The 56,805-nt window shown below is 56.4% G+C and carries 56 protein-coding genes (2 of these 56 cut by a window edge); 35 read left to right on the forward strand and 21 right to left on the reverse strand.

Translation table 11 applies throughout. The annotated features are described in order from the left end of the window. The 11 genes from tar to SK58_RS11030 form a co-directional block, all read left to right on the forward strand. Positions 1–402 carry the end of a methyl-accepting chemotaxis protein II gene (gene tar / locus SK58_RS10980; RefSeq protein ID WP_032648771.1) on the forward strand. The gene continues 1,266 nt to the left of window position 1, outside the view, so only the last 402 of its 1,668 coding nucleotides appear in the window; its start codon lies off the left edge, out of view; it ends in the stop codon at positions 400–402. A 44-nt stretch (positions 403–446) separates the two neighbouring features. Further along, positions 447–2,048, forward strand: coding sequence for a methyl-accepting chemotaxis protein IV (gene tap / locus SK58_RS10985; protein ID WP_017693235.1), 1,602 nt, complete (start codon positions 447–449; stop codon positions 2,046–2,048). A 19-nt stretch (positions 2,049–2,067) separates the two neighbouring features. Beyond that, a complete protein-coding gene (cheR, locus tag SK58_RS10990; RefSeq protein ID WP_017384409.1) occupies positions 2,068–2,934 on the forward strand; it encodes a protein-glutamate O-methyltransferase CheR in 867 nt (288 codons plus the stop codon). After that, entirely contained in the window at positions 2,931–3,980 is a 1,050-nt protein-coding gene (locus SK58_RS10995; protein WP_014884341.1) for a protein-glutamate methylesterase/protein-glutamine glutaminase, read from the forward strand. The genes cheR and SK58_RS10995 overlap by 4 nt, the downstream gene beginning before the upstream one ends. Before the next feature lie 17 nt (positions 3,981–3,997). Beyond that, positions 3,998–4,387 (forward strand): chemotaxis response regulator CheY, encoded by a 390-nt coding sequence (gene cheY / locus SK58_RS11000; RefSeq protein ID WP_000763862.1) that lies wholly within the window; start codon positions 3,998–4,000, stop codon positions 4,385–4,387. Positions 4,388–4,397: 10 nt separating this feature from the next. Next, positions 4,398–5,042: a protein phosphatase CheZ gene (gene cheZ, locus SK58_RS11005; RefSeq protein ID WP_003859718.1), complete on the forward strand. Its 645-nt coding sequence runs from the start codon at positions 4,398–4,400 to the stop codon at positions 5,040–5,042. Between the two features lie 150 nt (positions 5,043–5,192). Next, positions 5,193–6,341, forward strand: a complete 1,149-nt coding sequence (gene flhB, locus SK58_RS11010) for a flagellar biosynthesis protein FlhB (protein WP_017693236.1) — start codon at positions 5,193–5,195, stop codon at positions 6,339–6,341. After that, positions 6,334–8,412, forward strand: a complete 2,079-nt coding sequence (gene flhA / locus SK58_RS11015) for a flagellar biosynthesis protein FlhA (RefSeq protein ID WP_003859723.1) — start codon at positions 6,334–6,336, stop codon at positions 8,410–8,412. The genes flhB and flhA overlap by 8 nt, the downstream gene beginning before the upstream one ends. Continuing rightward, a complete protein-coding gene (locus SK58_RS11020) occupies positions 8,412–8,804 on the forward strand; it encodes a flagellar protein FlhE (RefSeq protein WP_015570272.1) in 393 nt (130 codons plus the stop codon). Before flhA ends, SK58_RS11020 begins: the two co-directional genes overlap by 1 nt. Before the next feature lie 260 nt (positions 8,805–9,064). Beyond that, the gene (locus SK58_RS11025) at positions 9,065–10,648 is read left to right on the forward strand and encodes an MFS transporter (RefSeq protein ID WP_047740857.1); all 1,584 of its coding nucleotides are present in this window, start codon (positions 9,065–9,067) and stop codon (positions 10,646–10,648) included. A gap of 4 nt (positions 10,649–10,652) precedes the next feature. Further along, positions 10,653–11,792 (forward strand): beta-galactosidase BglB, encoded by a 1,140-nt coding sequence (locus SK58_RS11030; RefSeq protein WP_047747363.1) that lies wholly within the window; start codon positions 10,653–10,655, stop codon positions 11,790–11,792. Positions 11,793–11,826: 34 nt separating this feature from the next. Here SK58_RS11030 and argS read toward each other — a convergent pair whose 3' ends face one another. Then, positions 11,827–13,560, reverse strand: coding sequence for an arginine--tRNA ligase (gene argS, locus SK58_RS11035; protein ID WP_040117795.1), 1,734 nt, complete (start codon positions 13,558–13,560; stop codon positions 11,827–11,829). Between the two features lie 238 nt (positions 13,561–13,798). On the opposite strand from argS, the gene SK58_RS11040 reads away from it, so the two are divergent. Both SK58_RS11040 and cutC read left to right on the forward strand, forming a co-directional pair. After that, positions 13,799–14,359: a VOC family protein gene (locus tag SK58_RS11040; RefSeq protein WP_015570274.1), complete on the forward strand. Its 561-nt coding sequence runs from the start codon at positions 13,799–13,801 to the stop codon at positions 14,357–14,359. A gap of 78 nt (positions 14,360–14,437) precedes the next feature. After that, entirely contained in the window at positions 14,438–15,181 is a 744-nt protein-coding gene (gene cutC, locus SK58_RS11045; RefSeq protein WP_017384404.1) for a copper homeostasis protein CutC, read from the forward strand. A gap of 174 nt (positions 15,182–15,355) precedes the next feature. Here cutC and cmoB read toward each other — a convergent pair whose 3' ends face one another. Genes cmoB through SK58_RS11070 form a run of 5 tightly spaced genes read right to left on the reverse strand, consistent with a single transcriptional unit; the run spans position 15,356 to position 18,936 of the window. Next, positions 15,356–16,327 carry a tRNA 5-methoxyuridine(34)/uridine 5-oxyacetic acid(34) synthase CmoB gene (cmoB, locus tag SK58_RS11050; RefSeq protein ID WP_032648765.1) on the reverse strand — a complete coding sequence of 324 codons (972 nt, stop codon included), beginning with the start codon at positions 16,325–16,327 and terminating at the stop codon, positions 15,356–15,358. Continuing rightward, positions 16,324–17,067, reverse strand: a complete 744-nt coding sequence (gene cmoA, locus SK58_RS11055) for a carboxy-S-adenosyl-L-methionine synthase CmoA (protein WP_003859735.1) — start codon at positions 17,065–17,067, stop codon at positions 16,324–16,326. The genes cmoB and cmoA overlap by 4 nt, the downstream gene beginning before the upstream one ends. Positions 17,068–17,107: 40 nt before the next feature. Then, positions 17,108–17,503, reverse strand: coding sequence for an MAPEG family protein (locus tag SK58_RS11060; RefSeq protein WP_003859737.1), 396 nt, complete (start codon positions 17,501–17,503; stop codon positions 17,108–17,110). A gap of 51 nt (positions 17,504–17,554) precedes the next feature. Next, a complete protein-coding gene (locus tag SK58_RS11065) occupies positions 17,555–18,373 on the reverse strand; it encodes a DUF72 domain-containing protein (RefSeq protein ID WP_048219877.1) in 819 nt (272 codons plus the stop codon). Next, the gene (locus SK58_RS11070; RefSeq protein WP_015570278.1) at positions 18,370–18,936 is read right to left on the reverse strand and encodes a hydrolase; all 567 of its coding nucleotides are present in this window, start codon (positions 18,934–18,936) and stop codon (positions 18,370–18,372) included. The genes SK58_RS11065 and SK58_RS11070 overlap by 4 nt, the downstream gene beginning before the upstream one ends. A gap of 262 nt (positions 18,937–19,198) precedes the next feature. Here SK58_RS11070 and aspS point away from each other — a divergent pair, with 262 nt between their 5' ends. The 6 genes from aspS (at position 19,199) to ruvB (ending at position 24,454) form a co-directional block, all read left to right on the forward strand. After that, complete coding sequence (aspS, locus tag SK58_RS11075; protein WP_017384352.1) at positions 19,199–20,971, forward strand: aspartate--tRNA ligase; 1,773 nt, start codon at positions 19,199–19,201, stop codon at positions 20,969–20,971. A gap of 1 nt (position 20,972) precedes the next feature. After that, positions 20,973–21,416 (forward strand): dihydroneopterin triphosphate diphosphatase, encoded by a 444-nt coding sequence (gene nudB / locus SK58_RS11080; protein WP_003859745.1) that lies wholly within the window; start codon positions 20,973–20,975, stop codon positions 21,414–21,416. 27 nt (positions 21,417–21,443) lie between these two features. Then, on the forward strand, positions 21,444–22,184 hold the full coding sequence (locus tag SK58_RS11085) for a YebC/PmpR family DNA-binding transcriptional regulator (RefSeq protein ID WP_003859747.1): 741 nt from the start codon (positions 21,444–21,446) through the stop codon (positions 22,182–22,184). A gap of 34 nt (positions 22,185–22,218) precedes the next feature. Continuing rightward, on the forward strand, positions 22,219–22,740 hold the full coding sequence (ruvC, locus tag SK58_RS11090) for a crossover junction endodeoxyribonuclease RuvC (protein ID WP_003859749.1): 522 nt from the start codon (positions 22,219–22,221) through the stop codon (positions 22,738–22,740). 80 nt (positions 22,741–22,820) lie between these two features. Next, complete coding sequence (gene ruvA, locus SK58_RS11095; RefSeq protein WP_003859751.1) at positions 22,821–23,435, forward strand: Holliday junction branch migration protein RuvA; 615 nt, start codon at positions 22,821–22,823, stop codon at positions 23,433–23,435. 8 nt (positions 23,436–23,443) lie between these two features. Then, positions 23,444–24,454: a Holliday junction branch migration DNA helicase RuvB gene (gene ruvB / locus SK58_RS11100; protein ID WP_003859753.1), complete on the forward strand. Its 1,011-nt coding sequence runs from the start codon at positions 23,444–23,446 to the stop codon at positions 24,452–24,454. A 52-nt stretch (positions 24,455–24,506) separates the two neighbouring features. Here the strand turns inward: ruvB and znuB are convergent, their stop codons facing one another. Beyond that, entirely contained in the window at positions 24,507–25,292 is a 786-nt protein-coding gene (gene znuB, locus SK58_RS11105) for a zinc ABC transporter permease subunit ZnuB (RefSeq protein ID WP_015570280.1), read from the reverse strand. Then, positions 25,289–26,044 carry a zinc ABC transporter ATP-binding protein ZnuC gene (gene znuC / locus SK58_RS11110; protein WP_048219879.1) on the reverse strand — a complete coding sequence of 252 codons (756 nt, stop codon included), beginning with the start codon at positions 26,042–26,044 and terminating at the stop codon, positions 25,289–25,291. The genes znuB and znuC overlap by 4 nt, the downstream gene beginning before the upstream one ends. Positions 26,045–26,121: 77 nt before the next feature. On the opposite strand from znuC, the gene znuA reads away from it, so the two are divergent. The 3 genes from znuA to lpxM all read left to right on the forward strand — a co-directional run bounded on the left by znuA (position 26,122) and on the right by lpxM (position 29,490). Then, a complete protein-coding gene (gene znuA, locus SK58_RS11115; RefSeq protein WP_032103662.1) occupies positions 26,122–27,066 on the forward strand; it encodes a zinc ABC transporter substrate-binding protein ZnuA in 945 nt (314 codons plus the stop codon). Positions 27,067–27,081: 15 nt separating this feature from the next. Continuing rightward, complete coding sequence (gene mepM / locus SK58_RS11120; protein WP_003859762.1) at positions 27,082–28,401, forward strand: murein DD-endopeptidase MepM; 1,320 nt, start codon at positions 27,082–27,084, stop codon at positions 28,399–28,401. Positions 28,402–28,518: 117 nt separating this feature from the next. Beyond that, the gene (gene lpxM, locus SK58_RS11125; protein ID WP_015570283.1) at positions 28,519–29,490 is read left to right on the forward strand and encodes a lauroyl-Kdo(2)-lipid IV(A) myristoyltransferase; all 972 of its coding nucleotides are present in this window, start codon (positions 28,519–28,521) and stop codon (positions 29,488–29,490) included. Between the two features lie 43 nt (positions 29,491–29,533). Here lpxM and pyk read toward each other — a convergent pair whose 3' ends face one another. Continuing rightward, entirely contained in the window at positions 29,534–30,976 is a 1,443-nt protein-coding gene (gene pyk / locus SK58_RS11130) for a pyruvate kinase (RefSeq protein WP_048219880.1), read from the reverse strand. Between the two features lie 114 nt (positions 30,977–31,090). Next, complete coding sequence (locus SK58_RS11135) at positions 31,091–31,960, reverse strand: MurR/RpiR family transcriptional regulator (protein WP_003859769.1); 870 nt, start codon at positions 31,958–31,960, stop codon at positions 31,091–31,093. Between the two features lie 356 nt (positions 31,961–32,316). Here SK58_RS11135 and zwf point away from each other — a divergent pair, with 356 nt between their 5' ends. The 3 genes from zwf (at position 32,317) to kdgA (ending at position 36,518) form a co-directional block, all read left to right on the forward strand. Continuing rightward, complete coding sequence (zwf, locus tag SK58_RS11140; RefSeq protein ID WP_003859771.1) at positions 32,317–33,792, forward strand: glucose-6-phosphate dehydrogenase; 1,476 nt, start codon at positions 32,317–32,319, stop codon at positions 33,790–33,792. A gap of 233 nt (positions 33,793–34,025) precedes the next feature. Further along, complete coding sequence (gene edd / locus SK58_RS11145; protein WP_017384346.1) at positions 34,026–35,837, forward strand: phosphogluconate dehydratase; 1,812 nt, start codon at positions 34,026–34,028, stop codon at positions 35,835–35,837. 39 nt (positions 35,838–35,876) lie between these two features. Continuing rightward, the gene (gene kdgA / locus SK58_RS11150; protein ID WP_003859774.1) at positions 35,877–36,518 is read left to right on the forward strand and encodes a bifunctional 4-hydroxy-2-oxoglutarate aldolase/2-dehydro-3-deoxy-phosphogluconate aldolase; all 642 of its coding nucleotides are present in this window, start codon (positions 35,877–35,879) and stop codon (positions 36,516–36,518) included. A 74-nt stretch (positions 36,519–36,592) separates the two neighbouring features. On the opposite strand, the gene purT is transcribed toward kdgA, so the two are convergent. Then, positions 36,593–37,771 carry a formate-dependent phosphoribosylglycinamide formyltransferase gene (gene purT, locus SK58_RS11155; RefSeq protein ID WP_015570285.1) on the reverse strand — a complete coding sequence of 393 codons (1,179 nt, stop codon included), beginning with the start codon at positions 37,769–37,771 and terminating at the stop codon, positions 36,593–36,595. 171 nt (positions 37,772–37,942) lie between these two features. Here purT and SK58_RS11160 point away from each other — a divergent pair, with 171 nt between their 5' ends. Beyond that, positions 37,943–38,593, forward strand: a complete 651-nt coding sequence (locus SK58_RS11160; protein WP_015570286.1) for a tellurite resistance TerB family protein — start codon at positions 37,943–37,945, stop codon at positions 38,591–38,593. 75 nt (positions 38,594–38,668) lie between these two features. Beyond that, positions 38,669–40,744, forward strand: coding sequence for an oligopeptidase B (ptrB, locus tag SK58_RS11165; protein WP_017693247.1), 2,076 nt, complete (start codon positions 38,669–38,671; stop codon positions 40,742–40,744). Here ptrB and exoX read toward each other — a convergent pair. From exoX to SK58_RS11180, 3 genes are all read right to left on the reverse strand, one after another. Beyond that, a complete protein-coding gene (exoX, locus tag SK58_RS11170) occupies positions 40,726–41,388 on the reverse strand; it encodes an exodeoxyribonuclease X (protein WP_015570288.1) in 663 nt (220 codons plus the stop codon). The genes ptrB and exoX overlap by 19 nt on opposite strands. Before the next feature lie 24 nt (positions 41,389–41,412). After that, complete coding sequence (locus SK58_RS11175; protein WP_015570289.1) at positions 41,413–42,063, reverse strand: carbon-nitrogen hydrolase family protein; 651 nt, start codon at positions 42,061–42,063, stop codon at positions 41,413–41,415. 111 nt (positions 42,064–42,174) lie between these two features. After that, positions 42,175–42,405: a DNA polymerase III subunit theta gene (locus SK58_RS11180; protein ID WP_003859784.1), complete on the reverse strand. Its 231-nt coding sequence runs from the start codon at positions 42,403–42,405 to the stop codon at positions 42,175–42,177. A 137-nt stretch (positions 42,406–42,542) separates the two neighbouring features. Between SK58_RS11180 and yobA the strand changes: the two genes are divergently transcribed. The 3 genes from yobA to SK58_RS11195 are packed head-to-tail and all read left to right on the forward strand — an operon-like array spanning position 42,543 to position 44,140. Beyond that, positions 42,543–42,914, forward strand: coding sequence for a CopC domain-containing protein YobA (gene yobA, locus SK58_RS11185; RefSeq protein ID WP_017384342.1), 372 nt, complete (start codon positions 42,543–42,545; stop codon positions 42,912–42,914). A 1-nt stretch (position 42,915) separates the two neighbouring features. Further along, the gene (copD, locus tag SK58_RS11190; protein WP_017693249.1) at positions 42,916–43,785 is read left to right on the forward strand and encodes a copper homeostasis membrane protein CopD; all 870 of its coding nucleotides are present in this window, start codon (positions 42,916–42,918) and stop codon (positions 43,783–43,785) included. 16 nt (positions 43,786–43,801) lie between these two features. Then, positions 43,802–44,140 carry a YebY family protein gene (locus SK58_RS11195; protein WP_003859787.1) on the forward strand — a complete coding sequence of 113 codons (339 nt, stop codon included), beginning with the start codon at positions 43,802–43,804 and terminating at the stop codon, positions 44,138–44,140. A 126-nt stretch (positions 44,141–44,266) separates the two neighbouring features. On the opposite strand, the gene SK58_RS11200 is transcribed toward SK58_RS11195, so the two are convergent. Then, positions 44,267–44,464 (reverse strand): hypothetical protein, encoded by a 198-nt coding sequence (locus tag SK58_RS11200; RefSeq protein ID WP_017693250.1) that lies wholly within the window; start codon positions 44,462–44,464, stop codon positions 44,267–44,269. 45 nt (positions 44,465–44,509) lie between these two features. Then, positions 44,510–45,490, reverse strand: a complete 981-nt coding sequence (locus tag SK58_RS11205; RefSeq protein ID WP_039270562.1) for a VirK/YbjX family protein — start codon at positions 45,488–45,490, stop codon at positions 44,510–44,512. A 167-nt stretch (positions 45,491–45,657) separates the two neighbouring features. Between SK58_RS11205 and pphA the strand changes: the two genes are divergently transcribed. Continuing rightward, the gene (pphA, locus tag SK58_RS11210) at positions 45,658–46,302 is read left to right on the forward strand and encodes a protein-serine/threonine phosphatase (protein WP_017384338.1); all 645 of its coding nucleotides are present in this window, start codon (positions 45,658–45,660) and stop codon (positions 46,300–46,302) included. A 34-nt stretch (positions 46,303–46,336) separates the two neighbouring features. Here the strand turns inward: pphA and SK58_RS11215 are convergent, their stop codons facing one another. The 4 genes from SK58_RS11215 to yebS all read right to left on the reverse strand — a co-directional run bounded on the left by SK58_RS11215 (position 46,337) and on the right by yebS (position 52,088). After that, the gene (locus SK58_RS11215) at positions 46,337–46,576 is read right to left on the reverse strand and encodes a YebV family protein (protein ID WP_003859885.1); all 240 of its coding nucleotides are present in this window, start codon (positions 46,574–46,576) and stop codon (positions 46,337–46,339) included. Between the two features lie 106 nt (positions 46,577–46,682). Further along, the gene (gene rsmF / locus SK58_RS11220) at positions 46,683–48,146 is read right to left on the reverse strand and encodes a 16S rRNA (cytosine(1407)-C(5))-methyltransferase RsmF (RefSeq protein ID WP_048219883.1); all 1,464 of its coding nucleotides are present in this window, start codon (positions 48,144–48,146) and stop codon (positions 46,683–46,685) included. Positions 48,147–48,202: 56 nt separating this feature from the next. Further along, complete coding sequence (locus tag SK58_RS11225) at positions 48,203–50,836, reverse strand: PqiB family protein (RefSeq protein WP_048219886.1); 2,634 nt, start codon at positions 50,834–50,836, stop codon at positions 48,203–48,205. Continuing rightward, positions 50,805–52,088: a membrane integrity lipid transport subunit YebS gene (gene yebS / locus SK58_RS11230; RefSeq protein WP_020480541.1), complete on the reverse strand. Its 1,284-nt coding sequence runs from the start codon at positions 52,086–52,088 to the stop codon at positions 50,805–50,807. The genes SK58_RS11225 and yebS overlap by 32 nt, the downstream gene beginning before the upstream one ends. Positions 52,089–52,220: 132 nt before the next feature. Here yebS and SK58_RS11235 point away from each other — a divergent pair, with 132 nt between their 5' ends. The 4 genes from SK58_RS11235 to htpX all read left to right on the forward strand — a co-directional run bounded on the left by SK58_RS11235 (position 52,221) and on the right by htpX (position 56,644). Further along, on the forward strand, positions 52,221–52,718 hold the full coding sequence (locus SK58_RS11235) for a GAF domain-containing protein (protein WP_006811006.1): 498 nt from the start codon (positions 52,221–52,223) through the stop codon (positions 52,716–52,718). A 96-nt stretch (positions 52,719–52,814) separates the two neighbouring features. Beyond that, entirely contained in the window at positions 52,815–53,501 is a 687-nt protein-coding gene (proQ, locus tag SK58_RS11240) for an RNA chaperone ProQ (RefSeq protein WP_003859895.1), read from the forward strand. A 19-nt stretch (positions 53,502–53,520) separates the two neighbouring features. After that, a complete protein-coding gene (prc, locus tag SK58_RS11245; protein ID WP_015570296.1) occupies positions 53,521–55,569 on the forward strand; it encodes a carboxy terminal-processing peptidase in 2,049 nt (682 codons plus the stop codon). A 193-nt stretch (positions 55,570–55,762) separates the two neighbouring features. Continuing rightward, the gene (htpX, locus tag SK58_RS11250) at positions 55,763–56,644 is read left to right on the forward strand and encodes a protease HtpX (RefSeq protein WP_045335108.1); all 882 of its coding nucleotides are present in this window, start codon (positions 55,763–55,765) and stop codon (positions 56,642–56,644) included. Positions 56,645–56,695: 51 nt separating this feature from the next. On the opposite strand, the gene SK58_RS11255 is transcribed toward htpX, so the two are convergent. After that, positions 56,696–56,805 carry the final stretch of an MFS transporter gene (locus SK58_RS11255; protein ID WP_032648592.1) on the reverse strand. 1,264 nt of this gene lie beyond the right edge of the window, so 110 of the gene's 1,374 nt are visible here — the last part of the coding sequence; its start codon lies off the right edge, out of view — the gene reads right to left on this strand; the stop codon is at positions 56,696–56,698.

The raw sequence follows: 56,805 nt of genomic DNA on the forward strand, positions 1-56,805 counted from the left end.
GTTTCACGCGTGGATACCGGCTCGGTGCTGGTGGAAAGTGCGGGTGAAACCATGAATGACATCGTGAATGCCGTGACGCGCGTGACGGACATCATGGGTGAAATCGCCTCTGCATCGGATGAGCAGAGTCGTGGTATTGACCAGGTCGCCCTGGCGGTATCGGAAATGGATCGTGTGACGCAGCAAAACGCCGCCCTGGTGCAGGAGTCCGCTGCCGCGGCCGCTGCGCTGGAGGACCAGGCGAGCCGCCTGAAAATGGCCGTCTCGGCGTTCCGTCTTACTTCAAAAACGACAAATACGGTCAGCTCGCGGTCGGCGTACAGCGAAGCAACCCCGGCACCCGTGACAACACGTACGCGCGCAGCGGTGACCGGACAAGATGAAAACTGGGAAACATTTTGACTGACAATTAAACCGCGGCTGCTTGCCGCTTGATGGGAGCGTGGATGTTAAATCGTATTCGTATCTCGACCACACTGTTTTTGATTCTGATCCTGTGTGGGGTTTTGCAGGTTGGCAGTAACGGGTTGTCTTTCTGGGCGTTTCGCGATGGCTATCAGAATTTGCAGGAAGTTGAGACGAGTAATCAGCAGCGCTCCGCACTGGCACAAACGCGTGCCGTGCTGTTGCAGGCAAGCACGGCGCTGAACAAAGCAGGGACGTTAACCGCGCTGAGCTATCCGCCGGAGGATATTAAGGCGCTGATGGTCGTGGCCCGCAGCAGCCTGAAGCAGGCCGACGCGCAGTTTAAGGCCTTTACGGCGCAGGAGGCGGTCAGTGAGAAAGAGAAAGCGCTGAAAGTCGCCATGAAAAAGACCTTTGATGTGTGGTACGGCGATCTCGACCATCAGGCGACGTGGCTGGAGAACAACCAGCTTTCTGACTTCCTGACCGCGCCGGTGCAGGCGTCTCAGGCGGCGTTCGACGGCAGCTTTAACGCCTGGCAGCAGGATATTAACCAGTTTGTGGCGCGTGCCGGTGCGGACAGCCGTACCAGCTACCGCATGTCAGGGGCGATTTTCCTGACCATGGTGATCCTGGCCGCCCTGCTGACCGGCGGCTCGCTGTGGTGGTCGCGCAAAATGATCGTCCAGCCGCTGGCCATCGTCAGCAGCCACTTCGACAGTATGGCGAAGGGCGATCTGGCGCGTCCGGTGGCCGTGTATGGCAGGAATGAAATATCAGCGATTTTCGCCAGCCTGAAGGCGATGCAGGGGTCGCTGCGGGAAACGGTAAGCAACGTTCGCCAGGGCAGTTACGCCATGCATACCGGGATCTCCGAGATTGCGGCAGGCAATAACGATCTCTCATCCCGCACCGAACAGCAGGCGGCATCGCTGGCGCAGACGGCGGCCAGCATGGAGCAACTGACCGCGACGGTAAGCCAGAACGCCGATAACGCGCGTCAGGCGTCCGACTTGTCAAAACAGGCGGCGATGACGGCGAAACGTGGGGGCGATCAGGCCTCTCACGTCGCCAGCACGATGCAGGAGATTGCCGCCAGCTCGCAGAAAATTGGCGACATTATCAGCGTCATCGACGGTATCGCGTTCCAGACCAATATTCTGGCGCTGAACGCGGCCGTTGAAGCGGCGCGTGCCGGGGAGCAGGGGCGCGGGTTCGCGGTGGTTGCCGGTGAAGTCCGAAACCTCGCCAGCCGCAGCGCCAATGCGGCGAAAGAGATCAAAGGGCTGATAGAAGAGTCGGTCTCCCGCGTTCAGCAGGGCTCCGCGCTGGTGGATACCGCCGCGCAGACCATGCACGAGATTGTCACCTCCGTGACGCGGGTTAACGACATTATGGGCGAGATTGCCTCGGCGTCTGATGAACAACGCCGTGGTATTGAGCAGGTGGCGCAGGCCGTTACACAGATGGATCAGGTTACGCAGCAGAACGCCTCACTGGTGGAAGAGGCGGCGGCGGCTACCGATCAGCTGGCAAACCAGGCGGATCACCTTACCGGGTTGGTCGCCGTATTTAATGTGAAAGAGCACGTTGAAGCAGTAACAGAAGTCGGACGGTCACAGGCCGTGCCCGTTGTATCCTGAATGTGATTAAGAAGGCGCTATGACATCACCCATGCCCTCAGGGCAAACGTCATTATTGTTGCAGATGACACAGCGCCTCGCGCTGTCCGACGCGCATTTTCGTCGGATATGTCAGTTAATCTACCAGCGTGCGGGGATCGTGCTTGCGGACCATAAGCGAGACATGGTCTACAACCGGCTGGTGCGGCGCTTGCGTACGCTGGGGCTGGATGATTTTGGCCGCTATCTGAGCATGCTCGAAGCGAACCAGAACAGCGCCGAATGGCAGGCATTTATCAACTCATTAACCACCAACCTGACCGCGTTTTTCCGCGAGGCGCATCACTTCCCGGTGCTGGCGGAACACGCCCGTCGCCGTAGCGGAGAGTATCGCGTCTGGAGCGCGGCGGCCTCTACCGGGGAAGAACCGTACTCGCTGGCCATCACCCTGGCGGACACCCTGGGCATGGCGCCGGGCCGCTGGAAAGTGTACGCCAGCGACATCGATACCGAAGTGCTGGAAAAAGCCCGTAACGGCGTTTATCGCCAGGATGAGCTTAAAACGCTGTCTCCTCAGCAGCTACAGCGTTACTTCATGCGCGGTACCGGCCCGCATGAAGGACTGGTGCGCGTACGCCAGGAGCTGGCGAACTGCGTGGAATTTGCTCCCGTTAATTTACTGGATAAGCAGTACAACGTGCCGGGGCCATTCGACGCCATTTTTTGCCGTAACGTGATGATCTATTTTGATAAAACGACGCAACAGGACATCCTGCGTCGCTTTGTTCCGTTGCTCAAGCCTGACGGTTTACTGTTTGCCGGGCACTCGGAAAACTTCAGCAACCTCGTGCGTGAGTTTAGCCTGCGTGGGCAAACGGTATATGCGCTGAGTAAGGAAAAAGCATGAGTAAAATCAGGGTATTGTCTGTCGATGATTCAGCGCTAATGCGTCAGATCATGACCGAAATCATCAATAGCCACAGCGATATGGAGATGGTGGCGACAGCGCCCGATCCGCTGGTCGCGCGGGATTTAATCAAAAAATATAACCCCGACGTGCTGACGCTGGATGTTGAAATGCCGCGCATGGATGGCATCGATTTCCTGGAAAAATTAATGCGCCTGCGCCCGATGCCGGTGGTGATGGTGTCATCTCTGACCGGTAAAGGTTCAGAAATCACCCTGCGCGCGCTGGAGCTGGGGGCGGTGGATTTTGTCACCAAGCCGCAGCTCGGCATTCGCGAGGGGATGCTGGCGTACAGCGAGATGATCGCCGAGAAAATCCGTACCGCGTCGCGCGCAAAACTCGCGGCCCACAAGCCGATGGCAGCTCCGGCAACCCTGAAGGCAGGGCCGTTACTCAGCTCGGAAAAGTTGCTGGTCATTGGGGCGTCAACCGGAGGAACAGAGGCAATTCGCCATGTACTCCAGCCATTGCCGCTCTCAAGCCCGGGTATTCTGATCACGCAACATATGCCGCCAGGGTTTACCCGTTCGTTCGCGGAGCGCCTGAATAAGCTGTGCCAGATCAGCGTGAAAGAGGCGGAAGACGGCGAGCGCGTGCTGCCGGGTCACGCCTATATCGCCCCGGGTGACAAGCACATGGAGCTGGCGCGCAGCGGGGCGAACTATCAAATCAAAATTCATGACGGGCCGCCGGTTAACCGGCACCGTCCGTCGGTGGATGTGCTGTTTCATTCGGTGGCGAAACATGCGGGGCGCAACGCCGTTGGGGTGATCCTGACGGGAATGGGCAACGACGGCGCCGCCGGAATGCTTGCGATGCACCAGGCTGGCGCCTGGACGATTGCGCAGAATGAAGCAAGTTGTGTGGTGTTCGGCATGCCGCGCGAGGCCATCAATATGGGTGGCGTAAGCGAAGTGGTCGATCTTAGCCAGGTAAGCCAGCAGATGCTGGCGAAAATCAGTGCCGGACAGGCAATACGTATTTGACTCAGGAGTATTATTTTATGGCGGATAAAGAGCTTAAGTTTTTGGTTGTGGATGACTTTTCCACCATGCGTCGCATTGTGCGCAACCTGCTGAAAGAGCTGGGCTTCAACAATGTTGAAGAAGCAGAAGACGGGGTGGATGCGCTGAACAAACTCCAGGCTGGCGGGTTTGGTTTTGTGATTTCCGACTGGAACATGCCGAACATGGACGGTCTCGAACTGCTGAAAACCATCCGCGCGGATGCGGGCATGGCCTCTTTGCCGGTGCTGATGGTGACCGCAGAAGCGAAGAAAGAGAACATTATTGCCGCTGCACAGGCGGGCGCAAGCGGCTACGTGGTGAAGCCATTCACCGCGGCGACTCTGGAAGAGAAGCTCGGGAAGATCTTCGAGAAACTCGGCATGTGAGGTGATGGATATGTTGCAACCTGCTATGAAACCCGTTGAAGAACATTCGCCGAGCGACATTATTGCCCGCATTGGTAGCCTGACCCGCATGCTGCGCGACAGCCTGCGTGAGCTGGGGCTGGACCAGGCTATCGCCGAAGCGGCGGAAGCCATCCCTGACGCGCGCGACCGTCTGGACTACGTCGTACAGATGACCGCGCAGGCGGCCGAGCGTGCGCTGAACAGCGTTGAAGCCTCGCAGCCGCACCAGGATGCGATGGAGAAGGGGGCGAAAGCGCTGAGCAAACGCTGGGATGAGTGGTTTGAGAACCCTATTGAGCTGGCGGATGCCCGCGAACTGGTAACGGATACCCGTCAGTACCTGGGTGACGTGCCGGGCCACACCAGCTTCACCAATGCCCAGCTGCTGGACATCATGATGGCACAGGATTTCCAGGACCTCACCGGCCAGGTGATCAAGCGCATGATGGATGTGATTCAGGAGATTGAACGTCAGCTGCTGATGGTACTGCTGGAGAACATACCGGAACCGGCTGCCCGTCCGAAACGCGAGAACGAAAGCCTGCTCAATGGTCCACAGCTTGACACCAGCAAAGCGGGCGTGGTGGCAAGCCAGGATCAGGTGGACGATCTGCTGGACAGTCTTGGTTTCTGATTGCCCGTTTTGCCTCAGGTCGTTAACGCGGCCTGAGGCAGCTCAGAATAAAAACAGCGAAAAGAGCCCGAATAAACGGGCTTTTCCCGCCATTGGATTTTCTCTGCGCTGGCATGATACCCGTGAATTAATGGGCTGCGAGCAGGCACAGTGGCAGAAGAGAACGACGACAAAACAGAAGCCCCCACACCCCACCGACTTGAAAAAGCCCGTGAGGATGGGCAGATCCCCCGATCCCGAGAGCTGACATCCCTGCTGATCCTGGTGGTGGGCGTCTGCATAATCTGGTGGGGCGGGGAGATGCTCGCCCGCAGACTGGCGGGAATGCTTTCTGCTGGCTTACGTTTTGATCACAGCATGGTCAATGACCCCAATCTGATCCTCATTCAGATCATCAACCTTGTGAAAAGCGCGATGCTCGCCTTGCTGCCGCTGATCGCGGGCGTGGTCATCGTGGCCCTGGTTTCGCCGGTCATGCTCGGTGGCCTGGTGTTCAGCGGAAAATCGCTGCAACCGAAATTCTCTAAGCTCAATCCGTTCCCCGGCATTGCGAAAATGTTTTCCGCGCAAACCGGGGCTGAGCTTCTTAAAGCGATCCTGAAATCGCTTCTTATGGGCAGTACCGCCGGGTTTTTTCTGTGGCACCACTGGCCGGAGATGATGCGCCTCATCAGCGAGTCCCCGATGACGGCGATGAAGAATGCCCTGAACCTGGTCGGGTTATGCTCGCTGCTGGTGGTACTCAGCATTATTCCGATGGTGGCGTTCGACGTTATCTTCCAGATCTATTCCCATATCAAAAAGCTGCGAATGTCGCGTCAGGACATCCGCGATGAATATAAACAGATGGAAGGCGACCCGCACGTTAAGGGCCGTATCCGCCAGATGCAGCGCGCCGCCGCGCGTCGGCGCATGATGGAAGATGTGCCGAAAGCCGACGTCATCGTCACCAACCCGACTCACTATTCCGTGGCGCTTCAGTACGACGAAAACAAAATGAGCGCGCCGAAAGTGGTGGCGAAAGGGGCCGGGCTGATTGCGCTGCGCATTCGTGAAATCGCCACGGAAAACCGTGTGCCGATCCTGGAAGCACCGCCGCTGGCTCGCGCGCTGTATCGCCACGCGGAAATTGGACAACAAATCCCGGGCCAGCTCTACGCCGCTGTCGCAGAGGTGCTGGCCTGGGTGTGGCAACTGAAACGCTGGCGTTTAGCGGGCGGTCAACGACCTGTAAAACCTGAGAACCTGCCGGTGCCTGAAGCACTGGATTTTTTGAACGAGAAGGACACTGATGGCTAATCTGGTGGCAATGTTGCGCCTGCCCGGCAACCTGAAATCGACGCAATGGCAGATCCTTGCCGGACCGATTCTGATCCTGCTAATTCTGTCGATGATGGTGCTGCCGTTACCGGCATTTATCCTCGACCTGCTTTTCACCTTCAACATTGCGTTGTCCATCATGGTGTTGCTGGTGGCGATGTTCACCCAGCGCACGCTGGAGTTCGCCGCGTTTCCAACGATCCTGCTGTTCACCACGCTGCTGCGCCTGGCGCTGAACGTTGCCTCCACGCGTATCATCCTGATGGAAGGGCACACCGGCGCGGCGGCGGCGGGCAAGGTGGTCGAAGCCTTCGGTCACTTCCTGGTGGGCGGCAACTTCGCCATCGGTATCGTGGTGTTCGTCATTCTGGTGATTATCAACTTCATGGTTATCACTAAAGGGGCGGGGCGTATCGCTGAAGTGGGCGCGCGCTTCGTGCTCGACGGGATGCCGGGCAAGCAGATGGCCATCGACGCGGACCTGAATGCCGGGCTGATCGCGGAAGATGAAGCGAAAAAACGCCGTGCCGAAGTGACCCAGGAGGCAGATTTCTACGGCTCCATGGACGGTGCGAGTAAGTTTGTGCGCGGTGACGCCATCGCGGGCATTCTGATCATGGTGATTAACGTCGTCGGCGGCCTGCTCGTCGGCGTGCTGCAACACGGCATGGACATGGGCCACGCGGCGGAAAGCTATACGCTGCTGACCATTGGTGACGGTCTGGTGGCGCAGATCCCGGCGCTGGTGATCTCCACCGCGGCGGGCGTGATTGTGACTCGCGTCAGTACCGATCAGGACGTGGGCGAGCAGATGGTGGGGCAGCTCTTCAGCAACCCGCGCGTTATGCTGCTCTCCGCGGCGGTGCTGGGCCTGCTCGGTATGGTGCCAGGCATGCCAAACCTGGTATTCCTGCTGTTCACCGCTGCGCTGCTGGGGCTTGCCTGGTGGATGCGTGGCCGTGAAACGCAGCCTAAGGCAGAGCCAGCGCCAGTCAAAATGCCTGAGAACACCCAGGCGGTGGAAGCCACCTGGAACGACGTACAGCTCGAAGATTCGCTGGGGATGGAAGTGGGGTACCGCCTGATCCCGATGGTGGATTTCCAGCAGGATGGTGAGCTGCTTGGCCGTATCCGCAGCATTCGTAAAAAATTCGCCCAGGATATGGGCTTCCTGCCGCCGGTGGTCCACATCCGGGACAATATGGATCTCCCGCCCGCGCGCTACCGCATCCTGATGAAAGGGGTGGAAATCGGCAGCGGTGATGCGTACCCCGGCCGCTGGCTGGCGATTAACCCGGGCACCGCCGCAGGCACGCTGCCGGGTGAGCAGACGACCGACCCGGCCTTTGGTCTGGCGGCAATCTGGATTGAGAGCGCCCTGAAAGAGCAGGCGCAGATTCAGGGTTACACGGTCGTTGAGGCCAGTACCGTGGTGGCGACGCACCTCAACCACCTGATTGGCCAGTTCTCTGCGGAACTGTTTGGTCGTCAGGAGGCGCAGCAGTTGCTCGACCGCGTAACGCAGGAGATGCCGAAGCTGACCGAAGATTTGGTGCCGGGCGTGCTGACCTTAACCACCCTGCATAAAGTGCTGCAAAATCTGCTCGACGAGAAGGTGCCCATTCGCGATATGCGTACCATCCTTGAAACGCTGGCCGAACATGCGCCGCTGCAAAGCGATCCGCACGAATTGACGGCGGTGGTGCGCGTGGCGCTCGGACGCGCCATTACCCAGCAATGGTTCCCGGGAACCGGCGAAGTGCAGGTTATTGGCCTGGATACGCCGCTGGAACGTCTGCTGCTTCAGGCGTTGCAGGGCGGTGGCGGGCTGGAGCCGGGTCTGGCGGACAGATTACTGGCGCAAACCCAGGAGGCGCTGGCGCGTCAGGAGATGCTGGGCGCGCCGCCGGTGCTGCTGGTGAATCACGCGCTGCGCCCGCTGCTGTCGCGCTTCCTGCGCCGGAGCCTGAACCAGCTGGTAGTGCTGTCGAATATGGAGCTGTCCGATAACCGCAATATTCGCATGACGGCGACCATAGGAGGGAAATAATGCGTAAGTGGCTGTGGATCTTACTTTTCCCGCTGGCGGCGCAGGCCGCAGGCGAGGGGGCATGGCAGGCCAGCAGTATCGGCTTGACGCTCAACCATCGGGGTGAGTCGATCTCCTCCCGTCCGCTGTCCGCCTCTGAGCCCGTGTCCGGGCAGATGACGCTGGTGGCCTGGAATTACACCCTGACGGGACCCACACCGGCCGGGTTGCAGGTGCGGCTGTGCTCGCTGACCCGCTGCGCGGAAATCGAGGGTCAACGTGGCACTACCCAGGCCTTCAACGGGGTGTCTGCTCAGGAGCCTTTACGCTTTATCTGGGAAGTGCCAGGCGGTGGACGTCTCATCCCGGCGCTGAAGGTTCAGCGCAACGAGGTGCTCGTCAACTACCGCTAACTGCCCGCCTTTTCGCCAGTCTCCAGGCATTTCTGAAGGCTGGCTCGCAAAAATGACCTTCCCTTTTGATACAAAAGAAACGCTGTTTTATAAATCAGTGACACGCGTATTGACACTCTTTGCGTTTTTGCCATTCACCACTTTGTGATGGCAGAAACAGAAAGGTATCAACAGGTCGATACTTTTACTGTAGCCGTGTAAAAACTCCCGGACGAGGTTGCTTACAGGGAGTCTCCCAAAACTGATTAGGGTTGACGGCAATGAAAACACGTAAAATTGGACTCGCAAATTATTTTGCTTACGGGTCAGGGGACTTCCTCGGGGCGGGGACTACCGCCCTGACGGCCGCCTGGCTTTTGTATTTTTATACCACCTTCTGTGGACTCACACCGATTGAAGCAACCTTTATCTTCGCTGCCGCAAGGGTGCTGGATGCGGTTGTCAGCCCGTTAATGGGCTTTTTGACCGATAACTTTGGCACCACCTGGCTGGGCAAGCGTTTTGGCCGTCGTAAGTTCTTCATCCTGCTCGGTATTCCCTGCGTTTTCAGCTACTCGCTGATGTGGGTAGGGGACATGAGTTTCTGGTACTACCTGCTGACCTATCTGATCTTTGATATCGTCTACACCATGATCCTGGTGCCATACGAAACGCTGGTGCCGGAGATGACGGACGATTTCAAACAGAAAACCAAATTCTCCGGGGCGCGTATCTCAATGGCGCAGATGTCCGCCATTCTGGCCTCCTTCCTGCCGGGGATCCTGCTCACGCATTTCGGCAAAGACAACGCGATCTCCTTCTTCTATGCAAGCCTGGTCTTCTCCGTACTCTGCGCGCTGATGCTTACTTTCGTCTGGTTCTTCACCTGGGAGCGTCCGCGGGAAGAGTGGTCTGAAGCGGCCCTGCGTGCTGAAGAAGAGAAGAAAAAGCTGACCCTGGGCCAGAGCCTGAACCGTCTTTTTGTCGAATTAAGTTCGACGCTGCGCATCAAGATTTTCCGCCAGCATCTGGGAATGTACCTTGGCGGCTACATCGCCCAGGACGTCTTTAATGCGGTGTTCACTTATTACGTGGTATTTGTGCTGATGCAGGAGGCGTCAATGGCGTCCAACCTGCTGGGCACGATGGCCATTTTCCAGTTCCTCGCCGTGATCGGCATGATCCCGCTGTGCATTCGCTTCGGACCTGCGCCGTCTTACCGCATGGTGGTCGTGCTGTTTGGTCTGGCTTCGCTCTCTTACGCGGTGCTTTATTACGCGGGCCTGAGCGACGTTTACGCTCTGCTGCTGCTGATCTCTGCGGTTGCCGGTCTTGGCCGCGGGGGTATCAACTACGTACCGTGGAATACCTACACCTACATTGCTGACGTGGACGAAGTGATCACCGGTCAGCGTCGCGAAGGGATCTTCGCGGGCATCATGACGCTGACCCGTAAAGCGTCTCAGGCCGGTGCGGTGATGCTGGTGGGGATCGTGATGCAGATGTCGGGCTTTGTCAGCGGGCAAAAAGTGCAGCCTGCGGAAGTGAGCCACACCATTCTGATGATCCTGAGCGTTGGCACTATTCTGGTGCTGTTCTGCGGCTTCCTTGTCTCCCTGCGCTTCAAACTCAATTTGCAGACCCACAGCACCCTGCGTGAAGAGACCACGAAAATGCGCGAGTCCGGCCATGCGATGCCAGAGGCGGTGACCCCGCAGGCCCGCGCTACCGTGGAGATGCTGGCCGGTATGCCGTATGAATCCCTGTGGGGCAACAACAACATCGGTTATCTGAATCGCAATAAGCCGGCGGCCCCTTCGCTGAAGGATCGTGCGGTACTGAATTCGACATACAACAGAGGTTAAGATGATGAAAGTTTGGCCTGTCAAACATAGCCCGTTACTGCGTCAGCCTGAGCGCTTTATCGCCAGGGATGAGCTGAAATCGCTGATTCAAAAGGTGACGCATAACCTGGTCAGTATCCACGACAAAACGGGTGAGTTTTTGCTGCGGCTGGACGACGGGCGCGTGATCGACACCAAAGGCTGGGCCGGATGGGAATGGACCCACGGCGTCGGTTTATACGGTATCTGGCAGTATTACTGCCAGACCGGTGACGAAGGCATGCGCGAGATTATCGACAGCTGGTTTGCTGACCGTTTCGCTGAAGGCGCAACCACCAAAAACGTGAATACCATGTCGCCGTTCCTGACGCTGGCGTATCGCTACGAAGAGACCAAAAACCCTGCCTGGCTGCCGTGGCTGGAAAGCTGGGCGGAATGGGCGATGAATGAGATGCCGCGCACCGAACATGGCGGCATGCAGCACATCACCCTGGCGGAAGAGAACCATCAGCAGATGTGGGATGACACGCTGATGATGACGGTGCTGCCGCTGGCGAAAATCGGCAAGCTGCTGAACAAGCCGGAGTACGTCGAGGAGGCGAACTATCAGTTTCTGCTCCACGTACAGAATCTGATGGATCGGGAGACCGGGCTGTGGTTCCACGGCTGGAATTACGACGGCAATCACAACTTTGCCCGGGCCCGCTGGGCGCGCGGCAACAGCTGGCTGACCATCGTGATCCCGGATTTCCTCGAGCTGGTGGATCTGCCGGAAAACAACGCCGTTCGTCGCTATCTGGTGCAGGTACTGAACGCGCAGATCGCCGCACTGGCAAAATGTCAGGACGAGAGTGGATTGTGGCATACGCTGCTGGACGATCCTGATTCTTATCTGGAGGCGTCGGCCACGGCAGGGTTTGCCTACGGCATTCTGAAAGCCGTGCGCAAGCGTTATGTCGGCGCAGAGTACGCAGAGGTGGCGGAGAAAGCGATTCGCGGTATCGTGCAAAACATCTCGCCGGAAGGGGAGCTGCTGCAAACGTCCTTCGGGACGGGGATGGGCAGCGATCTGGCGTTTTACCGCCAGATACCGCTGACCTCGATGCCGTATGGACAGGCAATGGCGATTCTGTGTCTGACGGAATATTTGCGGAAATATTTCTGATAATAAAAAACCCGGCGCTCGCCGGGTTTCTTTTTTACATACGTTCTACGGTTTCGATACCCAGGGTATCCAGACCGAGCTTCAGTGTCTTCGCCGTCAGCTGCGCCAGCTTCAGGCGGCTGTGACGCACCGCTTCGCTCTCAGCAGAGAGGATAGGGCAGTGTTCGTAGAAGCCAGAGAACAGACCGGCCAGATCGTACAGGTATGCACACATAACGTGCGGCGTACCGTCACGCGCGACCACGGAGAGCGTCTCTTCGAACTGAAGCAGGCGGGCAGCCAGCTGTGCTTCACGGTCTTCGGTAAGGGTCACCGTGGCATTCGCCAGCACGCTTTCGTCGATATTGGCTTTACGGAAGACGGAGAGTACGCGGGTATAAGCGTACTGCATGTATGGCGCCGTGTTGCCTTCAAACGCCAGCATATTGTCCCAGTCGAAGATATAGTCGGTGGTACGGTTCTTGGAGAGATCCGCGTATTTCACCGCGCCGATCCCAACCGCGTTAGCCAGTTTCTCCAGCTCGTCAGCAGGCATATCCGGGTTCTTCTCGGCCACCAGGCGACGCGCGCGTTCCAGCGCTTCATCCAGCAGATCGGAAAGCTTCACGGTGCCGCCCGCACGGGTTTTGAACGGCTTACCGTCTTTACCCAGCATCATGCCGAACATGTGATGTTCCAGCGGCACGGAATCCGGCACATAACCCGCTTTACGCACGATAGTCCACGCCTGCATCAGGTGCTGGTGCTGACGGGAGTCGATGTAATACAGCACGCGGTCCGCATGCAGGGTTTCGTAACGGTATTTCGCACAGGCGATGTCGGTGGTGGTGTAGAGATAGCCGCCATCCTTTTTCTGGACGATCACACCCATCGGTTCGCCTTCCTTGTTTTTATACTCATCAAGGAACACCACCGTTGCGCCTTCGCTTTCCACCGCCAGATTTTTAGCTTTCAGGTCCGCCACAATGCCTGGCAGCATCGGGTTATACAGGCTTTCACCCATCACGTCGTCACGGGTCAGGGTCACGTTCAGACGGTTATAGGTGAGCTGATTCTGGGACATGGTAATGTCCACCAGCTTGCGCCACATCTCGAGGAAGTACGGGTCGCCGCCTTGAAGTTTCACCACGTAGCTGCGCGCGCGCTCGGCGAAGGCTTCATCTTCGTCATAGTGCTTTTTGGCTTCACGGTAGAAACCTTCCAGGTCTGCCAGCGCCATTTCGCCTGCGTTTTCCTGCTGCTGCTTTTCCAGATACGCGATCAGCATGCCGAACTGCGTGCCCCAGTCGCCTACGTGGTTAGCGCGGATCACCTTGTGACCAAGGAACTCCAGGGTACGCACCGCCGCGTCACCGATGATGGTGGAGCGCAGGTGACCGACGTGCATCTCTTTCGCCACGTTTGGCGCGGAGTAGTCAACCACCACGGTCTGCGCATCTGGCTGAGCCACGCCCAGGCGGTCAGACTTCAGCGCCGCGTCAACGTGGCTTGCGAGGAATGCAGGCTCAAGGAAAATGTTGATAAAGCCTGGACCGGCGATTTCGGTTTTGCTGGCGATGCCGGTGAGATCCAGATGCGTCAGTACCTGCTCAGCGAGCTGTCGCGGCGGCATGCCCAGTTTTTTAGCCACTGCCATCACGCCATTAGCCTGATAGTCGCCAAACTGTACTTTCGCTGACTGACGAACCTGTGGTTCGCAATCCGCAGGCGCACCTGCGGCAATCAGTGCCTGACTGACTTTTTCTGAGAGAAGAGCCTGAATATTCACCTGGATACCTTACGTTTTTGATGCGGGTAAAAAACACCCACGCCAGTTTAAGAATTTAGGGCGGGAGTATACTGCAAATGCCTGCGGGCGTCAGCCCTGCGGGGGGCGAAGATCGCTCAGAATCCAGGCGAAGACGGTATGCATAATCATGCAGTCGAAAAAACCGTGATTCTGCGGTTGGTCGACAGAGGGCAACAGAGTAAATTAGCGGCTTTGCGACACGAAACGAGACTGACCTATGGCGAACTGGCACACCATTGACGAACTGCATGATATTTCCGCAGATTTACCGCGCTTCACCCAGGCGTTCACAGAACTTGCCACCCGTCTCGGGCTGGATATCGCGCCGCTTGAGGCCGATCACATCTCTTTGCGCTGCCACCAGAATGCCACCGCCGAACGCTGGCGGCGTGGCTTTGAGCAGTGCGGAGAACTGCTGTCGGAGAATATCATTAACGGTCGCCCGATCTGCCTGTTCAAACTTCACGCGCCGGTAACGGTGGCGCACTGGCAATTCACCGTTGTGGAACTGCCCTGGCCAGGAGAGAAGCGTTATCCGCACGAAGGCTGGGAGCATATCGAAATTGTTCTGCCTGGGGAGCCCGAGACGCTGAACGCCCGTGCGCTGGCGCTGCTTTCCGACGAGGGGTTAAGCCAGCCGGGTATTTTCGTCAAAACCAGCTCGCCAAAAGGGGAGCGCGAACGCTTACCGAACCCTACGCTTGCCGTAACGGACGGCAACGTGACGGTGAAATTCCATCCCTGGACTATCGAGCAGATCGTCGCCAGCGAAGCGTAAGCATTGTGAGCGTCGATCCAGACACCAATCGGGCAACGTGCCACGATGGTACGTTGAGTGAAATTTAAGGAGGATGACATGGCGCTGCTGGAAATTTGTTGTTACAGCGTGGAGTGTGCCGTCACTGCGCAACGGCAGGGGGCCGATCGCATCGAGCTTTGCGCGGCACCGAAAGAAGGAGGATTAACCCCGTCCTTTGGCGTGCTGAAATCAGCCCGTCAGGCCATCACTATTCCGGTGCACCCGATTATTCGCCCGCGCGGCGGTGATTTTTGTTATACGGCGGGTGAGTTCAGTGCCATGCTTGAGGATATCGCCCTCGTCCGTGATTCCGGTTTTCCGGGGCTGGTGATCGGTGTGCTGGACGTAGACGGAAACATCGATCTTCCGCGTATGCGTCAGGTCATGCGCGCCGCCCGGGGGATGGCGGTCACTTTTCATCGTGCGTTCGATATGTGTCAGGATCCGATACAAGCCTTTGATACGCTGGCAGAACTGGGCGTGGCGCGCGTTCTGACGTCGGGCCAGCAGTCCTCGGCTGAAAAAGGACTGAAATTAATTACGGAACTAAAAGCACATTCCGGTGTTCCAATAATCATGGCGGGCGCAGGAGTACGCGCCAGCAATCTGGAACTGTTTTTAAACGCAGGGGTGGAAGAGCTGCACAGCTCGGCGGGTAAATGGATACCTTCACCCATGCGTTATCGCAATACAGGGTTGTCAATGTCGACGGATGCTGAAGCGGATGAGTACTCGCGCTACGGTGTGGATGGAGAGTCGGTTGCGGTAATGAAATCGTTGATTGAACGTCATCACGTGTAGCAACGTACCGATTTTTACCGCGCATCATGTCGCCCAATATGATGCTTGCTTGTACCAGGCCCCTGCAAATTACACAGGGGCCTTTTTTTCTTTTTTGCCCGGTGGCGCTGCGCTTACCGGGCCTACGAAATCACGCGTAGGCCGGGTAAGGCGCAGCCGCCACCCGGCTAAAGGCTACGGCTTGGTCGCAATCAATACCGCACGCATCGGGGCCGGATAGCCTTCGACGGTTTTACTGTGATCGTCCGGGTCGAGGAATTGCTCCAGCGATTCGGTGATCATCCAGTCGGTGCGGCGCTGTTCCTCAACCGACGTCACGCACACATCGGCGATGCGTACATCGACAAACCCACATTTCTCCAGCCAGTTCTTCAGCGCCAGCGCGGAAGGGATGAAGTAAACGTTGCGCATCTGCGCATAGCGATCGCCCGGCACCAGAACGGCATGTTCATCGCCTTCGATGACCAGCGTTTCCAGCACCAGTTCGCCGCCGCTGACCAGCTGATCTTTCAACTGCCAGAGATGCTCCAGCGGGGAACGACGGTGGTACAGCACGCCCATCGAGAAAACGGTATCAAACGCTTTCAGGGCAGGGAGTTGCTCGATACCCAGCGGCAGCAGGTGCGCACGCTGGTCGTTACCCAGCAGCTTACGCACCGCTTCAAACTGGCACAGGAACAGCTGCATCGGATCGATACCGACGGCCAGATGCGCGCCTGCGCCGATCATGCGCCACATGTGATAGCCGCTACCGCAGCCCACGTCCAGAATGGTGCGCCCGGTCAGGTCGGATAAATGCGGCAGAACGCGATCCCACTTCCAGTCAGAGCGCCACTCGGTGTTGATATTTACACCGTACAGCGAGAACGGCCCTTTGCGCCACGGCATCAGGTTACGCATCAGCGTTTCGATGCGGTTGATCTGCCCGGCCGGGAGCGGCTCTTCGCTCTCCGCCGTCACGCTGTGCAGTAAATCCAGACGATGAGGCGTCAGTTCAGGCAGAAACTCCACGGCGTTGGACCACTGCTTCAACAGACCATGCTGCTGATCGCGCTGCCAGGTGGCAATTTGCGCAGGCAGGGTTTCCAGCCAGTGGGAAAGGTGGTTTTTGGCAATCAGCTGATAGAAATTACCGAACTCGATCATGCTGCGTCTCCGGCTTTAAGCGCCACCAGAGAACCAAAGTTAAAGCACTGGAACCACAGTTCGCTGTGTTCAAATCCGGCTTTGCGCAGGCGCGCTTTATGGGTTTCTACGGAATCCGTCAGCATGACGTTTTCAAGCATGCTGCGCTTCTGGCTGATCTCCAGCTCGCTGTAGCCATTTGCACGCTTGAAATCATGGTGCATGTTGAACAGCAGTTCGCCCACGCTGGCGTCTTCAAAGCTGAATTTCTCAGACAACACCAGCGCGCCGCCCGGGTTCAGGCCCTGATAAATTTTATCCAGCAACCGCTGACGATCGTCCGGTACCAGGAACTGAAGGGTAAAGTTCAGTACCACCATCGAGGCGTTCTGGATGTCGATATCGCGGATATCGCCTTCTACCACCTCCACAGGCGTAGGGGCTTTATACGCATCAATGTGGCGACGGCAGCGTTCAACCATAGCCGGTGAGTTATCGACAGCCACAATCTTGCAGCCTTCGTGATGAACGTTACGACGAATGGACAGCGTTGCCGCTCCCAGCGAACAGCCCAGGTCATAGACCTGCGTGCCGGGTTGAACAAAACGCTCCGCCAGCATGCCGATCATGGAGATAATATTGGAATAACCGGGAACAGAGCGCTGGATCATATCCGGGAAGACTTCGGCTACCCGTTCATCAAAGGTCCAGTCGCCCAGGCTGGCGATAGGCGCGGAAAAAAGCGTGTCGCGATCTGACATAACGTAAAAATCCGGGAAAAATAAAGGGGCATATTGTGCGCTAATGGAAGGAGAAAACCAACTCCCACGGCATATACCAAAGGTTAGCCAGCACCATCAGCAAAAGCGAGCACCAGGTCGCGCTCATGCCGGAACGACGCCAGCGGATCAGGCGGTGGTGAAAACCATAATAATGCATCAAACGCCCTGCTATCAGCAGTAGCCCACAGACGTGCACCATCCAGGTTTCTGCGCCATCCATCTCCATTAACAGCAGCAAAATTAACGCGACGGGAATGTACTCGACCGCGTTGCCGTGAATGCGGATTGCGCTTTGTAGCTCAGAAAATCCCCCGTCACCGTACGAGACGCGGTACTGCATTCTCAGGCGCACAACATCAAATGAAAACTTAATCAGCAGTAATGCACCTAACACCGCATACAGCGCGCTGACCATACTAACTCCCTGTTTTTGGCAGATGGCACGTCTCTATGATAGGGGGTGATTTCAGAAAAGAGAAGATTGTTGTGGGATGGACGGCGCGGGGCCAACCGACGGAACTGCCTGCTGCAAGGCCTGCCAGAGAGCATCGACCAGTTCAGGCGCCTGTGCGATATCCGGCGTATGTAAAAAAAGGTACGGCGTGGTGGTGTGCTCCCATTTCGCCAGCGTTTGCAGCCAGACGGCGAACATCTCCTCATTTTGCTGCATGTTATCGCTGCCGATAAACCGGACCATCGGGTTCTGTGCCGTTACGATCGCGTGGACGGACACTTTAGGTTTTTTGCGCTGGGCATCAACAACGGCTTCGCTGTGCGGGATTGCGCTATGTACGGGGCGGCTGTCGAGGATCACGCGGTTGACCGATCGTTCATGCAGGCCGCGATTGAGCGCTTTCTCCGCGTCGCCCTTGGCAAAGAATTCCGGATGCCTTACTTCTACGCCGTAGGTGAAGCCATGCGGCAGGGCGTCGAGAAACTGCCAGAGGGCAGGCAGGTCGCGCGGGCTAAACGTGGCGGGAAGCTGGAGCCAGTACTGGCCAATACGGTTGGCCAGAGGCGACATCCGGGTGAAAAACTCGTGGGTTAAATCATCGCAGTTGCGCAGCGCGGCGTTGTGGGAGATGGTCGCCGGGAATTTAAAGCAAAAGCGGAAGTCGTCGCTGGTTTGCTCGCGCCAGCGTTCGACGATCTCCGCGCGGGGCAGAGCGTACAGCGTGGTATTGCCCTCCACGCAGTTAAAGTGTCGGGCATACTCTTCAAGGCTGGTAATACCCAGGCGCACCCATTTCGGGTGCGACCACTGGGGCAGGCCCACGTACATCATAGCGCGCTGAGGATCTCATCCGTGCTGCGCACGCGACCGATACGCGGGAAGATATGGGTCATGCTGCCCTGGTGCTGATCCGCAGAGGCTGCGCTGCACGCATCTTCCGCGATCACCAGGTTAAAGCCCAGCTCCCAGGCGTTACGGGCGGTGGATTCCACACCGATGTTGGTGGAGATCCCGCACAGAATAATCGTGTCGATCCCGCGACGGCGCAGCTGGAGCTCCAGGTCGGTGCCGTAGAATGCGCCCCACTGGCGTTTGGTGACTTCTATATCGCTGTCGCGTTTACCGAGCGAGACAGGATATGTCCACCAGTTGTCCGGCAGCGCCTGCGCCGGGGCCTTGGCATCAACCGGCTGCTTTAACGCTTCGGCGAAATCAGCGGACCAGCCGACGCGCACCATAACAACAGGCGAGCCGCTGGCGCGGCATTTTTCTGCCAGGCGCGCAGCGCGGCTGACCACATCGTCAGCGGTGTGCGGACCACCGGCAAAAGGCAGAATGCCTTCCTGTAAATCAATGACCACAAGGGCGGTTTTGGTGGCATCAAGTGTAAACATCGTCACTCCCGTCAAATGATTGCTTTTCTACACCTTACGACGTGATGGCCTGTTATCGGTCGGATAATTTTGTTAATTTTTGTGAGAATAGGCAATAAGAGTTCAGCAAACGCGCGTCAGGCCGTGCTTCGCTCTTATCGTGCGGCAGAATTTCCAGTATAATAGCCGCCTTTTTTCATCCAGTTGTGACATACAGAAAGCTGCGACATCGTAGCCTGCGAGACAGGCGACAATCAGCCTGCGGCTAATTAAGGGATATCTCATGCGTACAGAATATTGCGGGCAGCTGCGTCAGTCCCACGTCGGGCAGCAGGTCACCCTGTGTGGTTGGGTCAATCGTCGTCGCGATCTTGGTAGCCTTATCTTTATTGATATGCGTGACCGCGAAGGTATCGTTCAGGTGTTCTTCGATCCGGATCGCGCTGATGCGTTGAAGCTGGCTTCTGAGCTGCGCAATGAGTTCTGCATTCAGGTGACGGGCACCGTGCGTGCGCGTGACGAGAAAAACGTCAACGCCGACATGGCGACCGGCGCTATCGAAGTGCTGGCGTCCGATCTGACGATCATCAACCGCGCGGAAGCGTTGCCGCTGGACTCCAACCACGTCAACACCGAAGAAGCGCGTCTGAAATACCGCTACCTGGATCTGCGTCGTCCGGAAATGGCTCAGCGCCTGAAAACCCGTGCGAAAATCACCAGCCTGGTGCGCCGTTTTATGGATGACCACGGTTTCCTTGATATCGAAACCCCGATGCTGACCAAAGCCACGCCGGAAGGCGCGCGCGACTACCTGGTGCCATCCCGCGTCCATAAAGGCAAATTCTACGCGCTGCCGCAGTCACCACAGCTTTTCAAACAGCTGCTGATGATGTCCGGCTTCGATCGCTACTATCAGATCGTGAAATGCTTCCGCGACGAAGACCTGCGCGCTGACCGTCAGCCAGAATTTACCCAGATCGATGTGGAAACCTCCTTCATGACCGCTGAGCAGGTGCGTGAGGTGATGGAAGCCCTGGTGCGTAGCCTGTGGAACGACGTGAAAGGCGTTGAGCTGGGCGATTTCCCTGTCATGACCTTCGCGGAAGCCGAGCGTCGCTACGGTTCCGACAAACCAGACCTGCGTAACCCGATGGAGCTGGTGGACGTGGCAGACCTGGTGAAAGCCGTTGAGTTCGCGGTCTTTGCTGGCCCGGCTAACGATCCGAAAGGCCGCGTGGCTGCCCTGCGCGTTCCGGGCGGTGCTGCCCTTAGCCGTAAGCAGATTGACGACTACGGCAACTTCATCAAGATCTACGGCGCGAAAGGTCTGGCCTATATTAAAGTGACCGAGCGTGCAAAAGGTCTGGAAGGCATCACCAGCCCGGTGGCGAAATTCCTGAATGCGGACATCGTGGAAGCGATCCTTGAGCGCACCGGCGCGCAGGACGGCGACATGATCTTCTTCGGCGCAGACAACAAGAAAGTGGTTGCGGATGCGATGGGCGCGCTGCGTCTGAAGCTTGGCAAAGACCTGAACCTGACCGACGAAAGCAAATGGGCGCCGCTGTGGGTAATCGACTTCCCGATGTTTGAAGACGACGGTGAAGGCGGCCTGACCGCGATGCACCACCCGTTCACCTCGCCAAAAGAGATGACGGCGGCAGAGCTGAAAGCGGCGCCGGAAGACGCGGTGGCAAACGCCTACGATATGGTCATCAACGGCTACGAAGTGGGCGGCGGTTCCGTGCGTATTCACAGCGGTGAAATGCAGCAGACCGTGTTCGGCATTCTGGGCATTAACGAGCAGGAGCAGCGCGAGAAGTTTGGCTTCCTGCTGGACGCCCTGAAGTACGGTACCCCTCCGCACGCGGGTCTGGCCTTCGGTCTTGACCGTCTGACCATGCTGCTGACCGGCACCGACAACATCCGTGATGTGATCGCCTTCCCGAAAACCACCGCAGCGGCGTGTCTGATGACTGAAGCGCCAAGCTTTGCCAACCCGGCCGCGCTGGCTGAGCTGGGCATTGAGGTGGTGAAGAAGGAAGAGAAAAACTGATATGGCATATAAGCGTCCCGTTTCGGTTCTGGTGGTCATTTATGCAGAAGACACGAAGCGGGTGCTGATGTTGCAGCGGCGCGACGATCCGGATTTCTGGCAGTCGGTTACCGGCAGCCTGGAAGAGGGAGAGACCGCGCCGCAGGCCGCCGCGCGTGAAGTAAAGGAAGAGGTCGCCATTGACGTTGCTTACGAGCAACTGACCCTGAAGGACTGTCAGCGCACGGTGGAGTTTGAAATTTTTAGCCATTTACGTCATCGCTATGCACCGGGCATTGAGCGCAATACGGAATCGTGGTTCTGCCTTGCGCTTCCCCATGAGCGGGAGATCGTGTTCACGGAACACCTGACCTACCGCTGGGTGGATGCGGCGGATGCCGCCGCACTGACCAAGTCGTGGAGCAACCGGCAGGCGATTGAAGAATTTGTAATTAACGCTGCCTGAGAAGGCGCGATTTTTGGAGAACTTTTTATGGCAGGTCATAGTAAGTGGGCCAACACCAAACACCGCAAAGCGGCACAGGATGCCAAACGCGGTAAAATATTTACCAAAATCATTCGTGAGCTGGTGACAGCGGCGCGTCTGGGCGGCGGCGATCCGGCCTCTAACCCACGTCTGCGCGCAGCGGTGGATAAAGCCCTGTCCAACAACATGACGCGTGACACCCTGAACCGTGCCATCGCACGTGGCGTGGGCGGTGATGAAGACGCGAACATGGAAACCATCATTTATGAAGGTTACGGTCCTGGCGGTACGGCGGTGATGGTTGAGTGTCTGTCCGACAACCGTAATCGTACCGTTGCGGAAGTGCGTCACGCGTTCACCAAAACCGGCGGCAACCTGGGCACTGACGGTTCTGTAGCGTACCTGTTCAGCAAAAAAGGCGTCATCTCCTTCGAGAAAGGCGACGAAGATGCGATCATGGAAGCGGCGCTGGAAGCCGGTGCGGAAGACGTGGTGACCTATGACGACGGTGCTATTGATGTTTACACCGCATGGGAAGAGATGGGTGCCGTGCGCGATGCGCTGGAAGCGGCTGGCCTGAAGGCGGATAACGCTGAAGTCTCCATGATCCCGTCTACCAAAGCGGACATGGATGCGGAAACCGCACCGAAACTGCTGCGTCTGATCGACATGCTCGAAGACTGCGACGACGTGCAGGAAGTGTATCACAACGGTGAAATCTCTGATGAGGTTGCAGCGACTCTCTGATGAGAGCCTGTAAACCGTTTACGGGAGACGCGTGATGTCGATTATTCTCGGGATTGACCCCGGCTCACGCGTCACCGGCTATGGCGTTATCCGTCAGGTGGGACGCCAGCTAACCTACCTCGGCAGCGGCTGTATTCGCACCAAAGTGGACGATCTGCCGTCGCGCCTGAAGCTCATCTATGCGGGCGTGTCGGAGATCATCACCCAGTTCCAGCCGGACTATTTCGCCATCGAGCAGGTCTTTATGGCGAAAAACGCTGACTCGGCGTTAAAGCTCGGTCAGGCGCGCGGCGTGGCGATTGTTGCCGCCGTGAACCAGGATCTGCCGGTGTTTGAGTACGCGGCCCGTCAGGTTAAGCAGACGGTGGTGGGCATTGGTAGCGCGGAGAAAAGCCAGGTGCAGCACATGGTGCGTACCCTGCTGAAGCTCCCTGCGAACCCGCAGGCCGACGCCGCGGATGCGCTGGCCATTGCGATTACCCACTGTCACGTCAGCCAGAATGCGATGCAAATGAGCGAGTCGCGGCTCAATCTGGCGCGAGGCAGGTTACGATAATGACAAATCAGGCTGGATGTTTATCCAGCCTTTTTTTATTATGTCGGCAGTTAATTTCTTCCAGAACGCAGGAGCGTCACGTGATAGGCAGACTCAGAGGCATCATCATTGAAAAACAACCCCCGTTAGTACTGCTGGAAGTGGGTGGCGTGGGCTATGAAGTCCATATGCCAATGACCTGCTTCTATGAGCTGCCGGAGGCGGGCAAAGAGGCGGTTGTCTTTACCCAGTTTGTGGTGCGTGAAGACGCTCAGCTGCTGTACGGCTTCAATAACAAACAGGAACGCACCCTGTTCCGCGAATTGATTAAAACCAACGGCGTCGGGCCGAAGCTGGCCCTGGCGATTCTGTCCGGTATGTCAGCGCCACAGTTTGTGAACGCCGTTGAGCGTGAAGATCCGGCTGCGTTAATTAAACTTCCTGGCATCGGGAAGAAAACCGCCGAGCGCCTGATTGTCGAGATGAAGGACCGCTTCAAAGGTCTGCATGGCGATCTGTTCACGCCGGCAGCCGATCTGGTGCTGACTTCCCCGGGCGCGCCTGCATCTGATGATGATGCCGAGCAGGAAGCGGTTGCCGCGCTGGTGGCGCTGGGCTATAAACCTCAGGAGGCCAGCCGGATGGTGAGCAAAATTGCTAAACCGGATGCCAGCAGTGAAACTCTGATTCGTGAAGCGCTGCGCGCTGCATTGTGAGGTAAAGGATGATTGAAGCAGACCGCCTGGTATCGGCAGGCACCATTCAGCCAGATGACGTGGTGGATCGCGCGATCCGTCCCAAACTGCTGGATGAGTACATCGGCCAGCCGCAGGTTCGTTCTCAGATGGAGATTTTCATCCAGGCGGCAAAGCTGCGCGGCGATGCGCTCGATCACCTGCTGATTTTTGGTCCGCCGGGGTTAGGTAAAACCACCCTGGCGAATATCGTCGCCAATGAAATGGGCGTTAACCTGCGTACCACCTCCGGCCCTGTACTGGAGAAAGCAGGGGACCTGGCGGCGATGCTGACCAACCTCGAACCGCATGACGTGCTGTTTATCGATGAGATCCACCGTCTTTCACCGGTGGTGGAGGAAGTGCTCTATCCGGCAATGGAGGATTACCAGCTGGATATCATGATCGGTGAAGGTCCGGCCGCGCGCTCGATCAAAATCGATCTGCCACCGTTTACCCTGATTGGCGCCACGACCCGCGCCGGCTCGCTGACCTCTCCACTACGCGACCGTTTTGGTATCGTGCAGCGTCTGGAGTTTTATCAGGTGCCCGACCTTCAGCATATTGTAGGGCGCAGCGCGCGCTACATGGGGCTGGATATGAGCGAAGAGGGGGCGTTTGAAGTGGCGAAGCGCTCCCGCGGTACGCCGCGTATCGCCAACCGCCTGCTGCGCCGGGTGCGTGACTTTGCCGAGGTGAAGCACGACGGCACCATATCGGCCGAGATCGCCGCCCAGGCGCTGGATATGCTGAATGTCGATGCCGAAGGCTTTGACTATATGGACCGTAAGCTGCTGCTGGCGGTGCTGGATAAGTTCTTTGGCGGGCCGGTAGGGCTGGATAACCTGGCGGCGGCAATTGGCGAAGAGCGTGAGACTATCGAGGACGTGCTGGAGCCGTATCTGATCCAGCAGGGCTTCTTGCAGCGTACCCCGCGTGGTCGTATGGCAACGGTGCGGGCGTGGAATCATTTCGGCATTACGCCGCCCGCGATGCCGTAAGCAGCGATAAATTGTAGCCCCGGTAAGCGAAGCGCCACCGGGGACATGCTGACTACTGCGCGGTCTTTTTCATCATACTGAAAATAAACAACACCGCCGCGCACAGTACCACCGACGGCCCCGCTGGCGTGTCATAAAACGCCGAGAAGGTTAACCCGCCCGTCACCGCAATCATTCCGATAATCACCGCGATACCGGCCATTTGCTCCGGCGTTCGCGCAAAACGGCGCGCAGTGGCGGCAGGAATTATCAGCAGCGACGTGATGATCAGCGCGCCAACAAATTTCATCGCCACGCCGATGGTTAACGCCGTCACCAGCATCAACAGCAGCTTCACGCGCTGAAGCTTCACGCCATCAACAAAGGCCAGATCCGGACTGACGGTCATAGCCAGTAAATTCCGCCACTGCCACAGCAGGATCCCGAGCACCACTGCCACGCCAATGGCAATAGAAATCAGATCTTCGGGCGTGACGGCCAGCAGATCGCCAAACAGGTAGGCCATCAGGTCCACGCGGATGTTTGACATCAGGCTCACCACCACCAGGCCCAGCGACAGGGCGCTGTGCGCCATAATGCCGAGCAGGGTATCAATTGCCAGATGAGGACGTTTTTCCAGCCAGACCAGACCGGCAGCCAGCAGCAGCGTGACGACAATCACCGCATAAAACGGGTTCACGTCCAGTAACAAACCAAACGCCACACCCAGCAATGAAGCATGGGCCAGCGTATCGCCGAAATAGGACATTCTGCGCCAGACGACAAACGAGCCGAGTGGACCCGCGGCGCAGGCAAGCATAATCCCGGCCAGCCAGCCGGGCAGTAACAGTTCAATCATGAGTGTCCATTTCCCCGACGCAGGACGATTCGTCCCTGTAAATCATGGCGGTGATTGTGATTATGACGATAGATGCCCAGCTGCTCGGCGCCACGATGGCCAAACATAGAGATAAATTCCGGATGCATTGACACCACTTCCGGCGTGCCGGAACAACAAATGTGATGGTTCAGGCACAGCACTTCGTCGGTTTTGGCCATCACCAGATGCAGATCATGGGACACCATCAGCACCGCGCAGTTTAGCTCCCGACGGAGCTGGTCAATCAGATCGTACAGCGCAACCTGACCGTTGACGTCAACACCCTGCGTCGGCTCGTCCAGGACCAGCAGCTGAGGGCTGCTGAGCAGGGCGCGGGCAAGAAATACGCGCTGGGTTTCACCGCCCGACAGCTTTTGCAAGGGCGCCTCAACAAGATGTCCCGCCTGAACGCGTTTCAGCGCCGGGAGGATATCCGCTTTACGCGTACCGGGACGGAGGCGCAGGAAGCGGCTCACCGTCAGGGGCAGGGTGGCATCGAGGTGTAATTTTTGCGGCACATAGCCGATACGCAACTTGTCTTGGCGGACGATAACACCTGCATCAGGGGCTACCAGGCCTAATACGACGCGTACCAGCGTCGACTTGCCTGCACCGTTAGGGCCGAGCAGCGTGAGTATTTTGCCGGGCTTCAGATTCAGCGACACCTCAGAAAGGACGCGGCGCTGGCCGAATGAGACCGAAACATTTTCAAGAGAAACTAAAGTCGTCATGTCAATTTAAGCTTGCAGAAGTCATCGAATGTTATAATATCACATTCCACGCATTCATTACGATGATTAGTCGCATTATGTTACAGAAAAATACGCTTCTTTTCGCAGCTTTATCCGCTGCTCTTTGGGGTACAACAGCACAAGATGTTAACGCCGCCGTTGTCGCTTCGCTTAAACCGCTTGGATTTATCGCCTCTGCCATCGCGGATGGGGTCACTGAGACCCAGGTTCTGCTGCCTGATGGTGCTTCCGAGCATGATTATTCCCTGCGTCCATCTGATGTAAAACGCTTACAGAACGCGGACTTAGTCGTCTGGATTGGTCCTGAGATGGAAGCGTTCATGCAGAAGTCAGCCAGTCAGCTTCCCGCTGAGAAACAGGTGACGATTGCCGGGCTGTCCGGCGTGAAACCGTTACTCATGAAAGGAGCTGAGGACGAGGGTGACGAACACGACCACGACCATGCTCACGGTGAAAAAGGTGACGACCATCACCATCACGGCGAATACAACATGCATCTCTGGCTCTCCCCAGAGATAGCGCGGCTTACAGCGGTTGCAATCCACGACAAATTAGTGGAACTTATGCCGCAAAGTCGAATCAAACTCGACGCCAACCTGAAGGATTTTGAGGCTCAATTAGCCGCAACCGACAAACAGGTGGGTAACGAGCTCGCACCGCTTAAAGGAAAAGGGTACTTCGTTTTTCATGATGCCTACGGGTATTACGAGAAACATTACGGTCTGACCCCGCTGGGGCATTTTACCGTCAACCCTGAAATTCAGCCTGGTGCGCAGCGTTTACATGAAATCAGAACACAGTTGGTTGAGCAAAAAGCGACATGCGTTTTTGCTGAGCCACAGTTCAGGCCAGCGGTCGTAGAAGCCGTGGCCAGGGGAACATCCGTGCGCATGGGAACCCTTGACCCGCTAGGTACGAACATCCAGTTGAGCAAAGCGAGCTATTCGCAGTTCCTCAGCCAACTGGCGAATCAGTATGCGAGCTGCCTGAAAGGAGATTAATGAGGAAGTGAATACGTGCAACAGATAGCCCGCTCTGTCGCCCTGGCATTTAACAATCTGCCTCGACCCCACCGCGTTATGCTGGGGTCGCTTACAGTTCTCACATTAGCGGTCGCCGTCTGGCGGCCCTATGTTTACCACCCGAGTTCCGCCCCAATCATTAAAACCATCGAACTGGAGAAGAGCGAGATCCGCTCTCTGCTGCCTGAGGCCAGCGAGCCTATCGATCAGGCCGCTCAGGAAGATGAAGCGATTCCCCAGGATGAGCTGGATGACAAGATCCAGAATGAAGCCGGCATTCATGAATATGTTGTTTCTACTGGCGATACGCTGAGCAGCGTCCTGAACCAGTACGGTATCGACATGGGCAACATCAGCCAGCTCGCCGCATCCGATAAAGAGCTGCGTAACCTGAAAATTGGTCAGCAGCTTTCCTGGACCCTAACGCCCGACGGCGATCTGCAACGTCTGACCTGGGAGATGTCCCGTCGCGAAACCCGCACCTACGATCGCACTGCAAACGGTTTCAAAATGACCAGCGAATTGCAGCAGGGCGACTGGGTTAACAGCGTCATGAAAGGAACCGTCGGCGGCAGCTTTGTTTCCAGCGCACGCGATGCTGGCCTGACCAGCGCTGAAATCAGCTCGGTGATCAAAGCCATGCAGTGGCAGATGGATTTCCGCAAACTGAAAAAAGGCGATCAGTTCTCTGTCCTGATGTCCCGCGAAATGCTGGATGGTAAGCGCGAGCAGAGCCAGCTGGTGGGCGTTCGTCTGCGTTCAGACGGCAAAGACTACTACGCTATTCGCGCGGAAGACGGTAAGTTCTATGACCGCAGCGGTACGGGTCTGGCAAAAGGCTTCCTGCGTTTCCCAACGGCGAAACAGTTCCGCGTCTCCTCCAACTTCAACCCGCGTCGTCTGAACCCGGTAACTGGCCGCGTAGCGCCGCACCGTGGCGTTGACTTCGCCATGCCGCAGGGCACGCCAGTGCTGGCGGTAGGGGATGGTGAAGTAGTCATGGCGAAACGCAGCGGTGCTGCTGGCTACTACGTTGCTATTCGTCACGGTCGTACGTACACCACCCGCTACATGCACCTGCGTAAACTGCTGGTCAAACCGGGCCAGAAAGTGAAACGTGGCGATCGCATCGCGTTGTCCGGTAACACCGGCCGGTCGACGGGGCCGCACCTGCACTACGAAGTGTGGATCAACCAGCAGGCAGTTAACCCGCTGACGGCAAAACTGCCGCGCACCGAAGGGCTGACCGGCAAAGATCGCAAAGATTACCTGGCGCAGGTGAAAGAGGTGATGCCGCAGCTGCGCTTCGACTAAGCTCTCCTGATTTAAAAAGCCGGCGTCAGTATGCGCCGGCTTTTTCTTTTGTGCGCGGGCGGCAGCCTCGCTACACTATCCGAATATATTTTTGCGTCACCAGACCCTGGAACCCGCATGGAAACCAAAAAAAACAATATTGAGTACATTCCCGAGTTTGAAAAATCTTTTCGCCACCCGCGTAACTGGGGCGCCTGGCTTGGCGTATACGCGTTTGCTGGCATGGCGTTGCTACCTGCTTCCCTCCGCGATCCGGTGCTCGGCAAAGTGGGGCGCCTGGCAGGGCGCTTAGGTAAAAGCGCACGCCGCCGCGCGCAAATAAATCTGTTGTACTGTTTTCCGGATAAAAGCGACGCCGAACGCGAAGCAATCATTGATGACATGTATACCACCGCGCCACAGGCCATGGCGATGATGGCGGAACTGGCGCTGAAAGGGCCGGAGAAGATCGTCGAACGCGTTGACTGGAAAGGGCTGGAGATCATCGACGAGATGCGTCGCAATGATGAAAAGGTGATTTTCCTGGTGCCGCACGGCTGGGGGGTAGACATTCCGGCGATGTTAATGGCGTCGCAGGGCCAGAAAATGGCGGCGATGTTCCATAATCAGGGAAACAAAATCTACGACTTCGTCTGGAATACCGTGCGCCGTCGCTTTGGCGGGCGTTTGCACGCCCGAAACGATGGCATTAAGCCTTTCATTCAGTCGGTACGTCAGGGTTACTGGGGCTACTATCTGCCCGATCAGGACCACGGCCCGGAACACAGCGAGTTTGTCGATTTCTTCGCAACCTATAAAGCCACACTACCCGCGATTGGTCGCCTGATGAAAGTCTGCCGCGCCCGCGTGATCCCACTGTTCCCGGTTTATGACGGTAAAACGCATCGCCTGAGCATTGAGGTACGTCCGCCGATGGACGATCTGCTGACCGCAGACGATCACACCATCGCACGTCGCATGAATGAAGAGGTGGAGGTGCTGGTGGGGCCGCATAAGGAGCAATATACGTGGATCCTGAAGCTGCTCAAAACGCGTAAACCTGGCGAAACAGAGCCGTACAAGCGTAAAGAGCTTTTCCCGAAGAAATAGGAAACCTTCACCCCTCTCCCCTTAGGGGAGAGGGGAGCGGAGCTTACTCTACGGTCAGTACGCGGGTGGTATTGGTTGAGCCGATGGTGCTCATCACGTCACCCTGCGTCACGATAACGATATCACCGGATACCAGATAACCTTTGTCGCGCAGCAGGTTCACGGCATCGTGCGCGGCGGCCACGCCGTCGTTGGTGCTGTCGAAGTATACTGGCGTCACGCCGCGATAAAGCGCCGTCAGGTTCAGCGTACGCTCGTGACGGGACATGGCGAAGATCGGCAGACCGGAGCTGATACGGGACGTCATTAGCGCGGTACGGCCAGATTCGGTCATGGTGATGATCGCCGTGACCCCTTTCAGGTGGTTGGCTGCGTACATCGCGGACATCGCAATCGCTTCTTCCACATTGTCGAACTGGATATCCAGGCGGTGCTTGGAGACGTTAATGCTTGGGATCTTCTCCGCACCCAGGCAGACGCGCGCCATGGCGGCCACGGTTTCCGCCGGATACTGGCCCGCTGCGGTTTCTGCTGACAGCATCACCGCGTCAGTACCATCCAGCACGGCGTTCGCCACGTCCATGACTTCCGCACGGGTCGGCATTGGATTGGTGATCATGGATTCCATCATCTGGGTGGCGGTGATCACCGCGCGGTTCAGCTGACGCGCGCGACGGATCAGCGCTTTCTGGATACCGACCAGTTCAGGGTCGCCAATTTCCACGCCCAGGTCACCACGGGCAACCATCACCACGTCAGAGGCCAGGATCACGTCGTCCATCGCGTCCTGATCGCAGACCGCTTCAGCGCGTTCCACTTTCGCAACGATTTTCGCATCGCAGCCTGCATCGCGCGCCAGGCGGCGAGCATAGTTCAGATCTTCGCCGCAGCGCGGGAAGGAGACGGCCAGATAATCCACGCCGATCTGTGCTGCGGTCACGATATCCGCTTTGTCTTTATCGGTCAGCGCTTCGGCAGACAGGCCACCGCCGAGTTTGTTGATGCCTTTGTTGTTGGAGAGCGGGCCGCCGACGGTCACTTCGGTGAATACCTTCATACCATGAACTTCCAGCACTTTCAGCTGTACGCGTCCGTCGTCCAGCAGCAGGATGTCGCCAGGCACAACGTCAGCAGGCAGACCTTTGTAGTCGATACCCACTTTTTCCTTATCGCCTTCGCCTTTGCTCAGGTTGGCATCCAGCAGGAATTTATCGCCGATGTTGAGGAAGACTTTGCCTTCTTTAAAGGTCGATACGCGGATTTTTGGACCTTGCAGGTCACCGAGGATAGCAACATGGCGGCCCAGTTTAGCTGCGATTTCACGCACTTTGTCGGCACGTAATTTATGGTCTTCTGGCGTACCGTGAGAGAAGTTCATGCGCACCACGTTGGCACCCGCGGCGATAATCTTTTCGAGGTTATTATCGCGGTCGGTGGCCGGGCCTAAGGTGGTGACGATCTTGGTTCTGCGAAGCCTTCTGGACATGTAATACTCCGTTGACTGAAACAACTTTGGTGTTGCGTGAACATAGAATCGGCCTTCATCTATCGCAAGGCAGTAGCGAGGGGACCGAATGCCGTAAATCGTACATCGTAGTTATTAGGGAACATCGCTCTTTATAAGCAATTCTTTATCAAAACGCGATTCTTTCAGGGCTTCCTTGACCCGCTTCAAGTTATCCCGGAATTTTGCGCCCCGGCGTAAGGTAAAACCGGTCGCCAGCACGTCGATGACCGTCAACTGCGCCAGGCGGGAGACCATCGGCATGTACATGTCGGTGTCCTCCGGTACGTCCAGGGTAATGGCGAGCGTCGCTTCCCGGGCCAGCGGCGTACCTGCCGTCGTCAGGGCGATGACCATCGCATCGTTGTCACGCGCGAGCTGCGCCAGCTCCACCTGGCTCTTGGTGCGGCCCGTATGGGAGATGAGTACCACGACATCATCTTCACTACAATTCATACAGCTCATGCGTTGCAGCACAATGTCATCGGAGTAAATCACCGGCACGTTAAAGCGAAAGAACTTATTCATGGCGTCATGCGCCACGGCGGCGGACGAGCCAAGGCCAAAGAAGGCAATCCGTTTGGCCTGCGTGAGAAGATCGACCGCGCGATTCACTGAACTCATGTCCAGAGACTGGCGAACGTGGTCGAGCGTGGCCATAGCCGATTCAAATATTTTTGCGGTGTAAGCATCAACGCTGTCGTCTTCATCTACATTGCGATTAACATACGGGGTGCCGTTTGCCAGACTTTGGGCCAGATGCAGTTTAAAATCAGGAAAGCCGCGCGTGTCCAGACTACGACAGAATCGATTGACCGTCGGTTCGCTGACGCCCGATTCCTGTGCCAGAGCGGCGATGCTTGAATGAATCGCCTGAGCGGGCGCGGCGAGAATAACTTCAGCCACTTTGCGCTCGGATTTGCTAAGGTGTTCCAGTTGAAACTGGATTTTTTCCAGCATGTTCATTGTTAACAAGACGCTCATGAGGGCATAAACGATTTCATAAAGAGATGAAATCTTGATTCGATTTAGCCGATATTACCCCCGGGACTCCCGAAAGGGTAATCGTCGACAAGAAATGTTGTTGTTTTTTTTCATTACTTGATCGACGTCGGGTTTTGCTCTGACCCTGTTGCGCAAAGAATCGACGTTTGTTGCGTCATCAGACGGGCGTAATGGCCCGGGCGACGAAAAATCACCGTATCGCACGCGACGTTAAGCGCTAATGGTTTCAGGAAACGCGTAAAAGCAGTACAGTGCATTGTAATAAAATTACAACGATACCTGGCAGAGTACCAGGCGATCTAACTGAGGAGAATGACATGGCGGTAACGCAAACAGCCCAGGCATGTGACCTGGTCATTTTCGGCGCGAAAGGCGATCTTGCACGCCGAAAATTGCTGCCTTCCCTGTATCAGCTCGAAAAAGCGGGCCAGATCCATCCCGACACCCGAATCCTTGGGGTAGGGCGCGCAGACTGGGATAAGGAGGCTTATACCAAAGTCGTGCGCGAGGCGCTCGAAACGTTCATGAAAGAGAAAATCGATGAAAGCCTTTGGGATAAGCTGAGCGGGCGTCTCGATTTCTGCAACCTGGACGTCAACGATGTAGGCGCCTTTACCCGTCTGGGGGAAATGCTTGACCAGGAAAATCGTGTCACTATTAACTATTTCGCGATGCCGCCAAGCACCTTCGGCGCCATCTGCAAAGGTCTGGGCGAGGCGAAGCTGAACGCCAAACCGGCGCGCGTGGTGATGGAGAAACCGCTGGGTACGTCGCTGGCGACCTCGCGTGAAATCAACGACCAGGTGGGCGAGTTCTTTGAGGAGTGTCAGGTTTACCGTATTGACCACTATCTGGGCAAAGAGACGGTACTGAACCTGCTGGCGCTGCGTTTTGCCAACTCCCTGTTCGTGAACAACTGGGACAACCGCACTATCGACCACGTGGAAATTACCGTGGCGGAAGAGGTGGGCATCGAAGGCCGTTGGGGCTACTTCGACCAGGCCGGCCAGATGCGTGACATGATCCAGAACCACCTGCTGCAAATTCTGTGCATGATTGCCATGTCTCCACCGTCAGATCTGACGGCCGACAGCATTCGTGACGCCAAAGTGAAAGTGCTGAAATCACTGCGCCGTATTGACCGCTCCAACGTGCGTGAGAAAACCGTGCGCGGCCAGTACACCGCAGGTTTTGCCCAGGGGAAAAAAGTTCCTGGCTATCTGGAAGAAGAGGGCGCGAACAAGTCCAGCAACACCGAGACGTTTGTGGCGATCCGTGTGGATATCGACGACTGGCGCTGGGCCGGTGTGCCGTTCTACCTGCGTACCGGTAAACGTCTGCCAGCAAAATGCTCCGAAGTGGTGGTCTACTTCAAAAATCCGGAACTGAACCTGTTCAAAGAATCCTGGCAGGAACTGCCGCAGAACAAACTGACCATCCGTCTGCAACCGGACGAGGGCGTGGATATTCAGATCCTGAACAAAGTGCCGGGTCTTGATCACAAACACAACCTGCAAACTACCAAGCTGGACCTGAGCTACTCTGAAACCTTCAACCAGACGCATCTCGCCGATGCTTACGAGCGTCTGCTGCTGGAAACCATGCGTGGTATCCAGGCGCTGTTCGTCCGCCGCGATGAAGTGGAAGAGGCGTGGAAGTGGGTCGACTCCATCACTGAAGCGTGGGCAGCCGATCAGGACGCGCCAAAACCGTATCAGGCGGGAACCTGGGGACCTGTCGCCTCCGTTGCGATGATCACCCGTGATGGCCGCTCCTGGAACGAGTTTGAATAACCACCTTCTCTAGCCCAAAGGTGTTATTTTACCGGTAACATGATCTAACACAGCAAGTGGCATAATTTTTATCTTTTAAGCTCCGCGTGGATTCACCCGCGGAGCTTTTTTTATTACACTCCCTTCAGACATTTTGCCCCTGTGCTCCGGATATCAGGCGTTTCAGCGTTGTTAACAACCGTCAGAAACTGTGTAAACTCCCGAGCCTGGACAGATAAATTAGAGGAGCTTTTATGAATCCGACATTGTTACGCGTAACACAACGTATCGTTGAACGCTCGAAAGAGACCCGTGCTGCCTACCTTGCCCGCATCGAACAGGCGAAGAGTGAAACTGTCCATCGCTCTCAGCTGGCCTGCGGGAATCTGGCCCACGGCTTTGCGGCCTGCCAGCCTGGTGATAAAGACGCGCTGAAAAGCATGTTGCGTAACAATATCGCCATCATTACCTCCTATAACGACATGCTTTCAGCCCACCAGCCGTATGAGGCCTACCCGGCTATCATCCGCAATGCGCTGCACAGCGTGAACGCGGTGGGCCAGGTTGCAGGCGGCGTGCCGGCCATGTGTGATGGCGTAACCCAGGGCCAGGACGGTATGGAGCTGTCCTTGCTGAGCCGCGAAGTGATCGCCATGTCGGCGGCAGTGGGCCTCTCTCACAACATGTTTGATGGCGCGCTCTATCTGGGCGTGTGCGACAAAATCGTCCCGGGGCTGGTGATGGCCGCGCTGTCGTTTGGCCATCTGCCAGCGATTTTTGTGCCGTCAGGCCCGATGGCTAGCGGTCTGCCAAACAAGGAAAAAGTCCGTATCCGCCAGCTGTATGCCGAAGGAAAAGCGGACCGTCAGGCACTGCTGGAAGCGGAAGCCGCGTCCTATCATGCGCCGGGCACCTGTACGTTCTACGGTACGGCCAACACCAACCAGATGGTGGTGGAGTTTATGGGTATGCAGCTGCCGGGCTCGTCGTTCATCCAGCCGGATGCGCCACTGCGTAAAGCGCTGACCGAAGCCGCAGCCCGTCAGGTGACGCGCCTGACCGGTAACGGCAACGAGTGGATGCCAATGGGCAAAATGGTGGATGAAAAAGTCATCGTAAACGGGATTGTCGCCCTGCTGGCGACCGGCGGTTCAACCAACCATACCATGCACCTTGTCGCGATGGCGCGCGCGGCGGGCATTCTGATCAACTGGGATGACTTCTCCGATATCTCCTCCGTGGTACCGCTGATGGCCCGTCTGTACCCGAACGGTCCGGCGGACATCAACCACTTCCAGGCCGCGGGCGGCGTGCCGGTGCTGATGCGCGAGCTGCTTAAAGGCGGCCTGCTGCATGAGGATGTCAACACGGTGGCGGGCTTTGGCCTGCATCGCTATACCCTTGAACCCTGGCTGAACAACGGTGAGCTGGACTGGCGCGAAGGGGCGAGCGACTCGCTCGATCCTCAGGTTATCGCAACCTTCGAACAGCCGTTCTCTCCTCACGGCGGCACCAAAGTGCTGAGCGGTAACCTTGGACGTGCCGTGATGAAAACCTCTGCCGTGCCGGAAGAGAATCAGGTTATTGAAGCCCCGGCGGTGGTGTTTGAAAGCCAGCACGACGTTTTACCTGCCTTTGACGCGGGTCTGCTTGATAAAGACTGTGTGGTCGTGGTGCGTCATCAGGGACCAAAAGCGAACGGGATGCCAGAATTACATAAACTTATGCCGCCGCTTGGTGTATTATTGGACCGCCGTTTCAAAATCGCACTGGTAACCGATGGACGCCTTTCAGGGGCATCCGGTAAAGTGCCTTCAGCGATTCATGTCACCCCGGAAGCCTACGACGGCGGCCTGCTGGCGAAAGTGCGTGATGGTGACATGATCCGCGTTAACGGTCAGACAGGCGAGTTAACCCTGCTGGTGGATGAAGCAGAGCTGGCGGCGCGTCAGCCACATATTCCTGACCTGAGCGCGTCACGCGTGGGTACCGGACGCGAAATGTTTGGTGCGTTGCGTGAGAAACTCTCCGGTGCGGAGCAGGGCGCAACCTGTATTACGTTTTAAGACGACTTGATTTTAACGATCTGGCGAGAGAAAACTCTGATGAAAAACTGGAAAACAAGTGCAGAAGCAATCCTGACCACTGGCCCTGTCGTGCCGGTTATTGTGGTAAACAAACTGGAGCACGCTGTCCCAATGGCGAAGGCACTGGTTGCGGGTGGCGTTCGCGTTCTGGAAGTGACCCTGCGTACCGCCTGTGCGATGGATGCGATCCGTGCTATCGCCAAAGAAGTGCCGGAAGCGATCATTGGTGCCGGTACGGTTCTGAATGCGCAGCAGCTGGCGGAAGTGACCGAAGCGGGCGCACAGTTTGCCATCAGCCCGGGGCTGACTGAGCCCCTGCTGAAAGCCGCAACCGAAGGTTCTATTCCGCTGATCCCGGGTATCAGCACCGTTTCTGAACTGATGCTGGGCATGGACTACGGCCTGAAAGAGTTCAAATTCTTCCCGGCTGAAGCGAACGGCGGCACCAAAGCGTTGCAGGCCATTGCGGGCCCATTCTCCCAGGTGCGTTTCTGCCCAACGGGCGGCATCTCTCCGGCCAACTACCGTGACTATCTGGCGCTGAAAAGCGTGCTGTGCATCGGCGGCTCCTGGCTGGTTCCGGCGGATGCGCTGGAAGCAGGCGACTGGGATCGCATCACTAAACTGGCTCGCGAAGCGGTAGAAGGCGCGAAACAGTAAGTTTGTTTGCCGGGTGGCGGCTGCGCCTAACCCGGCCAGCCAGACAGTTAAAACGGGCCTTTCGGCCCGTTTTTTTATCCTGCTACGCTGACGTTCGCAGCCGCTCTTTTTGCTCTCGCGACGGCTTCGTCCACATTTTCCCCGGTCGCTAATGCCACGCCCAGACGACGGCTTCCGTCGATCTCTGGTTTGCCGAACAGCCGGACCTGCAAGCCTGCGCCAACCGCACCTTCGACGTTATCAAAGGTGACATTCTGGCTGGTCAGCTGCGGCAGGATCACCGCCGAGGCTGCCGGGCCGTACTGACGGATGCCGCCAACCGGCAGGCCGAGGAAAGCGCGTACATGCAGCGCGAACTCGGAGAGATCCTGTGAAATCAGCGTAACCATCCCGGTATCGTGCGGACGAGGGGAGACTTCGCTGAAGATCACCTCGTCGCCGCAAACAAACAACTCCACGCCGAACAGGCCGTAGCCGCCCAGCGCCAGCACCGTCTTGCGGGCGATCTCCTGTGCGCGTGCCAGCGCCAGCGCGCTCATCTGCTGCGGCTGCCAGGATTCGCGATAATCGCCGTCTTCCTGCCGATGACCAATCGGGTCGCAGAAATAAACGCCATCCACGGCGCTGACGGTGAGCAGGGTAATTTCAAAATCAAACTTCACCACGCCTTCCACGATGACGCGCCCGGCCCCGGCACGGCCGCCCTGCTGGGCATAGTCCCAGGCGTTGTCCAGCGTGCTGCTGTCGCGGATAAAGCTCTGCCCTTTGCCGGAGGAGCTCATTACCGGCTTAATGATGCACGGGTAGCCAATCTCCTCTACGGCCTGGAGAAACGCAGCTTTATCCCCGGCAAAACGGTAGCTGGAGGTCGGGAGCTGTAATTCTTCTGCCGCCAGGCGACGAATGCCTTCCCGGTTCATGGTCAGTTTTGCCGCAGTGGCGCAGGGCACCACGCGCTGGCCTTCCTGTTCAAGGGCAATCAACATCTCAGTGGCAATGGCCTCAATTTCAGGTACCACGAAATCCGGTTTTTCGTCGGCAATTAACCCCCGCAGCGCATTACCGTCAAGCATATCGATGACGTGCGAGCGATGCGCGACGTGCATGGCGGGCGCATTCGCGTAACGGTCCACCGCAATCACTTCCACACCTAAACGCTGGCATTCAATGGCCACTTCTTTACCCAGTTCACCCGATCCCAACAGCATGACGCGCGTCGCGGCGGGACGCAGCGCGGTTCCTAAACGAGTCATAAAAATCCCCCTGAAAAAGATGCGGGCAGTATAAACGAAAACGTTTGCGTCTGTCTTGTATGGGGATAACCGGACAGCAGGGAAATTTGCGCTTCTTTAGTACTGACAGACATTTCCTGACACCCGCTCGCTTAGGCTGTGAAGGTTACGCACTGTTACGTGAGGAAAAATATGTCAGGCTGGATGAATCAACTGCAATCCCTGTTGGGACAAAAAGGCTCGTCGTCCGGCGAGCAGGGTCTGAGCAAGCTGCTGGTGCCGGGTGCGCTCGGCGGGCTGGCCGGTTTGCTGGTTGCCAATAAATCATCGCGGAAACTGCTTACCAAATACGGTACCGGCGCGCTGCTGGCGGGCGGAGGGGCTATTGCAGGCTCCGTCTTATGGAACAAATACAAAGACAAGGTGCGCAGCGCGCATCAGGATGAACCGCAGTACGGGAAGCAGGTATCGCCGTTAGATTTACGCACCGAGCGGTTGATCCTCGCCCTGGTCTTTGCGGCCAAGAGCGACGGGCATATTGATGCCAGTGAACGTGCCGCAATTGAACAGCAGATGCGGGAAGCGGGCGTTGAGGAACAGGGCAGGGCGCTGGTGGCGCAGGCCATCGAACAGCCGCTTGATCCGCAGCGTCTGGCGCAAAGCGTGAAAAACGAAGAAGAGGCGCTGGAACTCTATTTTCTGAGCTGTGCCGCCATCGATATCGATCACTTTATGGAGCGCAGCTACCTGAACGCCCTGGGCGATGCGCTGAAGATCCCACAGGACGTTCGTGAGGGAATTGAGCAGGATATTCAGCAGCAGAAGCAGACCCTCGTGGGCTAGAAGGTCATGTTTCGCTTGCATCATACGTGTGTTTTGCCAACCTTATAGGATGTAAAACGAAAAAGTAAGAATGCCATGCCTCCAAAAGCCCGACGTACTCCTTATGCGATCACCACGCATGGCGATACGCGTATCGATAACTACTACTGGCTGCGGGACGATTCTCGTTCCCGGCCAGAGGTGCTGGACTATCTGCACGAGGAAAACGACTATGGCCGCCAGGTCATGGCCAGCCAGCAGGCGCTTCAGGATCAACTTCTGAAGGAAATGGTGCAGCGTATCCCCCAGCGTGATGTCTCTGCCCCGTGGTGCAAAAACGGTTATCGCTATCGCCATATTTATGAGCCGGGAAACGAATATCCCATCTACCAGCGCCAGTCTGTGCTGAGCGCCGAGTGGGATGAATGGGAGATCCTGCTGGATGCCAACAAACGTGCTGCCCACAGTGAGTTTTATACGCTGGGCGGCATGTCCATTTCCCCCGATAACGCCATTATGGCGCTGGCTGAGGATTACCTCTCCCGCCGCCAGTACGGTTTGCGTTTCCGCAATCTTGAAACGGGAAACTGGTATCCCGAAATGCTGGATAATGTCTCCCCCGATTTCGTCTGGGGTAACGATTCAGAAACGGTCTACTACGTTAAAAAGCATGTCTCAACGCTGCTGCCTTATCAGGTCTGGCGTCATACGGTGGGGACCGATTCCGCCGACGATGAACTGGTGTATGAGGAAAAAGACGAGACGTTCTATGTCAGCCTGCACAAAACGTCGTCTCGCCACTACGTGATCATTTTCCTCTCCAGCGCCACCACCTCAGAAGTGCTGCTGCTGGATGCAGAGCTGCCGGATGCGCAGCCTCTGTGCTTCCTGCCGCGCCGTAAAGATCATGAGTACAGCCTGGATCACTTCCAGCACAGCTTTTACCTGCGTTCGAACCGCGAGGGCAAAAACTTTGGCCTTTATAAAACCAAAGTGCGCGATGAACGCAAATGGGAAGTGTTAATTCCCGCGCGCGATCAGGTGATGCTGGAGGGGTTCACCCTGTTTACCGACTGGCTGGTGGTGGAAGAGCGTCAGCGCGGACTGACCAGTATCCGCCAAATCAACCGCAAAACCCGCGAAGTGGTGGGCATTGCGTTCGATGACCCGGCTTACGTAACGTGGATCGGCTTTAACCCGGAACCGGAATCGTCCCGCCTGCGGTACGGCTATTCGTCGATGACCACCCCGGATACGTTGTTTGAACTGGATATGGACACCGGGCAGCGTCAGGTGATTAAACAGGCTGAGGTCCGGGGTTTTGAGTCGGAAAATTATCGCAGTGAGCATCTGTGGGTGACCGCACGCGACGGCGTTGAAGTCCCAGTGTCGCTCGTCTATCACAAGGCGCACTTCAACAAAGGTAAAAACCCCATCCTCGTCTATGGCTATGGCTCCTATGGCTCCAGCATGGACGCCGATTTCAGCAGCAGCAGGCTGAGCCTGCTCGACCGCGGTTTTGTTTATGCGATTGCCCATATTCGCGGCGGCGGCGAGCTGGGTCAGCACTGGTATGAAGACGGAAAATTTCTCAAAAAGAAAAATACCTTTAATGACTACCTTGATGTTTGCGATGCGCTGATCGCGCAGGGTTATGGCGATCCGCAGCTCTGCTTTGGCATGGGGGGCAGCGCCGGGGGCATGCTTATGGGCGCCGTGATCAACCAGCGGCCTGAACTGTTTAAAGGCGTTATCGCCCAGGTGCCGTTTGTGGACGTGGTGACGACCATGCTGGATGAGTCCATTCCACTGACCACCGGGGAGTTTGAGGAGTGGGGGAACCCGCAGGATGAAACCTATTATCGCTACATGAAAGAGTACAGCCCGTACGATAACGTCGAGGCGAAAGCCTATCCGCATATGCTGGTGACCACCGGCCTGCACGATTCCCAGGTACAGTACTGGGAGCCCGCGAAATGGGTGGCGAAGTTGCGTGAGCTGAAAACTGACGATAATTTGCTGCTGCTGTGTACCGATATGGACTCGGGGCACGGAGGGAAATCAGGGCGATTTAAATCCTATGAAGGGGTGGCGCTGGAGTACGCCTTTTTGATTGGCCTGGCGCAGGATACGCTGCCAGGCCGGGCGGGGACTCAGGCTTCGCCTAAATAATGCTTCAGCGTCAGGCGCAGTTCCGGGCTCATTCTGTCGAGGTTGTTGTACAGCCAGCGCAGATAGCCCGGATCTTTGTCCGCCACTTCCGATACTGGCTTCCCGCGATATTTTCCGAACGTAAAGGTGGTCAGTAGCGCGGGGCGCCCGGTAATGGTCGCCATATCGTCTGGCGTCCAGCCGGAAGTATTCATGATATCAATCAGGAGCGCTGCGGTGATGTAGCAGTCATAAAGAGCGCGGTGATGATGCAGCCCTTCCGGCGTCCGCACGCTGAGTTTACGCGACTTATACAGTGCCATATTGCTGTATTTGATCCCCGGCCACAGACGGCGCGCCAGCTTCATAGTGCAAATCCATTCGCCGGGCATCTCCGGCAGCACGCGGCGGTCAAAGCTGGCGTTATGGGCGACATACCACTGGCTACCGTGGTAAAGAGGGATGATCTCTTCAATCCACGGCTTATCCGCCACCATCGATTCCGTAATGCGATGTATCGCCATCGCCTGCGCACTGATGGGACGATCCGGGCGCACCAGATGGCTCATTGGGTTGACTATCTTTCCGTCAATCACGTCGACAGAAGCGACTTCCACAATTCCACCCTGCAAATCACAGGTTTCGGTATCGATAACGCGCAGCATTGATCGCTCCTGATCCTAAAATGCCTAGCCTAATGGAATGATATCGCCTTGCCAACCCTGTTGGCCTAAAGAACCGGTTAGCAGCAGTTCTCCCTTATCGGCACGTACAATCAGCTGACCTTTTTCATCCCATAACGCGCTACCGCCGCGCGCGTTCGCCATTAATACCGCGATGGCGTACTTGTGCGCGAAGCGTTGTAACGAACCGATGGATTGCCGCCAGCGATGCTCGCCCACGGCCAGGCTGCTGGTGAACAGCGTTGCCTCCGGGTCCAGTTCCGGGGCGTCAGCCTGGTTATCCACGATGGTTAACCGTTTATCGCCAGGAATAACACCCGCACCGTTGCCCTGCGGATAACGCCGAATGGTCGACAGGTTAGGGGTGAAAAGCGCGAGTCCTTTCTGGGGCTGGCCGTGTTGCTGGAGCGTAATACCAGCAATCACCGTGATGAAACGTGACTGGGCGGCGTGAAGGAGGGGGGCAAGCTGCAAATCGTCAGGGGGTGGGGGTAAGGATGTTCCGCCTGGGCCGGTAAGCGAAAGCTCCGGAAAGACGATCAAATCGCACCCATGCCATGCAGCCTCGGCAATAAAGTGCAGGTGATGTTTTACGTGCTCATCAACACAGTTGTGCCGCGGGGCATACTGAGCCGCGGCAATATTCCATCGTGACATCGTGACTTCCTTATACACTAAGTCGCTGGGATTTTAAGATTACACCTAAATTTATCAGGGTTTTCTTATCCTGCCACATAACGCGTAAGGAAGTGTAACGAGACGTTAAGCTTATTTAACTTTAGGTTCGTACGGCAGGCGCGAGAGATTGACGGAGGCGAGGCGATGCGCAATGAGACGTTCGCGAAACCAGTCGCGCAGATGCGCGGGTTGTTCACGCTCTACCACTTCAGCCACGACGGGCATGTTGTAACGCTCTTTGAATGCGACCCCCGCGGCGGCGAGATCGACATTCACTTTGTCCATCTCGTCCTGAGGAAGGGCGGCCAGATTAACGTTCATTTCCTTCTCCTTTTTCTGCGGCGGCAACGTTACCGCGATTGTTCAACGATGACAAGGGAGCAAAGGATGTTCCTCGACTCGTTAATTATACAGAGTTATTCTTTAGCATTCAGGCATAACGAAAAGGAATGATTGTGATGCATTTTACCCCTTCCCGTGTCGCGTGCGCGCTGGCATTTCTGCTCTCTTCAGCCATCACGCCCTCAGTTCTGGCCCATGCGCATCTTAAGCAGCAATCCCCGCAGGAAAATACCGTTGCGGTCGCACCAGAGGTCATTACCCTGAACTTCTCGGAAGGCATTGAGCCTGCCTTCAGCGGCGTGGTGGTGACGGACGCACAGCAGCACAAGATCCAGACCGGCGCGGTGAAGCGTGACGAGAAGGATAACGCAAAGCTGATTGTTCCTCTTGAGAAACCGTTGACGTCCGGCACCTACACGGTGGACTGGCATGTGGTCTCCGTGGATGGCCACAAAACCAAAGGCAGCTATCACTTTAGCGTGAAATAGCATGCTGACCCTGAGCTACGTCGCGTTACGCTTTATCCATTTTGCTGCGCTGATGCTGCTTTTCGGCAACGCGCTCTACAGCGTCTGGTTTGCGCCGTCTTCGTTGCAGCGCCTCATGACCCGGCGTTTCCAGCGGCAGCAGAAACTCGCGGCCTTAATCAGCCTGATAGCGGCTCTGCTGATGTTTGGCCTGCAAAGTGGGTTGATGGGCAACGGCTGGGGCGATGTCATTCGTCCGGCGGTCTGGCGCAGCGTGCTGGGAACGCAATTTGGCGGCGTCTGGTTGTGGCAAATGGTGCTGGCCGCTGTGACGGCGGGCGCTGCATGGCTTACCCCGCAAAAAGGCTCACGGCTGTTACTGCTCGCGATGGGGCAGCTGGTGCTGCTGGCGGGCGTGGGACATGCCGCGATGAACGGTGGCGCACCGGGAGCGTTGCATCGTCTCAACCATGCGCTTCACCTGCTCTGCGCCGCGACCTGGGTGGGTGGTTTACTGCCGCTGCTGTTTTGCATGCGTCTGGCGAAAGGCCGCTGGCAGCCAGCCGCTATCTTTACCATGATGCGCTTCTCCCGCGTGGGGCATTACGCCGTGGCAGGCGTGCTGCTGACCGGGATAATCAATACGCTCTTTATTGTTGGCATAAACGTGCCGTGGCAGGCGCCTTATGTCCAGCTGTTGTTGTTCAAATGTGCGCTGGTCATGATGATGGTGGCAATTGCGCTGGCGAATCGGTATTTTCTTGTGCCACGCTTTCGCCCGGAGGCCGGGCGGGAACAACAGATTTTTATCAGGATGACACAGGCAGAGGTGGTGCTGGGCGCGCTGGTACTGGCCGCCGTCAGCCTGTTCGCGACCTGGGAACCCTTCTGACAAGGTTAAATAACATATGAAAAAGACACTGCTTTCTCTTTTACTTCTCACCTGTGCCAGCAGTGCGTTAGCCGCGCCGCAGGTCATCACTGTCAGCCGGTTTGAAGTGGGTAAGGACAACTGGGCATTTAATCGTGAAGAAGTCATGCTTACCTGCCGTCCCGGTAACGCGCTGTATGTCATCAATCCCAGTACGCTCGTGCAGTATCCGTTAAATGACGTGGCGGAGCAGCAGGTTGCCAGCGGGAAAAGTAACGGACAGCCTGTCAGCGTGATCCAGGTAGATGACCCGGCAAACCCCGGGCAGAAGAAGAGTCTGGCACCGTTTATTGAGCGCGCTGAAAAGCTCTGCTAGCCGTCAGGTTTCCAGTAAAAAAAAAACCGCAGGTGCTTGTAAAAGCTCTGCGGTTTTTCACATTTAGTGATGTTCTGACGCTTTTTTTCAGACCACTTTTACTGTGGACTGGAAAACCTGACGTCGTCATCTATTCTTAAAGGGCAAGGCGATTGAGCCTGCATTAATGCCAACTTTTAGCGCACGGCTCTCTCCCAAGAGCCATTTCCCTGGACCGAATACAGGAATCGTATTCGGTCTCTTTTTATCTGCTTGAAAATAAACGATAAAATCCGGTTTTCGTCTCAGCAGAAGGTTCACTTCCTGTGCGCCTGCTTCAAACATACCACAACCCGGCAGGCGTAAGTCCAGTCCTTTTTGGCTGTTTTGTTAAATTTTTGTTTGTATTTTGCCTGAGACGACTGCGGGATCAATGCGCGCATGTACGGAAGCCGCAATATCATCAAGTAACGCAAAGCGGCGACGGTATTCGGCGCGTTTTTTGCTGGCAATCTCCTCCAGTGCTTTACGCTCCATCTGAAGCGGCAACTGCCAGCAGAAGGGGGAGAGTTTCTTTCCGTTCAGGCCTTCCCAGAACTCGTCGTAGCTGGCGTGAAAATGACGGCCTTTGCTCAGACGGTAGCGCAGCGCGCGGAAAACATGGCCTTCATCGCTGACGGCAAAAATCGCGCTAATGTTCGAGCGTGAGGCAAGCTGGAAGATCACCTCCATCAGCACGCGTTTCGGGAAAAGCCCATGGCAGGCACGGGTAGCCTGCTTAATCACCTCCCGTGAAACATGACGACGTGGACCCTGAAGGCCGCCGATCACCAGCACCGTACGGCCGTTACTGCGTGCGACACAGAACGTCAGGCTGGCAAGCAGCGTATTGTCATTGTCGTGCAGCCAAAGCGTGCTTTCGCCTTCGCGTTCGGCCTTACCTGCGGACGAGGCGTGGACGGTATAGATTTCGCCGTTTTTTGCCTCGAACCGGACAACCGGCACCTCTTGCGGGCTGGTCAGCGCGTGGGCGAGGGCGATGTTTTTCAGACTATCAATCCACTGATAGTGGCTGACGATAGCATCGGCCCGATCGTTTGAGTTCAGGCCGCGCATCAGATACTGGCGGTGAGTTTTGCTCGGCAAGGTAATTTGAGAGGTGAGCAGCCTGTCGAAATCATCGCGCCCGGACAGGGCCTCCAGCATGCGATGGGTGGAGGACCAGAATAAAAGCGAGCGCAGTAGGAACTTTAACCGGTAATCACGTTTGTGCCAGATTGGGCCGGGAACGCGTTTTCCTCTCACCAGTTCAGAAATAATATTTGTGCGATGCGGATAAAAAACATCGTTTTGCAGGTGTATGTTTGACACGTGAAAATCCCTCTTTTTATTCCGCTCTATTTTAAAGGCCAGGGAATAAGGGATTAATAGCGCAGCGATCTTTATTTCCGGCTGGTTTATGGTTTGTTTGGATTCGCAAAATCCAACGCCAGCTCATGACATTTTCTGTGGCAGCTATACTTCTTACAGGAGGCGTTATGTATCAGAAAATAGAGGGAGAACACTGGCGTCATGTCTGGGTTGTCAGCGATATTCATGGTTGCTATCAGTGGCTTATAGATGAGCTGAAACGACGGCATTTTAATCCTGATACGGATCTGCTGATCTCGGTGGGGGATATTATCGATCGCGGGCCTGACAGCGTAAAATGTTTACAGCTGATGCAGGAAAACTGGTTTTATGCGGTACGCGGTAATCACGAGCAAATGGCGTTAGATGCGCTTGAAAATAATGATTTTAGTCTCTGGTCGATAAATGGCGGTAACTGGTTTACCGGGCTTAAGGACGCTCAACAAAAACAGGCGAAGGGTTTACTCGATGCGTGTCGGGACTTACCGCACATTATTGAAATAACCTGCAAAAACGGTCTGAACGTGATTGCTCATGCGGATTATCCCTCCGCTGAATATGGCTGGCATAAGCCGGTGGATGCCCAGCGCGTGCTGTGGGATCGCGACCGGTTAATGGGCTTTATGGTGGGCAAAGGGCAGGGCATTAGCGGCGCGGATCACTTCTGGTTTGGACATACGCCTGTGGACAAACGCTACGATTTTAACAATCTGCACTACATTGATACGGGGGCAGTATTCGGGGGCTTTCTGACGCTGGCGCAGCTTCAGTAATAAATAACCCGCCTTCGGGCGGGTTCTCTTTGAGTCAGGCAAGACGCAAGACCCAGGCATCGGTTTTACTGTCGTAATGCTCACGGTACAGAACGGAATGTTCCCCATCAAGGATCGCCGGGACGCTGGTATCTGCATCCCAGGCGTCCAGCTGCATGCACAAATCCGGATCGGATTTGCAGGGAATACTTAACGTTCGTTCGCCTTGTGATTCGCCGCGCAATTCAGCGTCGTCGATTTCAAAAGCGCCAATGCGTACGCTGGTTTTCGTCATAATGCTCTCCGGTTTGTTGCCCAAAATCTGGTATGACCAGTGCAGTCACCCATTTTTGATCCTAGACAAGGAGAGCGAAATCGCCAGTAAAAAAATGCGCTTTTTTTCAGGCGCTGCGGTTGTTACCGGTAAACAGGCGGCCATCGCGTACCAGTTCGCGCGGATAGCTGTTTTTCAGCCGCGAGCCGACTTTTTTCGCCAGCCCCAGCGGATAGCCCTGATACGCCACGATGACTTCATCCTGTGAGGGGCCGTCTTCCGGGTAAACGTCACGACCGCGATACCACTCTTCCGCTTCCTGATGCGTCAGGGCAAAGGTGTTCTCACTGCCGGCCAGCGCAATGACCGCTTCGTGCTGCCAGCGATAGCCTTTGTTGTGGATCTCCGCCAGGCGAATACCGAGGCGGGAGAAACGCACCTTACCAATCAGCGGTTCGATGTTGACCGGGAACAGCCACAGCTCTTTGTCACGCATCCAGAGGCGCAGGCTCTCATCCCAGTGCAGGCCGACTTTGCTCGCAGCCGCTTGCGCCTGTGCCGCCTCACGGCCTTTGACCGGCGTGAACGGGAAGTTGCCGACCTTAAACTTAGGGGCAGGCAAGGGATCGACGGCGCGGGTTTTACGCAGACGGGCAACAAAGAAGCCTTCGCAATCGTAAATCTGCGGGAAGACATGCAGGAAGCCTTCAGGCGTGGCCGCATGACTGGCCGAGTCGAAGAGGGTGTCCAGCGGCAGAAACTCGACGGCATCCGCATAGCGTTGCTTGAGCCACAGGCAGACGTCCTCGTTTTCATCGCGATTCAGCGTGCAGGTAGAGTAAACCAGCGTCCCGCCTGGGCGCAGGGCATGAAACGCGCTGTCGATCAGTTCGCGCTGTGTGGCGGCGATCTCCAGGTTGCTTTCAACGGACCAGTTTTTTAACGCATCAGGATCTTTACGCACCACGCCTTCGCCGGAGCAGGGCGCGTCGAGCAGGATGGCATCAAAGGCTTCCGGCAGGGCAGCGCCAAACACGCGACCATCGAAGTGCGTTAACGCGACGTTGTGGATCCCGCAGCGGCTGATATTGGCGTGCAGGACTTTAACGCGGCTGGCGGAAAATTCGTTGGCGAGGATCGCGCCGCGGTTATTCATCCGGGCGGCAATCTGCGTGGTTTTAGAGCCCGGCGCCGCCGCGACATCCATAACCCGCTCAGGCTGGTTCCCGTCGGCAAACAGCGCAGCAACCGGCAGCATGGAGCTGGCTTCCTGAATATAAAACAGCCCGCTCAGGTGCTCGGCGGTGCTGCCGAGCGGCAGGCTCTCCTCGTCATCCCGTTCGATCCAGAAACCCTCTTCACACCACGGCACTGGCGTTAATTGCCAGCCGTAGGGGGAGACGAGATCCAGAAACGCCCCGGCGCTGATTTTCAGCGTATTGACGCGAATACTCCGGCGCAAAGGGCGCTGGCAGGCGGCAACGAAATCGTCGAAAGAGAGATGAGCTGGAAGCGCCTCGCGCATCTGTGCGAGGAATTGTTCGGGAAGAAATACGGAGTTTTGAGCCACGGGCACACCACAGGGAAACATTCAGGTGCGCAGTGTAACATAAAGGCTCCGGCGCGTTGACACCGGAGCCTGCGAGATTAACGCGGCAGCGCCGTTCCCCATTCGCGCCACTCTTTCGGTTCACTTTCCAGCAGCAGGAAGTGTTTACCTGCCTGCGCCTTAGGCGCCAGAGGCGTGCCAGGCGGCGTCGCGAAGGCAATGCCGCCGCGAATGAACTGATTAAAGGTCCCCGTTTTGACCACGCCACCGGTCAGGCCGAAGTCCAGCGAGTAGCCTGAAGCGAGCCAGAACACCGAGTTGTTGCGCACCAGATGCTGATAACGCTGGCTGATGCGCAGGCCGACCATCACGCGATCGGACAGATTACCCAGCGTCAGGCTTGTTACTGTCCCTACTTCAATGCCGCGGAACAGGACCGGCGTACCGATGCCCAGCGAACCGGCTTCCGGCACTTCAACCACAATGCTCAGACCGTCCAGATAACGGGAGTCGGTGATGGTGGCCTCCTGCAACTCAAATTCACGACGTGCGTTGCCGCGACCCGGTTCAACGTTAATGTACGGCTGAAGTATGGTATCGAGATGCTCAACCCCTGCGGCAGAAATTTGCGGCGTAACTACCGAGAAGCGCGAGCCTGCCCGGGCGAACGTCTGCACATATTCCGGATAAAGCACGGCGGTCGCCTGCACTTCATTGCGTGCGGTGATCAGCGTCAGCTTCTGGATCTGCCCGATATCAATGCCGAGATAGCGGATGGGCATGCCTTCTGCCAGTTTACCGGCATCAAAGGTGTGCAGGGTAATCTGCCCCCCGACCGCGCGCGCCGCGGTTTCGGACGGGAAGAGGATCCGCTTGTCACCTTTACGCATGTTGCCGCCGGCGCCGCTCAGGTTATCGAAGCTGATCGCACCGCGCAGGGCACGGGAGAGAGGCGATGCCTGTACGGTCAGCCCGCTGCCGTTGAGCTGCACTTTCGCGCCACCCTCAGCCCAGAACACGCTGTTTGGCGTGAGCAGCTTGCGGTACTCCGGCTTGATATGCAGTTCGATATCAAACGCGTCCGCACGAGGACGAACGGTGATCACTTCCCCCACCTCAAACTTACGATAAAGCACGACGGAGCCTGCCTGGACATCCGGCAGCGTTTCCGCGCTTAAGGTCAGCGTGGTGGTCGGCAGGTCGCCGAGGCTGTTTTCAATGGCTTTGTCCAGATTGGCGAACAGCGGATAACTCTCGCGCAGCGCACCTTTGCTGCCCGGCAGAATGCGGATCCCGCCGTTAACCCACTCGCTGGCGCTGGCGCCGAGGAACTCAACCCCGTCCAGACCCACCTTCACGTCGACCCGGCTGTTAACCACAAATTTACTGTCGCCGTGGACCAGGTTGCCATACTGCGGATCGATGGCGGCGGAGAAGGAGACCCCTTTTTCCGACAGCTTACGTTCGAGGACCTGGCCCACCTGCACACCGTGCAGGATCAGCGGTTGCCCGGCCTCGATACCGTAGCTTTCCGGCGCATTCAGCGTAACCGTCAACACGCCCGGTTTTTGCAGCAGGGCTTTACCCGCCGGCGCGATAACAAAGTTTTTGTTCGGCGCGCCTTCACCGGGGATCAGCTCAAAGGTGCTTCCCGTCAGCAGAGAACTAATGCTGGCGTCGCTGAGGGAGAGCTTCGGATTACGCAGTTCAATGCGCGTTTTTTCCCGCAGGAGATCCACCACACTCGGATCCACCGTCATTTCGCCGGTAACGGAACCGCCCGCATTGAGGGTTAATTTTGTCAGTTGCCCGACCTCTAAACCCTGGTACATCAGCGGGGTCGAACCGGCTTTCAGGCCTTTGGCATCCGGCAGGGTCAGCTTGACGATGACACCGCGCTGGCTGTGCGCCAGGTCGGCGTACAGGCCAAAGGTATCTTCTGCGGCGGCAGGGCTGGAGTTAGCAGGTGAGTCGAAGGCGATAGCGCCATTCACCAGCGCCGCCAGGCTCTCAAGCTTCACTTTCGCACCGCTTAAGCTCAGGTCAGCATCGACGCCTGAGACGTTCCAGAAGCGGCTGCCTTTTTTCACCAGGTTGGTAAAACGGCGCTCGATGAGTACATCAATGGTCACGCCATCTTTGTTCGGGTTAATGGCGTAGTCGTAAACGCGGCCTACCGGAATTTTGCGGAAATAGACCAGAGAACCACTGTTCAGCGAGCCCAAATCCGGCGCGCGGAGATGGATCATCAAATCGCCGTTATTCAGCCGATATTTCGGCTGGGTATCCAGCGCAACAAAGTGATCCTGTGGCTCACCTTTGCCGGGCATCATGCCGATATAGTTACCGCCCACAAGCGCATCCAGTCCGGAAACGCCGGCCAGGGAGGCTTTAGGCGTGACCAGCCAGAACTGCGTTTCGGCACGCAGGGCATCCTGCATATCAGACTTAATGCTCGCCCGGACCTGGATTTTGTTCAGCCCTTTGCCAAGGGAAATATCCTGCACGGTACCCACTTCCACCCCCTGGAAGCGAACGGGGGTACGTCCGGCGACAATGCCGTCCGCAGACTGGAAATCAATCGTGATGGTACTTCCGCGATCTTCATAGCTCGTCCAGATAAGCCAGCCTGCGATCATCAGCGCGATGACAGGCAGCAACCAGAATGGCGAAATGCGGCGTTTTGTTTTAATTCTCGCTTCAGTCGGCGAAGCGGGCGTTTCCTGACTCATGTGCGTCCCAAAGTAAGCGGCTGTCCAGCCATTCCACTGCAAGAATAGTCAATATCACCGCAGAGCCGAAATAAAAAGCTGCGGGTCCCATGGTAAAAGCAAGTAACTGATCGCGATTGATGAGCGACATCATCAGCGAAATCACGAACAGATCCAACATCGACCAGCGACCAATCCAGGTCACAAATCGCAGAAGCAGGATGCGGGTGCGTAGTCCTTGTTCGCATTTAAAGTGAATGCTGATAAGCAGCGTAAACATCACCACCACTTTGGTAAAGGGCACCAGAATACTGGCGATGAAAACAATGGCGGCGACCCCCACGTTACTGTGCGCCAGAGAGATAATCCCCGAAAGGATAGTATCTTCCTGACGGGCGCCGTTCACATAAATTACGGAGATCGGCAGCATGTTGGCCGGGAATAAAAATACCAGGGAGGCGATTAGCGCCGCCCAGCACTTTTGCAGGCTGTTGTTGCGTCGCAATCTTAACGGAATGTGGCAGCGTGGGCACCTCCCGCGTTTATCCGGAAAACCGGTGTAATGGCAGCCCAGGCAGACGCGCAGGTTTTCATCAGGCCGGGTCGCGGGGCGCTGCGGGTAAAATCGCTCCCAAAGCTGTTCAACATTCAGATGAATCAGGGTCAAAATACTCAGCAGGACCAGTGAAATAAACGCGAAAAGGCCAATGCCGGGTTGTAAAAACGCATAATCCTGCACCTTGATGGAGGCCACGCCAATGCCTACCAGATAGATGTCCAGCATCACCCACTCCTTGAGCTTTTCCAGCATGAGCAGGACAGGGCGCAGGTTCATCCCCAGAATGTTGCCAAACCACAGGTAGGCAATTGCCGCGACCAGCACCAACGGCGCGCCGACGACGCAGAACAGCACCATGGCGGCCGTAAGCGGATCGCCCTGGCGCGTCATCTGCCAGATCCCCTGCAACACGTTAGCGTCAATACGCACGCCAAGCAGGTAGAGCTTTAACAGCGGCTCGGTCCAGGCGAAGGGCATCAGCAGCAGCATGGTGACCGCCATTGCCGCCAGACGCGTCAATGACCAGTCCCGGCCATCGCGGATTTTGGCATCGCAGCATGGACAAAAAGCACTTTGGTGCGATTTCATCTTCGGCAACATAAAAAGCGTATCGCACTGGGGACAACGCTGATAATGTGCACGGGGCAGAGCCTGGCTTACCGTACGGACAACGATCTTTCGTGTCGGCGTAATTTGGGGTGTTTTTAGGGCCATCAGTCGCACACAGATTAGTATTGTTGAAAGTTATAATAACTCATGAACGGATTCATCTTGAGCATGAGCGCATTTAATGCTTATTTTAATAGGCTATGCGGTAACTATGTAAGATAACTAAGTGATTGAATAATGAACAAAACAGAATTCTACGCGGATCTGAATCGCGATTTTAAGGCATTAATGGCAGGGGAAACCAGTTTCTTAGCCACTCTGGCAAATACCAGTGCGTTACTGTTCGAACGCCTTTCTGACGTGAACTGGGCGGGCTTTTATCTGCTGGAAGGTGACACGCTGGTGCTGGGGCCTTTCCAGGGTAAACTCGCCTGCGTACGCATCCCGGTAGGTCGTGGCGTGTGCGGTACCGCAGTGGCGACCCGTCAGGTTCAGCGTGTCGAAGATGTTCATGCGTTTGACGGCCACATTGCCTGCGATGCCAGCAGCAATTCTGAAATCGTACTGCCGCTGGTGGTTAAAAATCAGATTATTGGCGTTCTGGATATCGACAGCACGGTCTTCAGCCGCTTTACTGCCGAGGATGAGCAGGGGCTGCGCGCGCTGGCCGCAAACCTGGAAAATGTTCTGGCAGAGACCGATTATCATAAATTCTTTGCGAGCGTCGCAGGATAATCAACGGATAACGTAGCATTTACTGATAGCGTCATTATAATGTCGCCTGTTCATGCCTGCGCTTGTTGGCAACGTCCGTTGTAATCAGGAAATTTCATGGAAAATCAACCTAAGTTGAATAGCAGTAAAGAAGTTATCGCATTTCTGGCCGAGCGTTTCCCGCAGTGCTTCAGCGCTGAAGGTGAAGCGCGTCCTCTGAAAGTCGGTATCTTTCAGGATCTGGTCGCGCGCGTTGAGGGGGAGATGAACCTCAGCAAAACGCAGCTTCGTTCTGCCTTGCGCCTTTATACCTCAAGCTGGCGTTACCTGTACGGTATCAAGCCGGGTGCGACCCGTGTCGACCTTGACGGCAACCCGTGCGGTGAGCTGGACGAGCAGCACGTAGAACATGCGCGTAAGCAGCTTGAAGAAGCCAAAGCTCGCGTGCAGGCACAGCGTGCGGAACAGCAGGCGAAAAAACGCGAAGCCGCAGCGGCAAACGGTCAGGAAGACGCCCCTCGTCGCGAGCGTAAACCGCGCCCGGCACCGCGTCGTACTGAAAATAACGATCGCAAACCGCGTGCTGACAAACCCGCAGCTAAAGCCCCACGTGCGCCGCGCGAAGAGCCGCGCCACACCCCAGTTTCTGACATCAATGCGCTGAGCGTAGGTCAGTCTCTGAAGGTGAAAGCGGGTAACAACGCGATGGACGCCACCGTACTGGAAATCACCAAAGATGGCGTTCGTGTACAGCTGACTTCTGGTATGTCAATGATTGTACGCGCAGAACACTTGTTGTTCTGAAACGGAGGCCGAGCCTGGCATGAACACTTTTTTTAAGCTCACCGCGCTGGCTGGCCTGTTTGCTATAACAGGCCATGCTTTCGCTGTGGACGATATTACGCGTGTTGATCAAATTCCGGTTCTCAAGGAAGAGACTCAGCACGCGACGGTGAGTGAGCGCGTGACGTCGCGCTTTACTCGTTCGCACTATCGTCAGTTCGATCTCGATCAGGCCTTTTCGGCCAAAATCTTTGACCGTTATCTGAACTTGCTGGATTACAGCCATAACGTACTGCTGGCCAGCGATGTCGAACAGTTCGCTAAACGCAAATCCGAAGTGGGTGATGAGCTGCGCTCCGGAAAGCTCGATCTGTTCTACGATCTGTACAACTTATCGCAAAAGCGCCGTTTTGAGCGTTATCAATACGCGCTGAAAGTGCTGGAACGTCCGATGGACTTCACCGGCAACGACACCTTTAATCTGGACCGCAGCAAAGCGCCATGGCCGAAAGACGAGGCTGAACTGAATGCGCTGTGGGACGGAAAAGTCAAATATGACGAACTGAGCCTCAAGCTTACAGGCAAAGACGAGAAAGAGATCCGTGAGACGTTAAATCGTCGATACAAATTCGCTATTCGTCGTCTGGCGCAGACCAACAGTGAAGATGTTTTCTCGCTGGCGATGACCGCGTTTGCGCATGAAATTGATCCGCACACTAATTATCTCTCTCCACGTAACACCGAACAGTTCAATACCGAAATGAGCCTGTCTCTGGAAGGTATCGGTGCTGTGCTTCAGATGGACGATGACTACACCGTAATCAACTCCATGGTGGCTGGTGGCCCTGCGTCGAAAAGCAAAGCGATCAGCGTAGGCGACCGTATTGTCGGTGTGGGTCAAACCGGAAAGAGCATGGTGGACGTGATTGGCTGGCGTCTTGATGATGTTGTTGCGCTGATCAAAGGGCCGAAGGGCAGCAAAGTTCGCCTGGAGATCCTGCCAGCCGGTAAGGGGACTAAAACCCGTATCGTTACTCTCACCCGTGAGCGTATCCGTCTGGAAGATCGCGCGGTGAAAATGTCGGTGAAAACCGTGGGTAAAGAGAAGGTTGGCGTTCTGGATATCCCAGGTTTCTACGTCGGCCTGACCGATGATGTGAAAGTGCAGCTCCAGAAGCTTGAAAAGCAGAATGTCAGCAGCGTGATCATTGACCTGCGCAGCAACGGCGGCGGGGCATTGACCGAGGCCGTCTCGCTTTCCGGGCTGTTTATCCCGTCTGGGCCGGTGGTACAGGTGCGCGATAACAACGGTAAAGTGCGTGAAGATGCCGATACCGATGGTGTGGTCTACTATAAGGGTCCGCTGGTGGTGCTTGTCGATCGCTTCAGCGCCTCTGCATCGGAAATCTTCGCTGCTGCCATGCAGGATTACGGCCGGGCATTAATCGTCGGCGAACCGACGTTTGGCAAGGGCACCGTTCAGCAGTACCGCTCTCTGAACCGTATTTACGACCAGATGCTGCGCCCTGAGTGGCCTGCGCTGGGCTCAGTACAGTACACCATTCAGAAGTTTTACCGCGTCAACGGCGGCAGTACGCAGCGCAAAGGCGTGACGCCGGATATCATGATGCCGACAGGTACCGAAGAGACGGAAACGGGCGAGAAGTTTGAAGATAACGCGCTGCCGTGGGATAGCATTGATGCCGCGACATTCGTGAAATCGGGTGATATGAAACAGTTCGGACCGGAACTGCTGAAAAATCACAACGATCGCATCGGGAAGGATCCGGAATTCCAGTACATCATGAAGGACATCGCGCGTTTCAACGCTTTGAAAGCGAAACGGAACATTGTGTCTCTGAACTACGCCCAGCGTGAGAAAGAGAACAATGAAGATGACGCGACACGTCTGGCGCGTATCAACGATCGCTTCAAACGTGAAGGCAAGCCTCTGCTCAAAAAACTGGACGATCTGCCTAAGGATTACCAGGAGCCCGATCCGTATCTGGACGAGACGGTGCATATCGCGCTTGATCTCGCGAAGCTGGAAAAAGAGAAACCCGCTCTGCAACCTGCTCCGACAAAATAATCCCCCAACAGGCACAAGAAATTGTGCCTGTTTCTTTATGTACCTCCTCCTTCCGTCAGGCGGATTTCCAATTGTGTAAAGTTGTGTCTTTCTGGTGACTTACGCCGTCTGGATGCTTGAAAATAGCCGTAATACCCATACGATGTGGGTAATCGCATAGTGCGTTTTGTTAAACTGAGGTTAAAAGAATATTATGATGCGAATCGCGCTCTTCCTGCTCACCAACCTGGCGGTGATGGTGGTATTCGGGCTGGTGCTAAGCCTGACGGGAATTCAGTCGAGCAGCGTTCAGGGTCTGTTGATTATGGCGCTGCTGTTTGGTTTCGGTGGCTCTTTCATTTCACTGCTGATGTCGAAGTGGATGGCATTGAAATCTGTGGGCGGTGAAGTTATTGAGCAACCGCGTAACGATATGGAGCAGTGGCTGATGAGCACGGTTGCTCAGCAGTCAAGGCAGGCGGGCATTGCCATGCCGCAGGTAGCCATCTACCACGCGCCGGATATTAACGCGTTTGCTACCGGTGCGCGTCGTGACGCGTCCCTGGTGGCCGTCAGTACCGGCCTGCTGCAAAACATGAGCCGTGACGAAGCGGAAGCGGTTATTGCTCACGAGATCAGCCATATCGCCAATGGCGATATGGTCACCATGACCCTGATCCAGGGTGTGGTGAACACCTTCGTTATCTTTATTTCTCGTATTCTGGCACAGATTGCTGCCGGGTTTATGGGTGGCAACCGTGATGAGGGTGAAGAGAGCAACGGCAACCCGCTGATCTATTTTGCTGTTTCAATGTTGCTGGAGCTGGTGTTCGGTATCCTGGCAAGCATCATTACCATGTGGTTCTCCCGTCATCGTGAGTTCCACGCGGATGCCGGTTCCGCGAAACTGGTGGGTCGTGAAAAGATGATTGCTGCGCTGCAACGTCTTAAAACCAGCTACGAGCCGCAGGAAGCAAACAGCATGATGGCCTTCTGCATCAACGGCAAATCAAAGTCGCTGAGCGAGCTGTTTATGTCTCACCCGCCGCTGGATAAACGTATTGAAGCGCTGCGTAGCGGCGAATACCTGAAGTAACGTAATCGGGTTGAAAAGAACCGGGCTGGAGCCATTCTCCGCCCGGTTTTTTTATGCCTGCGCCTTTGGCTGGGTGACGCGAAGGCCGCTAATGACAGCCGCGAGGGTCGCCAGGGTCCCTGCGGTAATCAGCGCAACCTGTGTCGCATTCTGCCCGGCAA

It is taken from the genome of Enterobacter sp. BIDMC93 (assembly GCF_001037805.1).
GTDB lineage: Bacteria > Pseudomonadota > Gammaproteobacteria > Enterobacterales > Enterobacteriaceae > Enterobacter > Enterobacter hormaechei_C.

Bases quoted from the DNA above. Each gene is read 5' to 3' on its own strand.
- nudB (WP_003859745.1), top strand. From the start codon at position 20,973: ATGGCATATAAGCGTCCCGTTTCGGTTCTGGTGGTCATTTATGCAGAA.
- yebS (WP_020480541.1), bottom strand. From the start codon at position 52,088: ATGGCCCTAAAAACACCCCAAATTACGCCGACACGAAAGATCGTTGTC.
- cmoA (WP_003859735.1), bottom strand. From the start codon at position 17,067: ATGTCAGATCGCGACACGCTTTTTTCCGCGCCTATCGCCAGCCTGGGC.
- cheR (WP_017384409.1), top strand. From the start codon at position 2,068: ATGACATCACCCATGCCCTCAGGGCAAACGTCATTATTGTTGCAGATG.
- pyk (WP_048219880.1), bottom strand. From the start codon at position 30,976: ATGTCCAGAAGGCTTCGCAGAACCAAGATCGTCACCACCTTAGGCCCG.
- aspS (WP_017384352.1), top strand. From the start codon at position 19,199: ATGCGTACAGAATATTGCGGGCAGCTGCGTCAGTCCCACGTCGGGCAG.
- edd (WP_017384346.1), top strand. From the start codon at position 34,026: ATGAATCCGACATTGTTACGCGTAACACAACGTATCGTTGAACGCTCG.
- htpX (WP_045335108.1), top strand. From the start codon at position 55,763: ATGATGCGAATCGCGCTCTTCCTGCTCACCAACCTGGCGGTGATGGTG.
- SK58_RS11060 (WP_003859737.1), bottom strand. From the start codon at position 17,503: ATGGTCAGCGCGCTGTATGCGGTGTTAGGTGCATTACTGCTGATTAAG.
- cheZ (WP_003859718.1), top strand. From the start codon at position 4,398: ATGTTGCAACCTGCTATGAAACCCGTTGAAGAACATTCGCCGAGCGAC.
- flhA (WP_003859723.1), top strand. From the start codon at position 6,334: ATGGCTAATCTGGTGGCAATGTTGCGCCTGCCCGGCAACCTGAAATCG.
- zwf (WP_003859771.1), top strand. From the start codon at position 32,317: ATGGCGGTAACGCAAACAGCCCAGGCATGTGACCTGGTCATTTTCGGC.
- SK58_RS11020 (WP_015570272.1), top strand. From the start codon at position 8,412: ATGCGTAAGTGGCTGTGGATCTTACTTTTCCCGCTGGCGGCGCAGGCC.
- SK58_RS11160 (WP_015570286.1), top strand. From the start codon at position 37,943: ATGTCAGGCTGGATGAATCAACTGCAATCCCTGTTGGGACAAAAAGGC.
- znuA (WP_032103662.1), top strand. From the start codon at position 26,122: ATGTTACAGAAAAATACGCTTCTTTTCGCAGCTTTATCCGCTGCTCTT.
- SK58_RS11040 (WP_015570274.1), top strand. From the start codon at position 13,799: ATGGCGAACTGGCACACCATTGACGAACTGCATGATATTTCCGCAGAT.
- SK58_RS11030 (WP_047747363.1), top strand. From the start codon at position 10,653: ATGAAAGTTTGGCCTGTCAAACATAGCCCGTTACTGCGTCAGCCTGAG.
- cmoB (WP_032648765.1), bottom strand. From the start codon at position 16,327: ATGATCGAGTTCGGTAATTTCTATCAGCTGATTGCCAAAAACCACCTT.
- kdgA (WP_003859774.1), top strand. From the start codon at position 35,877: ATGAAAAACTGGAAAACAAGTGCAGAAGCAATCCTGACCACTGGCCCT.
- SK58_RS11225 (WP_048219886.1), bottom strand. From the start codon at position 50,836: ATGAGTCAGGAAACGCCCGCTTCGCCGACTGAAGCGAGAATTAAAACA.
- ruvC (WP_003859749.1), top strand. From the start codon at position 22,219: ATGTCGATTATTCTCGGGATTGACCCCGGCTCACGCGTCACCGGCTAT.
- cutC (WP_017384404.1), top strand. From the start codon at position 14,438: ATGGCGCTGCTGGAAATTTGTTGTTACAGCGTGGAGTGTGCCGTCACT.
- SK58_RS11135 (WP_003859769.1), bottom strand. From the start codon at position 31,960: ATGAACATGCTGGAAAAAATCCAGTTTCAACTGGAACACCTTAGCAAA.
- SK58_RS11200 (WP_017693250.1), bottom strand. From the start codon at position 44,464: ATGTTTGAAGCAGGCGCACAGGAAGTGAACCTTCTGCTGAGACGAAAA.
- SK58_RS11235 (WP_006811006.1), top strand. From the start codon at position 52,221: ATGAACAAAACAGAATTCTACGCGGATCTGAATCGCGATTTTAAGGCA.
- SK58_RS11180 (WP_003859784.1), bottom strand. From the start codon at position 42,405: ATGAACGTTAATCTGGCCGCCCTTCCTCAGGACGAGATGGACAAAGTG.
- proQ (WP_003859895.1), top strand. From the start codon at position 52,815: ATGGAAAATCAACCTAAGTTGAATAGCAGTAAAGAAGTTATCGCATTT.
- yobA (WP_017384342.1), top strand. From the start codon at position 42,543: ATGCATTTTACCCCTTCCCGTGTCGCGTGCGCGCTGGCATTTCTGCTC.
- SK58_RS11065 (WP_048219877.1), bottom strand. From the start codon at position 18,373: ATGATGTACGTGGGCCTGCCCCAGTGGTCGCACCCGAAATGGGTGCGC.
- rsmF (WP_048219883.1), bottom strand. From the start codon at position 48,146: ATGTTTCCCTGTGGTGTGCCCGTGGCTCAAAACTCCGTATTTCTTCCC.
- SK58_RS11085 (WP_003859747.1), top strand. From the start codon at position 21,444: ATGGCAGGTCATAGTAAGTGGGCCAACACCAAACACCGCAAAGCGGCA.
- SK58_RS11215 (WP_003859885.1), bottom strand. From the start codon at position 46,576: ATGACGAAAACCAGCGTACGCATTGGCGCTTTTGAAATCGACGACGCT.
- SK58_RS11025 (WP_047740857.1), top strand. From the start codon at position 9,065: ATGAAAACACGTAAAATTGGACTCGCAAATTATTTTGCTTACGGGTCA.
- exoX (WP_015570288.1), bottom strand. From the start codon at position 41,388: ATGCTGCGCGTTATCGATACCGAAACCTGTGATTTGCAGGGTGGAATT.
- purT (WP_015570285.1), bottom strand. From the start codon at position 37,771: ATGACTCGTTTAGGAACCGCGCTGCGTCCCGCCGCGACGCGCGTCATG.
- pphA (WP_017384338.1), top strand. From the start codon at position 45,658: ATGTATCAGAAAATAGAGGGAGAACACTGGCGTCATGTCTGGGTTGTC.
- SK58_RS10995 (WP_014884341.1), top strand. From the start codon at position 2,931: ATGAGTAAAATCAGGGTATTGTCTGTCGATGATTCAGCGCTAATGCGT.
- prc (WP_015570296.1), top strand. From the start codon at position 53,521: ATGAACACTTTTTTTAAGCTCACCGCGCTGGCTGGCCTGTTTGCTATA.
- cheY (WP_000763862.1), top strand. From the start codon at position 3,998: ATGGCGGATAAAGAGCTTAAGTTTTTGGTTGTGGATGACTTTTCCACC.
- ptrB (WP_017693247.1), top strand. From the start codon at position 38,669: ATGCCTCCAAAAGCCCGACGTACTCCTTATGCGATCACCACGCATGGC.
- ruvB (WP_003859753.1), top strand. From the start codon at position 23,444: ATGATTGAAGCAGACCGCCTGGTATCGGCAGGCACCATTCAGCCAGAT.
- copD (WP_017693249.1), top strand. From the start codon at position 42,916: ATGCTGACCCTGAGCTACGTCGCGTTACGCTTTATCCATTTTGCTGCG.
- SK58_RS11175 (WP_015570289.1), bottom strand. From the start codon at position 42,063: ATGTCACGATGGAATATTGCCGCGGCTCAGTATGCCCCGCGGCACAAC.
- SK58_RS11070 (WP_015570278.1), bottom strand. From the start codon at position 18,936: ATGTTTACACTTGATGCCACCAAAACCGCCCTTGTGGTCATTGATTTA.
- znuB (WP_015570280.1), bottom strand. From the start codon at position 25,292: ATGATTGAACTGTTACTGCCCGGCTGGCTGGCCGGGATTATGCTTGCC.
- SK58_RS11195 (WP_003859787.1), top strand. From the start codon at position 43,802: ATGAAAAAGACACTGCTTTCTCTTTTACTTCTCACCTGTGCCAGCAGT.
- lpxM (WP_015570283.1), top strand. From the start codon at position 28,519: ATGGAAACCAAAAAAAACAATATTGAGTACATTCCCGAGTTTGAAAAA.
- tap (WP_017693235.1), top strand. From the start codon at position 447: ATGTTAAATCGTATTCGTATCTCGACCACACTGTTTTTGATTCTGATC.
- znuC (WP_048219879.1), bottom strand. From the start codon at position 26,044: ATGACGACTTTAGTTTCTCTTGAAAATGTTTCGGTCTCATTCGGCCAG.